The 47678-nt window shown below is 42.6% G+C and carries 48 protein-coding genes, 11 tRNA genes, 1 rRNA gene and 1 pseudogene (1 of these 61 only partly in view); 4 read left to right on the top strand and 57 right to left on the bottom strand.

Annotation, left to right across the window (positions count from 1 at the left end; translation table 11 throughout):
* The 13 genes from DFO73_RS24415 to DFO73_RS24355 form a co-directional block, all read right to left on the bottom strand.
* Positions 1-65: ribosomal RNA gene (locus DFO73_RS24415) — 16S ribosomal RNA — on the bottom strand; the annotation flags it as partial.
* A 97-nt stretch (positions 66-162) separates the two neighbouring features.
* A tRNA-Gly gene (locus tag DFO73_RS24410) sits at positions 163-236 on the bottom strand.
* 22 nt (positions 237-258) lie between these two features.
* Positions 259-335 (bottom strand) — tRNA-Pro (locus DFO73_RS24405).
* A 6-nt stretch (positions 336-341) separates the two neighbouring features.
* Positions 342-418 (bottom strand) — tRNA-Arg (locus DFO73_RS24400).
* A gap of 59 nt (positions 419-477) precedes the next feature.
* Positions 478-563: transfer RNA gene (locus DFO73_RS24395), tRNA-Leu, on the bottom strand.
* Between the two features lie 59 nt (positions 564-622).
* Positions 623-707, bottom strand: a tRNA-Leu gene (locus DFO73_RS24390).
* Positions 708-717: 10 nt separating this feature from the next.
* Positions 718-793, bottom strand: a tRNA-Lys gene (locus DFO73_RS24385).
* 11 nt (positions 794-804) lie between these two features.
* Positions 805-879 (bottom strand) — tRNA-Gln (locus DFO73_RS24380).
* Positions 880-885: 6 nt separating this feature from the next.
* Positions 886-961 (bottom strand) — tRNA-Asp (locus DFO73_RS24375).
* A 176-nt stretch (positions 962-1137) separates the two neighbouring features.
* Positions 1138-1209: transfer RNA gene (locus DFO73_RS24370), tRNA-Glu, on the bottom strand.
* Between the two features lie 15 nt (positions 1210-1224).
* Positions 1225-1315, bottom strand: a tRNA-Ser gene (locus DFO73_RS24365).
* 5 nt (positions 1316-1320) lie between these two features.
* Positions 1321-1395 (bottom strand) — tRNA-Asn (locus DFO73_RS24360).
* 155 nt (positions 1396-1550) lie between these two features.
* Positions 1551-2024, bottom strand: coding sequence for a SprT family protein (locus tag DFO73_RS24355; protein WP_110067285.1), 474 nt, complete (start codon positions 2022-2024; stop codon positions 1551-1553).
* 181 nt (positions 2025-2205) lie between these two features.
* Here DFO73_RS24355 and cmpA point away from each other — a divergent pair, with 181 nt between their 5' ends.
* Positions 2206-2319 carry a cortex morphogenetic protein CmpA gene (cmpA, locus tag DFO73_RS24350; protein ID WP_009336300.1) on the top strand — a complete coding sequence of 38 codons (114 nt, stop codon included), beginning with the start codon at positions 2206-2208 and terminating at the stop codon, positions 2317-2319.
* Positions 2320-2506: 187 nt separating this feature from the next.
* Here cmpA and DFO73_RS24345 read toward each other — a convergent pair whose 3' ends face one another.
* The 14 genes from DFO73_RS24345 to acpS form a co-directional block, all read right to left on the bottom strand.
* Positions 2507-4690 (bottom strand): Tex family protein, encoded by a 2184-nt coding sequence (locus DFO73_RS24345; RefSeq protein ID WP_181396119.1) that lies wholly within the window; start codon positions 4688-4690, stop codon positions 2507-2509.
* A 289-nt stretch (positions 4691-4979) separates the two neighbouring features.
* A complete protein-coding gene (locus tag DFO73_RS24340) occupies positions 4980-5576 on the bottom strand; it encodes a PP2C family serine/threonine-protein phosphatase (RefSeq protein ID WP_110067283.1) in 597 nt (198 codons plus the stop codon).
* The gene (sigB, locus tag DFO73_RS24335) at positions 5573-6367 is read right to left on the bottom strand and encodes an RNA polymerase sigma factor SigB (RefSeq protein WP_110067282.1); all 795 of its coding nucleotides are present in this window, start codon (positions 6365-6367) and stop codon (positions 5573-5575) included. Before sigB ends, DFO73_RS24340 begins: the two co-directional genes overlap by 4 nt.
* Positions 6345-6818: an anti-sigma B factor RsbW gene (gene rsbW / locus DFO73_RS24330; RefSeq protein WP_026580741.1), complete on the bottom strand. Its 474-nt coding sequence runs from the start codon at positions 6816-6818 to the stop codon at positions 6345-6347. Before rsbW ends, sigB begins: the two co-directional genes overlap by 23 nt.
* Positions 6815-7147, bottom strand: a complete 333-nt coding sequence (locus DFO73_RS24325) for an anti-sigma factor antagonist (RefSeq protein ID WP_110067281.1) — start codon at positions 7145-7147, stop codon at positions 6815-6817. Before DFO73_RS24325 ends, rsbW begins: the two co-directional genes overlap by 4 nt.
* Positions 7148-7207: 60 nt before the next feature.
* The gene (locus DFO73_RS24320; RefSeq protein WP_110067280.1) at positions 7208-8218 is read right to left on the bottom strand and encodes a PP2C family protein-serine/threonine phosphatase; all 1011 of its coding nucleotides are present in this window, start codon (positions 8216-8218) and stop codon (positions 7208-7210) included.
* An 11-nt stretch (positions 8219-8229) separates the two neighbouring features.
* Positions 8230-8631, bottom strand: coding sequence for an anti-sigma regulatory factor (locus tag DFO73_RS24315; RefSeq protein ID WP_026580738.1), 402 nt, complete (start codon positions 8629-8631; stop codon positions 8230-8232).
* 4 nt (positions 8632-8635) lie between these two features.
* Entirely contained in the window at positions 8636-8992 is a 357-nt protein-coding gene (locus tag DFO73_RS24310; RefSeq protein WP_026041667.1) for an STAS domain-containing protein, read from the bottom strand.
* Between the two features lie 2 nt (positions 8993-8994).
* On the bottom strand, positions 8995-9828 hold the full coding sequence (locus tag DFO73_RS24305; RefSeq protein ID WP_110067279.1) for an RsbT co-antagonist protein RsbRA: 834 nt from the start codon (positions 9826-9828) through the stop codon (positions 8995-8997).
* Between the two features lie 421 nt (positions 9829-10249).
* Positions 10250-10600, bottom strand: coding sequence for a type II toxin-antitoxin system endoribonuclease NdoA (ndoA, locus tag DFO73_RS24300; protein WP_009336311.1), 351 nt, complete (start codon positions 10598-10600; stop codon positions 10250-10252).
* Between the two features lie 4 nt (positions 10601-10604).
* The gene (locus tag DFO73_RS24295) at positions 10605-10886 is read right to left on the bottom strand and encodes a CopG family ribbon-helix-helix protein (RefSeq protein ID WP_035331931.1); all 282 of its coding nucleotides are present in this window, start codon (positions 10884-10886) and stop codon (positions 10605-10607) included.
* 297 nt (positions 10887-11183) lie between these two features.
* Positions 11184-12341, bottom strand: a complete 1158-nt coding sequence (gene alr, locus DFO73_RS24290) for an alanine racemase (RefSeq protein ID WP_110067278.1) — start codon at positions 12339-12341, stop codon at positions 11184-11186.
* 415 nt (positions 12342-12756) lie between these two features.
* A complete protein-coding gene (locus DFO73_RS24285; RefSeq protein WP_110067277.1) occupies positions 12757-13770 on the bottom strand; it encodes a LolA family protein in 1014 nt (337 codons plus the stop codon).
* Positions 13771-14076: 306 nt separating this feature from the next.
* Positions 14077-14430 (bottom strand): holo-ACP synthase, encoded by a 354-nt coding sequence (gene acpS, locus DFO73_RS24275; RefSeq protein WP_110067275.1) that lies wholly within the window; start codon positions 14428-14430, stop codon positions 14077-14079.
* 200 nt (positions 14431-14630) lie between these two features.
* On the opposite strand from acpS, the gene DFO73_RS24270 reads away from it, so the two are divergent.
* Entirely contained in the window at positions 14631-15356 is a 726-nt protein-coding gene (locus DFO73_RS24270) for a rhomboid family intramembrane serine protease (RefSeq protein WP_110067274.1), read from the top strand.
* 76 nt (positions 15357-15432) lie between these two features.
* Here DFO73_RS24270 and DFO73_RS24265 read toward each other — a convergent pair whose 3' ends face one another.
* From DFO73_RS24265 to DFO73_RS24230, 8 genes are all read right to left on the bottom strand, one after another.
* Complete coding sequence (locus DFO73_RS24265) at positions 15433-16914, bottom strand: PH domain-containing protein (protein WP_110067273.1); 1482 nt, start codon at positions 16912-16914, stop codon at positions 15433-15435.
* Entirely contained in the window at positions 16904-17383 is a 480-nt protein-coding gene (locus tag DFO73_RS24260; RefSeq protein ID WP_110067272.1) for a PH domain-containing protein, read from the bottom strand. Before DFO73_RS24260 ends, DFO73_RS24265 begins: the two co-directional genes overlap by 11 nt.
* A gap of 97 nt (positions 17384-17480) precedes the next feature.
* Positions 17481-18443 carry a UV DNA damage repair endonuclease UvsE gene (gene uvsE, locus DFO73_RS24255; RefSeq protein WP_110067271.1) on the bottom strand — a complete coding sequence of 321 codons (963 nt, stop codon included), beginning with the start codon at positions 18441-18443 and terminating at the stop codon, positions 17481-17483.
* A 161-nt stretch (positions 18444-18604) separates the two neighbouring features.
* The gene (locus tag DFO73_RS24250; RefSeq protein WP_110067270.1) at positions 18605-20080 is read right to left on the bottom strand and encodes a DEAD/DEAH box helicase; all 1476 of its coding nucleotides are present in this window, start codon (positions 20078-20080) and stop codon (positions 18605-18607) included.
* 551 nt (positions 20081-20631) lie between these two features.
* Positions 20632-21327 carry an alpha/beta hydrolase gene (locus DFO73_RS24245; RefSeq protein ID WP_110067269.1) on the bottom strand — a complete coding sequence of 232 codons (696 nt, stop codon included), beginning with the start codon at positions 21325-21327 and terminating at the stop codon, positions 20632-20634.
* Between the two features lie 184 nt (positions 21328-21511).
* Positions 21512-22171 (bottom strand): YdeI/OmpD-associated family protein, encoded by a 660-nt coding sequence (locus tag DFO73_RS24240; protein ID WP_110067268.1) that lies wholly within the window; start codon positions 22169-22171, stop codon positions 21512-21514.
* A gap of 21 nt (positions 22172-22192) precedes the next feature.
* The gene (locus DFO73_RS24235; RefSeq protein ID WP_110067267.1) at positions 22193-23566 is read right to left on the bottom strand and encodes a UDP-N-acetylmuramoyl-tripeptide--D-alanyl-D-alanine ligase; all 1374 of its coding nucleotides are present in this window, start codon (positions 23564-23566) and stop codon (positions 22193-22195) included.
* A 135-nt stretch (positions 23567-23701) separates the two neighbouring features.
* On the bottom strand, positions 23702-24778 hold the full coding sequence (locus DFO73_RS24230; RefSeq protein ID WP_110067266.1) for a D-alanine--D-alanine ligase: 1077 nt from the start codon (positions 24776-24778) through the stop codon (positions 23702-23704).
* A gap of 510 nt (positions 24779-25288) precedes the next feature.
* On the opposite strand from DFO73_RS24230, the gene DFO73_RS24225 reads away from it, so the two are divergent.
* Positions 25289-26479, top strand: coding sequence for a dicarboxylate/amino acid:cation symporter (locus tag DFO73_RS24225; protein ID WP_110067265.1), 1191 nt, complete (start codon positions 25289-25291; stop codon positions 26477-26479).
* Positions 26480-26969: 490 nt separating this feature from the next.
* Here DFO73_RS24225 and DFO73_RS24220 read toward each other — a convergent pair whose 3' ends face one another.
* The 8 genes and pseudogenes from DFO73_RS24220 to DFO73_RS24180 form a co-directional block, all read right to left on the bottom strand.
* Entirely contained in the window at positions 26970-27389 is a 420-nt protein-coding gene (locus DFO73_RS24220) for a universal stress protein (protein ID WP_110067264.1), read from the bottom strand.
* A gap of 204 nt (positions 27390-27593) precedes the next feature.
* Complete coding sequence (locus DFO73_RS24215; RefSeq protein ID WP_110067263.1) at positions 27594-28013, bottom strand: universal stress protein; 420 nt, start codon at positions 28011-28013, stop codon at positions 27594-27596.
* Between the two features lie 13 nt (positions 28014-28026).
* Entirely contained in the window at positions 28027-29475 is a 1449-nt protein-coding gene (locus tag DFO73_RS24210) for a SulP family inorganic anion transporter (RefSeq protein WP_258309737.1), read from the bottom strand.
* Positions 29476-29701: 226 nt separating this feature from the next.
* Positions 29702-31168: a SulP family inorganic anion transporter gene (locus tag DFO73_RS24205; RefSeq protein ID WP_110067262.1), complete on the bottom strand. Its 1467-nt coding sequence runs from the start codon at positions 31166-31168 to the stop codon at positions 29702-29704.
* 365 nt (positions 31169-31533) lie between these two features.
* Positions 31534-32184, bottom strand: coding sequence for a sulfite exporter TauE/SafE family protein (locus DFO73_RS24200; protein WP_110067261.1), 651 nt, complete (start codon positions 32182-32184; stop codon positions 31534-31536).
* 54 nt (positions 32185-32238) lie between these two features.
* Positions 32239-33747, bottom strand: a pseudogene (larC, locus tag DFO73_RS29525) (nickel pincer cofactor biosynthesis protein LarC).
* A 25-nt stretch (positions 33748-33772) separates the two neighbouring features.
* Entirely contained in the window at positions 33773-34549 is a 777-nt protein-coding gene (gene larB / locus DFO73_RS24185; protein ID WP_110067287.1) for a nickel pincer cofactor biosynthesis protein LarB, read from the bottom strand.
* Between the two features lie 30 nt (positions 34550-34579).
* Complete coding sequence (locus DFO73_RS24180) at positions 34580-34963, bottom strand: VOC family protein (protein ID WP_110067258.1); 384 nt, start codon at positions 34961-34963, stop codon at positions 34580-34582.
* Positions 34964-35370: 407 nt separating this feature from the next.
* Here DFO73_RS24180 and DFO73_RS24175 point away from each other — a divergent pair, with 407 nt between their 5' ends.
* Positions 35371-39882 carry a phosphodiester glycosidase family protein gene (locus DFO73_RS24175; RefSeq protein WP_110067257.1) on the top strand — a complete coding sequence of 1504 codons (4512 nt, stop codon included), beginning with the start codon at positions 35371-35373 and terminating at the stop codon, positions 39880-39882.
* Positions 39883-39958: 76 nt separating this feature from the next.
* Here DFO73_RS24175 and DFO73_RS29520 read toward each other — a convergent pair whose 3' ends face one another.
* The 14 genes from DFO73_RS29520 to DFO73_RS24115 all read right to left on the bottom strand — a co-directional run.
* Complete coding sequence (locus DFO73_RS29520) at positions 39959-40138, bottom strand: hypothetical protein (protein WP_258309736.1); 180 nt, start codon at positions 40136-40138, stop codon at positions 39959-39961.
* Positions 40139-40213: 75 nt separating this feature from the next.
* Positions 40214-40399, bottom strand: coding sequence for a histidine phosphatase family protein (locus DFO73_RS29515; RefSeq protein ID WP_258309735.1), 186 nt, complete (start codon positions 40397-40399; stop codon positions 40214-40216).
* Positions 40400-40476: 77 nt separating this feature from the next.
* A complete protein-coding gene (locus DFO73_RS29510) occupies positions 40477-40617 on the bottom strand; it encodes a histidine phosphatase family protein (protein WP_258309734.1) in 141 nt (46 codons plus the stop codon).
* Positions 40614-41333 carry an ATP-binding protein gene (locus DFO73_RS24165; protein WP_110067256.1) on the bottom strand — a complete coding sequence of 240 codons (720 nt, stop codon included), beginning with the start codon at positions 41331-41333 and terminating at the stop codon, positions 40614-40616. Before DFO73_RS24165 ends, DFO73_RS29510 begins: the two co-directional genes overlap by 4 nt.
* Positions 41330-41824, bottom strand: coding sequence for an ECF transporter S component (locus DFO73_RS24160; protein WP_110067255.1), 495 nt, complete (start codon positions 41822-41824; stop codon positions 41330-41332). Before DFO73_RS24160 ends, DFO73_RS24165 begins: the two co-directional genes overlap by 4 nt.
* Positions 41825-42409, bottom strand: coding sequence for a cob(I)yrinic acid a,c-diamide adenosyltransferase (locus DFO73_RS24155; RefSeq protein ID WP_110067254.1), 585 nt, complete (start codon positions 42407-42409; stop codon positions 41825-41827).
* A 16-nt stretch (positions 42410-42425) separates the two neighbouring features.
* Entirely contained in the window at positions 42426-42854 is a 429-nt protein-coding gene (locus tag DFO73_RS24150; RefSeq protein ID WP_110067253.1) for a bifunctional adenosylcobinamide kinase/adenosylcobinamide-phosphate guanylyltransferase, read from the bottom strand.
* Positions 42806-43423 carry a histidine phosphatase family protein gene (locus DFO73_RS24145; protein ID WP_110067252.1) on the bottom strand — a complete coding sequence of 206 codons (618 nt, stop codon included), beginning with the start codon at positions 43421-43423 and terminating at the stop codon, positions 42806-42808. The genes DFO73_RS24150 and DFO73_RS24145 overlap by 49 nt, the downstream gene beginning before the upstream one ends.
* Positions 43381-44172, bottom strand: coding sequence for an adenosylcobinamide-GDP ribazoletransferase (gene cobS / locus DFO73_RS24140; RefSeq protein WP_110067251.1), 792 nt, complete (start codon positions 44170-44172; stop codon positions 43381-43383). Before cobS ends, DFO73_RS24145 begins: the two co-directional genes overlap by 43 nt.
* Complete coding sequence (locus tag DFO73_RS24135) at positions 44159-45016, bottom strand: cobyric acid synthase (protein ID WP_110067250.1); 858 nt, start codon at positions 45014-45016, stop codon at positions 44159-44161. Before DFO73_RS24135 ends, cobS begins: the two co-directional genes overlap by 14 nt.
* The gene (locus DFO73_RS24130; protein WP_110067249.1) at positions 45013-45588 is read right to left on the bottom strand and encodes a bifunctional adenosylcobinamide kinase/adenosylcobinamide-phosphate guanylyltransferase; all 576 of its coding nucleotides are present in this window, start codon (positions 45586-45588) and stop codon (positions 45013-45015) included. The genes DFO73_RS24135 and DFO73_RS24130 overlap by 4 nt, the downstream gene beginning before the upstream one ends.
* Positions 45570-46646, bottom strand: coding sequence for a threonine-phosphate decarboxylase CobD (gene cobD, locus DFO73_RS24125; RefSeq protein WP_110067248.1), 1077 nt, complete (start codon positions 46644-46646; stop codon positions 45570-45572). The genes DFO73_RS24130 and cobD overlap by 19 nt, the downstream gene beginning before the upstream one ends.
* Entirely contained in the window at positions 46621-47586 is a 966-nt protein-coding gene (gene cbiB / locus DFO73_RS24120) for an adenosylcobinamide-phosphate synthase CbiB (protein ID WP_110067286.1), read from the bottom strand. Before cbiB ends, cobD begins: the two co-directional genes overlap by 26 nt.
* A protein-coding gene (locus DFO73_RS24115; protein WP_110067247.1) for an adenosylcobinamide amidohydrolase crosses the window boundary here: on the bottom strand, positions 47583-47678 show its end. 1377 nt of this gene lie beyond the right edge of the window; only the last 96 of its 1473 coding nucleotides appear in the window; its start codon lies beyond the right edge, outside the window; it ends in the stop codon at positions 47583-47585. Before DFO73_RS24115 ends, cbiB begins: the two co-directional genes overlap by 4 nt.

Here is a 47678-nt window from a genome sequence, read left to right as displayed (position 1 = left end):
TCGACTTGCATGTATTAGGCACGCCGCCAGCGTTCGTCCTGAGCCAGGATCAAACTCTCCATATAAGAGTTGATTAAGCTCATAAGTTGTCTTTTCAAAAAAGACTAATGAATTAACGTTGACGTTTTTGTTCGTTCAGTTTTCAAAGAGCAATTAACATTTTGGAGCGGGTGAAGGGAATCGAACCCTCATCATCAGCTTGGAAGGCTGAGGTTTTACCACTAAACTACACCCGCATATATGATTGTTTTTCCCGAATGGTCGGGAAGACAGGATTCGAACCTGCGACCCCTTGGTCCCAAACCAAGTGCTCTACCAAGCTGAGCTACTCCCCGTTTATATGGCGCGCCCGAGAGGAGTCGAACCCCTAACCTTTTGATCCGTAGTCAAACGCTCTATCCAATTGAGCTACGGGCGCATTTTTTAAAGCAACTCTTATATTATAATGATGTAAAGAACATTTGTCAACAACTTTTTTGGTGCGGCCGAGAGGACTTGAACCTCCACGGGGTTGCCCCCACTAGGCCCTCAACCTAGCGCGTCTGCCATTCCGCCACGACCGCTTAATGAAGCGACAAAAACAATTATACCAAGATTAAACATGCATTTCAATGGTAATAAATGGTGCGGGTGAAGGGAGTCGAACCCCCACGCCTTGCGGCGCCAGATCCTAAGTCTGGTGCGTCTGCCAATTCCGCCACACCCGCAATATAAAAATGGTGAGCCATGAAGGACTCGAACCTTCGACCCTCTGATTAAAAGTCAGATGCTCTACCGACTGAGCTAATGGCTCATAAATAAAAATGGCTGGGCTAGCAGGATTCGAACCTGCGAGTGACGGAGTCAAAGTCCGGTGCCTTACCGCTTGGCTATAGCCCAACAAAATGGCGGTCCCGACGGGAATCGAACCCGCGATCTCCTGCGTGACAGGCAGGCATGTTAACCGCTACACCACGGGACCTTTGTATTAAACGATGGTTATCTACGCTCGTTTATACTGCTTGTTAACTGTCCCTTCCTCTTCAATCTACCCAAGGTACCAAATACATCGGAACAACCCGAGGTTCATTGAAGCAGTGTCGCTCGTCACTACACTACGGAAGCTGTGTATTTTAATGAGATTTTTATATGAAAAAGTGACCCGTACGGGATTCGAACCCGTGTTACCGCCGTGAAAGGGCGGTGTCTTAACCGCTTGACCAACGGGCCATTGTGAGAATATTCTGGCGGAGAAGGAGGGATTTGAACCCTCGCGCCGCTTACGCGACCTACACCCTTAGCAGGGGCGCCTCTTCAGCCACTTGAGTACTTCCCCAAATATGGCTCCGCAGGCAGGATTCGAACCTGCGACCGTTCGGTTAACAGCCGAATGCTCTACCACTGAGCTACTGCGGAATAATAATTGATATTCGTCGAAATCGTAGTAATCATCTTATCGACTCTTTACATTATAAGGACGTGAACTTCAAAAGTCAAGCTTGTTTTTGAAAGAATTTATTAACCTCTCGTCCTGTTTTTGTCCTGCGACAATTACTAAATATAAAGCCTTTTTAGTCCATTGTCAATTCTTTTTCGAACACTAATTTCCCCCTGCATTTTCCGCATACATATCTCTTGGTATCAACAGCTCTTCTTCTCTGATAAGTTTGATTGCACTCTTTGCAAATATAGAGGAGTATTTTCTTGGGTGTTCTTCTTTTTTGGCCATCAGGCAAAGCGGAGCAAAATCGTGGTGCTCCTACTTTCTTCATTAACTGCCTAAAATCCTGGTCACGGTGTTTATATCCTCTGCCCTCTAAATGCAAATGATAATGGCAAAGCTCATGTTTAATTATGCCGACAAGTTCTTCCATTCCAAGCTGCTCATAATATTTTTTATTTATTTCTATATGATGAGAGTTTAACATATACCTTCCGCCCGTCGATCTAAGCCGGGCATTAAAGTAAGCCTGGTGGCAAAACGGTTTACCGAAGCTACCTAAAGATATCTTTTCAACAAGTACTTGAAGATCTTTGTCATTCATTGCAATGTTTTCCCCTTTTATTGTGAACATGACAACCTATTATAGCATACATTATATATACCTTTTACAGATAAGGAACAGTTCTTATTTTTAAGATCCATACATTTCTTTTACTCAAAGGAAGCCATCCTATATCCACATAAACCATAAGGATAAAACCTAACACACGGGAGGTAATCATATGCCTGTTTGGTTTCAGAACCAAATCCAGCGTGCATTTTACGAAAAGGACCGTTATCAGATTAAATTATTAAATCAATGCTGGTTTTTTTATAGAAAAAAACACTGCTCATAGAAAAGCTGAGCGCCTTGTTCAGCTCCGCAAGCATAAGACGAATCACGCAGGAAACCTCCCAAAGCTACGCTTTGGGAGGGCTGTGTATCGCTGCCGAAGCTTTCCTTGTCCTGATTTCTGAAGTGATTTGGCTTATGACTCGAGGAGCCAGGCGCTGAAGCTAGACAAATAAGCAGTGTTTTTCCATTTAACTTGACGGGTCCAGCATAGTTAAGGCGACTCTTCCTTTCTGTTTATCTACAGAGTCAACCCAGACTGTGACTACATCACCTACAGATATAACATCCAAAGGATGCTTTACAAATTGACGGCTAAGCTTGGAGATATGAACAAGGCCGTCCTGTTTGACTCCAATATCGACAAAAGCGCCAAAGTCGACTACGTTTCGTACTGTCCCTTGAAGTTCCATGCCCTCTTGTAAATCTTCGAGCTTTAAAACTTCTTTCTTTAATAGAGGCTTCGGCAGTTCATCGCGAGGGTCCCGTTCAGGTCTCATTAGTGCATCGATTATATCTTTTAACGTCAGCTCGCCAATTTCAAGCTCTTGTGCTGTTTGGCTAATGTCCAATCCTTGCAGGGCATCTCTTAATGACTTGGTCCCCAGATCACTGGACTTAGTACCGAGATTTGCTAACAGCTTATTAACTTCTGCATACGTTTCAGGGTGAATGCCTGTCCTGTCCAATGGCTCTTTGCCATCAACAACTCTTAAGAATCCAATTGCCTGCTCATAAGTTTTCGCTCCAAGGCGCGGAATTTTTTTCAGCTGCTTTCGGTCTGCAAATTTCCCTTCCTCTTCTCGCTTCTTGACTATATTATTGGCAACTGTTTTTGAAAGTCCTGCAACATGCTGAAGGAGTGACGAGGATGCTGTATTAACATTGACACCCACTTGGTTTACTGCAGTTTCCACTACAAAGTCTAGCGACTCGGACAATCTCTTTTGAGATACATCATGCTGATATTGCCCCACTCCAACAGATTTTGGATCAATTTTCACAAGCTCTGCAAGCGGGTCTTGAAGGCGGCGCGCAATGGATATGGCACTCCTTTCTTCTACCTGTAGATCCGGGAACTCTTCTCTTGCCAAATCGGATGCAGAGTAAACGCTAGCTCCTGCTTCATTTACGATTAGATAGAAAATCTCATCCTTCATTTCTTTTAGAATGTCCGCAATAAATTGTTCGGTTTCTCTCGATGCAGTTCCATTACCAATTGCGACCATTTCTACTTTATAGGCACCGAGTATATGAATAACTTTTTCTCTTGCCTGTTTTGTTTTGGAAACAGGAGGATGAGGATAAATGACATCGATATTAAGCACTTTCCCTGTATCATCGACTACGGCCAGCTTGCAGCCTGTTCTATATGCAGGGTCTACCCCTAGTACAACCTTGCCTTTTAACGGAGGCTGCAGCAATAGTTTCCTAAGATTTTCGGAGAAGATCATGATTGCCTGCTCTTCCGCCTTTTCAGTTAATTCATTTCGTATTTCACGTTCAATAGAAGGCTGTATTAACCGCTTATATCCGTCCTCAATCGCTTCTTTTACAATTGGCGCTGCAAGAGCACGGCCGTCCTGCACCCACTTTTTAAATAAGTAGTTCAGGATAAAGTCCGTATTCGGCTTGATGTTTATTTTTAATACATCTTCCTTTTCGCCTCTGTTTAATGCCAGTGTTCGATGAGGAACAATTTTATAAATCGGCTCCTCATATTCATAATACATTTCATAAACGCCCTTTTCGTCATTCTCATTATTTTTAACAGACGACTCGATTGTTCCTTTTTTGGCAGTTTCCGTACGGATCCATTTCCTGCTGTCAGCTTCATCCGATACCCATTCTGCGATGATGTCTTTTGCACCGGAGATTGCTTCCCCAACTGTATTTACTTCCTTTTCCTCGGACAAAAATTCTTTCGCTTTTATTTCTGGCTTTTCATTAAGTGAAAAAGTTAGCAGCCATTCAGCTAAAGGCTCCAGCCCCTTTTCTTTTGCCACAGTCGCTTTCGTACGGCGTTTTTGCTTGTAAGGGCGGTATAAATCCTCAACTTCCTGCAATTTAACTGCTTTTTCAATTTTGGCTTTTAATTCATCTGTCAATTTGCCCTGTTCTTCAATTAAACGGACAACTTCTTCTTTCCGCTGGTTAAGGTTTTGTATGTATTGCCAGCGCTCCATGATATCGCGGATTTGAACCTCATCTAATGCACCCGTTTGTTCTTTTCTGTACCGGGCAATAAAAGGGACAGTATTTCCTTCTTCCAGTAAGTTTATCGTATTTTTCACTTGTTTAACTGCAATTGAAAGTTCCCCTGCAATCATGTTTAACACTTGATCTTGTTTATCCAGTAATTTCTCCAAGTTCATTCCTCCATCATAGAGTTTCATCTTCCATTTTAACAAAACCTCTATAAAGTTTCACACTTCCCATGGCGGCCCAGTCTTTTTTTAAACAAGGCTCCACTAAAGCTCATTGTTGATATTGGCACCCTATTAATTGGAACGGAAGGCGCAAGACTCCAGCAGGAAAAGCCAGTCAAGGGAGATGACAGAGTGCAAGTATCCGAGGTGGCCCCCGCCCGCGTTCGCTGAGCTTCTTGAGTGGAAATCGACAGGCAAGTTTACCGGAGTCTAAAACAAAAAAGCTTACCCTGTTTTAGAGTAAGCTTCCAAGTATAAAAGTAGCATCATCGGCTGTTGAGGGATACTGCTTTTTAATATCCTCCGAGATAAGATCAATTGGGAGAAATGCTTTTAGAAAAGATTTAACCCCTTGAATATTTAAGCCATCTGAGTATAGCAAGAATTTTGAATCAGCTTCATACGTAAACCGTTGGGTGTGGAAAACCTGCGGCCTCCCTGACAGATACCCTGTAACAGGCAAAGGGTAGGTTAGTTTGCCAGTTGATGAGTAAAGGAAAAATCGGATATTTCCTACACAGCTGTAGACAAAGTCCCTGGTAGCAAAATGCACCTTAAACAATGCAACTGCTGCCCCTCTTTTTTGTACAAGAACCTCATTGCAAAGCTTCATGAGTGTATCAACATCTTTCTCATGGTGCTCTTCTACAACCGCTATAACGGCCGAAGAAGCTTCATACGCAAATTCTCCGCTTCCAAGGCCGTCTGCTAGTACACATACAAAGTATTCATCTGTTGCGGTGAAATAATATCCATCCCCGCAGAATGACTTTCCTTCTTTAGCCGTCTGGTGAGCGATCACTTCGATGTTGTCTCTAACCAATTTGGTCATGAAAGGCACTCCGAGTTATTTGTTTCAGCATGGATAGCTTCTTGGAGTTTTTTGATCGCACGCCTTTGAAGTCTTGAGACATGCATTTGGGAAATCCCCAGTTTATCTCCTGCTTCTTTCTGGCTCATATTCTCAAGATATGTGTATTGAATAATCAATTTTTCTCTCTCAGATAAGACATGCAGGACTTTCTCAAGTACAAGCATTTGGTTTACTTTCTCGAAGCCCTCGTCCTCATTTCCGACGATATCCAGCAATGTTACTGTGCCTCCATCGGAGTCAGCTTCGATCGAGTGGTCAACAGAAAGCGCCTGATAGCTTTTGCCCATTTCCATCGCTTCCAGCACTTCTTCTTCTGATACTCCGAGCACATCGGAAATTTCGTCCACTCGAGGAGAACGATGAAGCTCAGTTGTAAGATCTTCAACGGTCGCCTTTATTTTCGGGCCTAGCTCTTTTATTCGGCGGGGTACATGGACACTCCATGTTTTATCCCTTAAAAAGCGCTTAATTTCACCAATAATCGTAGGAACCGCAAAGGCTTCGAATGTTTTTCCGTAAGATTCATCATAACGGCGGATTGCCCCTAGTAATCCGATTATGCCGACTTGGACAATATCTTCATGATACGATCTGCCTTTTGAATATTTACGGGCAATGGCTTCGACCAGGTTCTGATATTGAAGGACAAGCGCATTTTGGGCTTCTTCATCTTGGTGAAGTTGATAAGCCTTGATTAAAGCATTTGTTTCTTCTTTTGATTTTTGATTAGGTTGAGATTGTTTTTGCATCCCTCTCCACCTGCTCTCCCTCTAGGTATTTGGTCATGAAGACCGTAACACCCTCTTTGTGATGAATTCTCACTTCATCCATCAATGTTTCAATCAGGTATAGGCCCAAGCCTCCTTCACGCAAAAATTCCACAGAATCAGTCTGGTCATATGGTCCAATGCCTTGTCTCGCAGATTGGAAATCAAAACTCTTGCCGCTGTCTGCAACCATAACTTCAAGACGGTCATTATATAACCCGAATCCAATGACTACTTCACCCTGTTCATTCTGCTTGTATGCGTGTTGGACTGCATTGGTGCATGCTTCACTGGTAGCAATTTTCAAATCTTCAATTTCTTCGTAGGCAAATCCCATTCTGCTGGCAATCCCCGATAAAGTCAGGCGGATTACCCCAACAAATTCCGGCTTGGCTGGAATCTTTACCTCTATATAATCAAATGGTTCGTTCATTGTACTCCACCTTCAATCCCGCTGTTTATATCGATAATATCGGCTAGACCTGTGATTTCAAAAAGTCTCTTTAAGCGATCAGACAAACCAACAATTTTGAACTTGCCGTTATTGGCACGTACATTTTTAAATACACCAACAAATACGCCTAAGCCGGTACTATCCATATAAGAGACTTCAGATAGGTTTACCACCATTTCCACTCCTTCTTTTTCCGTTAAAGGAAAAAGCTCTTCCCGGAGTTTTGGAGCTGTATATGCATCAATTTCTCCGCTAACCATTGCTTCAATTAGCATATCATTTTCTTTTACATCTATTGTAATATTCATAACTGACCCACCTCTTTACATGTCAACTGCATTTTACTACTTACCCGTAATTTAAACTGGTTAAACATTTCTTTTTAAAATAATTAAGGTAAAATCGTCTCGCAATTGAAAATGCTGGAGCTTTTCGAGTTCTTTATATACGCTATTAACAATTTCCTGTGCACTCAAATGAATATATTTCTTGATTAATCCAAGCAATGTTTCTTTTTCAATAAAACCTTCTTCAGTACGGCATTCAGTTACCCCATCTGACATTAATATAATCATATCTCCGGGATTTACTCCTTTTTCGTACTGGCGGTATTTCGTTTTTTTATCGATGCCCAGAAGCAGGCCTTTTGCCACTAGTTCGGTAAATTCACCTTTGTTGGCATTATAGAAAAGCCCTGGCTCATGTCCGGCAGAACCGTAAGAGAACAAATGGGTATTTGTATCGTATATCCCATAGAACATCGTAATGAACATAGTCAAATCTACGTTTTGCTCTACAACCCGGTTCAGGCTCTCAAGAACACTTTTAGGATCATTGCGGTTTTCAGGCAAACTATCCATGGCGTACTTGATCATGGACATACATAAAGCTGCCGGAAGGCCTTTTCCGATAACATCAGCAATCGCGATGCTAATGCTGCCATTTTCATCCTGAACAAAATGGAAATAATCACCGTTCATATGTTTGGCAGGAACACTAATTGCGCCAATGTCCAGTCCCTCTACAGAAGGAACCTGCGTTCCCAGCAGGGTTTGCTGTACGTTAGCAGCAATCTCCATTTCCGTTCTAAGCTCCTGCTGAATATGCTTCAAGTTCTGGTGTTCCCGATAGGCAAATCCATAGCCTATCATGACTTCCAGAAGGATATCAAAAGAATGGTGAACATACTCAGGCAAGTCCGGGTACAGTTCACCCATAAGGCTTTTATGAACGCTGATAATCTCTTCAGGAGAGACTTTGTGTTCAATCGACTTCCTGCTGAACTTCTGGCCTTGATACAGAGCCTGTTCAGATTGTTCCTTTATATAATTCTCCAGAATATCCCGATACTTTGACTCCATCATTTCTCGGAAATCCATACCGCATCCCCCTAACGGAGCCATTTAGTTGCTTTTATATCTGTTCCGGTTCCAGGATTGGAGTCAATTAAGAACTCATCCATTAACCGCTTGACACCTGGCAGGCCGGCTCCTAATCCCCCCGATGTTGAGAATCCATCTTCCATTACTTGGCGTAAATCATTTATTCCAGGGCCGCTGTCTACTGCAACTATACGCAATCCCGCTTTTCCGCCGTCATATATTTTTTCTATACAGATCTGTCCTTGTCCGGCGTATAAATAGATGTTCCGGGCAAGTTCACTAATGGCTGTAGTGATTCTGGCCTGGTCAACTGTACCAAAACCAAGCTCTTTAGCAACATTCCGCCCAAGCTGGCGGGCTGCAACGATGTCCCATTCGTTTATGATTTTAACGCAGGATTGGTTTTCCATACAGTTACTCCCCCAATTCCTGTTGTAATTTCTCCAAACCTTTTTCTAAATCTAATGCAGTAAGGACATCATCTAACCCAATACCTAACTCAATCAGCGTAATAGCTACGGCAGGCTGTATCCCGGTAATGACTACTTTTGCACCCATCAGTTTGGACATATTTATTACGTCGCCTAAAACTTTAGCGATGAATGAATCAATAAAGTCAATGGATGTTAAATCGATCACGACTCCATTCGCACTTGTTTCATGAATTTTATGGAGCAAATCCTCCTGAAACTGAAGCGCAGTCTGGTCATCTAATTCCCATTGGATGGAGACTAACAAACAATCGTTCAACTTTAAAATCGGAATTCTCACTCTCACTCCGCTCCCTCCACATTCACAATTTTGCGGCTTGTTAACTCAAGTGCCGCTTCTACTCCTTTTTTAAGCGTGTTCTTTGTGGTGAACTGATTTAAATCGATGCCCAAGTTTACAATCGTTTGGGCAATTTCAGGCCGAATACCTACAAGCATGCATTTAGCCCCGACAAGCCTTACTGCATCAGCAGCCTGAATGATATGATGGGCTACCATCGTATCGACAACCGGCACACCGGTAATATCAATGAGAACCACTTCAGAACGGTGTTTAACAACTCCATTTAAAAGATTCTCCATGATCTGCTTTGCCCTCTCCGTATCAATCGTACCGACAAGCGGCATCACCGTAATTCCCTCGAAAACAGGTATCAGGGGAGCTGAAAGTTCCTGCAGGGCGATCTTTTGCAGAGAAACCGTTCTTTCCCATGTGGTTGAATACATATTAACGATTTCATTCACCATTGGGGTCATCCAGCTGTCAAATTCGTATACAATTTTCAACTGATTTTCTTTCGTAACAATCCCCGCATCTTGCATACCTTCAAATACAATTTTGCCAAAGGTTTGCAATCCCTTTGTCACAAAACTGAGTGGCCAGCCTAAGCGGACAATTTTCTCAGAGAAATCACTTAGTTTTGATGTGAATTCTTCATTCGAGCTTTTTATATTTGAAATAATCAGGTCAATAAATTCCCTGCTCGTCCCAATAAACACCTGGTCAGATACTACCTTGGTGACTCTTTCATCCGCATTTTCCTTGGTTGCCTGAAGCCAGTCATTGAAAATAGCATCTTTATTATTTTGAATATAATTTAAAATTGTGGAATCCATTAGTTCCTCCCTATTTTATCATATATCTATTATTAGCCTTCCAAATCCCCTTTATTGTAAAGCAAACAAAAAATTTGTAAAAAAATAAATAATACCCGTTGGATATACATCTATTTAATGATAACAAGGGGTGCCAGTCAAATGATACCTATTATAATTCCCAAATAATACATCGCCGCATTTGTTATTTCGACAGTTTTTTATAAAAACCTCTTTTCATCCTGTAAATAGGATTAATTAAGGAACTGGCTCTTGAAAAGCTAAACTGAATCACATGTGTATTCTTCCATTTAATTGGGTATATTTTCACAACCCGAACGGTTTTTAAAATATAAAGGACTTTCTTTTTTACCCTAATCCAAAAAGAGTAAACCTTTTTTGCCTAAAAACAAAAAAAACGCCCTTTAGAAGAGCGTTTTTGCTAAAATTCGATGAGGCCTAAGCTGATCTGCACGGCTTCATCCACTTTTTCCATCATTTCGTCATCGAGATGGGTTATTTTATCGGTTAAGCGTTGTTTATCAATTGTACGAATCTGTTCTAATAAGATGACCGAATCCCTTTCAAAACCATAACGCTTCGCATCAATTTCAACGTGAGTAGGCAGCTTAGCTTTTTGAATTTGAGCTGTGATTGCTGCAACAATTACTGTGGGACTAAACCGATTCCCGATGTCGTTTTGGATGACAAGCACTGGACGGACGCCGCCTTGTTCTGAACCAACAACTGGGGATAGGTCTGCAAAATAAACGTCACCACGTTTGACAATCAAAGGATTATCCTCCGCTTACTAGACGTTCAACTGTGTGTTCTGCCTCGTATTCCGCTTGAAATGCTTCAGATGCAATCGTCAAATTTATTTTCGCCATCTCCATATAGCCTCGTCTCATGGATTCGCGAATTTGTCTTTTTTTGCGTTCACGCAAATACATTTTGGTTGCCTGATAAATGAATTCACTCCGGTTAACGTTTTCCTGCTTTGCAAAACCGTCTAACTCGGTTAAAAGATGTTGCGGTAATTTTACCATTATCTCTGTTGTTGTGCTGGACTCAGACACAAACATACACCTCCACCATCACTACACACCATTTTTATATCTACCATTTTCAATATTACCATTAATAACGCCTAATGCAAAGGGGGTTCTTTAATTCTTCTGTATTATCGGCCAAAAAAATAGCCTTTTATGCATTAAATTAAGAATAGCACAAGGTGCCTATCGCGGTCGCCCCCTCGAGCCGATGAAGTCTTCTCATAAGAGCTACCGTTTTTTAGTCGTACAATGAACGCTACCCTGCTTGTGAAGAAAGACAGTTATTGAAGTTTGAAACCCCAACCCTTTTTAATGCTTTCATTATAGCAGATAATTGACTCCCCCGATAATATGGCCATCTCTTTTATATATGCGCGGAACCCGCGAAGATACCATACAGGTAACTTCATAGTTGATTGTTTCAAGTTTTTGGGCGATTTCATCTACGTGGATTTTTTCGCCGCCCTGCTCGCCAATCAGGGTAACCTGAGTTCCAACAGGCATTTCATGAGGAAGCTTAATCATGCATTGATCCATACATATTCTGCCAACAATCGGAACCCTTATACCTTCTGTAAGTACTTCCTGCCCCTGAAGTTTTCGGATCCAGCCATCCGCATAACCAATAGGCAAAGTCGCGATCCATTCATCCTCACCGGCCTCATAAGTAGCACCATAGCTAACCTTTTCACCTTTATGAAGCTTCTTGACATGGGCAATTCTTGTATGAAGGGAAAAGGCTTCTTTCAGCGGAAAAGGAAGTTCAGGCTTCATTTCCATTGAAGGAGCCAGCCCATACATGCTGATCCCCATTCTGACAGCATTTAAATGGGCCTGGGGAAACCTCAGACCTGCAGCACTATTGCTGGAATGAACATACTTTGGAGCCTCCTCCATCCAGCCCGCCATCTCTTCAAACCGGCTTAATTGCTGTTCAAAATAAGCATTATCCAATGAGTCTGCAGTGGCAAAGTGGGTAAATGCTCCTTCTATCAGAAAACGCTTGTCCCCTTTGATAACGCTCTCAATTTCCTGCAGCTCATCCCGGCTGCGAATGCCCAGGCGTCCCATTCCTGTGTCAAACTTCAAGTGGATATGAAGTGTATCTGCACTCTTGATATAACCTTTTGCAGCAGAAAGCCAATCCTTTTGGAAAACCGTAAGAGTAATATTCTCTTTGGCTGCATCACCCGCATTTTCCGGACGGCTTGCACCCATTACTAAAATTGGGGCTGCAATCTTTTTCTTTCTCAAAGCCATTGCCTCATCCAATGTTGCAACCGCAAGACAGGAAGCACCTGCATTCAATGCAGCTTCAGCCACAGCGGCATCGCCATGCCCATAACCGTTTGCCTTCACAACAGCAATGACAATTGTGCCTTCATCTACATGCTTTTTCATTGACTCTACATTATATGAAATATGGTCAAGATTTATCTCTGCCCATGTATCTCTATACATTTTTGTTTGTTCACCCATTGATGTATTCACGTCCTTTAGCCAATGCCATAATTCTGTACATGTCGATTATTAAACTCCTCGGGAGTATTTGTCAAATGAATTATTTGCCCATAAATTTGAAATTTATTTTTTAACGCAAATCGGTTTGTACCCATGATTTTAACAAACCCTGCTATATGGCCTTGTAACCTATATAAAGAAAAGTGACCGATAAAAATAAATTTTGACCGATATATTTAAAAATTGACCGATAAAAACAAAATCTGACCGATAAATCTTTAAAAGTGGCCGATAATATGTAAAGCGAAAGGGAGACAGAATGAAAATCAGTTTAATTCACGGAAACTCATCCTGATTTTTGAGCAAAAACAACTAAATGATCTATAAACAACAATAAAACAGGCCCCTCTTGAGGACCTGTCTATTGAAAACTTTATTTCACCATGTCACCCTGTACGGAACGGGCAAGCATGGACATTTCTTCCGGAGATAAATCGTTGGAAGCAATCATATAATCAACACCCTGGTATGTCCATGAGATGGTGTTGTCAGATAAAGCTCCAATTGTGAATCCAAGATCAACCGGTTCCCCTTTGACTGAAGTTACAGTGGATGAAGTTGGCATTACAGTTGCTTTTTCCTGTACAAGCGTGAAGGATTTCTCGCCATCATAGGTTAAAACAACCCGCTTTCCGTCTTCTGTTTTCATTTCCTTCTCATCGACTAAATTCACTCCGGCGATTTCCATTTGAGGATATTTAACTGAGAATTCCTGTTCTTCCACCTCTGCCATAACCGGTACTTCGAGCTGGGCGCCTGTCATATTCTTCTGCATATCAAAGTCCTTTTTATCAAAGCTGGCATTAAACTTCACATTTGAAAATTCTACAGTTACAAGTGCATTTTTATCCGGATCCATAACCTTAACGCTAACCGGTGACAAGTCCGACTTTTTCAAAGTAATTTCCTGGATTGGAAGCATTTGATTATTTTGGTATCTTGTCTTCGTTTCAAAAACATAATGATCTTTAGTAGCAGAGAATTTAGCTTCCTTATCCTCAATAATATCCTTGACCAGTGATTCATATAAATAAGCCTGGCTGCTGTTCTGCGGCCAATCGCTCTGGAAACGGAAACTTTTATTCAGCGCAGGAGTGAGGACAAATACGCCGTCATCGTTTCGCAGAATCATTTGGCTCTGGTCCTTTTGGGCATTTTTCAGGTTCACCCGGTAATAGGTTGGTTCCTTATGCCACACTTCAATATCGTAGGTTTGCGGGTCAGTGCCCATCTGCAGGGTCATTTTGGCATCTGCCTTATACCCTTTAATGTCTTCCAGCTTATTGCCAAGCTCCTTTACAACATCACCTTGTGATTTAGATCCACAGGCAGACAATGCAAAAACAGCCATGAGCCCGGCAAGCAGCATTAACAACTTTTTCTTCATTCCTTCAGCCCCTTTGTCTCATTTCAGTGAGAACGGCCAATCCATTTGGCCTGTCTCTCCTATCGCACTATGAATATATGAGACAACCTTAGGGAATATGCTAGGGGGAATGACAAGCTTTTTGAATTTCTTGCCTCTGTTAATTGCTGTTAATTTCCGCTCCAGGCACTCAGCGAACTGCGGGCGGTCCGACGCTCCTTGGCGCATAACGCGCCTGCGGGTCTCCTTTTGACACACTTCTCCCGCTTGAGTCTCGTGCCTTCCGCTCCAAACACCAGGGGCCAGAATCAAATCATAGCCAAATTCTTAAGCTCTTTCTATCACCACCTGAGCAACAGCATACTCTCTGCTGTGAGAGATTGACAGATGGACACCTTTTTTAAAAGGCTTCGAAATAAATGGCTTGCCCAGTTCATCCTTTTCAATTTCAATATCCTGAAAAGAAAGCTTCTCGCCAATCCCGGTTCCGGCCGCTTTGGAGAAAGCCTCTTTCGCAGCAAACCTCCCGGCAAGATATTCGGCACGCCTTTTTTCTGGCAAGCTATTATACACAGCCATCTCCTTCGAAGTCAGAATCCGCTCAGGAAACCGACCCTGCCTGGCTATTATTTTTCGGATACGGTCAAGTTCAGTCATATCTACCCCAATACCGGAAATCATCACTCATCTTCCTTCTAATTAGATTATTTGTTGCATAAAGAATACAGTAGAAGCTTGGATATGTACACACAAGGACCTTGTTACTGGCCTATGCAGACGCTTTACTCACATGAACAAGGGTTATCGCATGCTGAAAACTGCCTTTTCAGGCTATGATGAAAATATAAGAACCTATCAACCCAAAATAATGGAGGATACCTATGTTTACGAGAACGGAAAGCTTAAAAGAATTTATTCGCTTATACCCTGTTGTTTCCGCCATCATTTTTATCCATATCTTACTCTATTTATTAACGGTCATTCCCATTTTTCCCAATGCGCTGATATTTGAAAAACTCGCGGGAGTCAATCTATATATCATCCAGGGTGAATATTGGCGCCTTTTCACCCCAATGATTTTGCATAGCGGATTTCCCCATGTTCTATTTAACAGCTTTTCACTTGTTCTATTTGGTCCCGCTCTGGAACGGATACTCGGGAAAACAAAATTCATCTTTCTATATGTTACAGCCGGGGTGGCAGCTAACATCGCCACACTCCTTTTGGAACCTATGACATATATACATGTTGGGGCAAGCGGAGCTATATTTGGTTTATTCGGCTACTTTGCGGCGGTCATAATCTTCCGGAAAGACCTTTTATCAAGGGAAAACTCGCAAATCATACTCACCATTACCGTAATTGGTGTGATCATGACCTTTTTGCAGCCAAACATCAATGTAACAGCCCATATTTTCGGGCTTATTGCCGGGTTCCTGATCGGTGCTGCTTTCCTTTCGAAAGGACGTCCATCTATGGCATCAGGAATACCGCATCCTAGAAGAATATCCCGATTGCGTCCTTCTCTAAAAGGGTTACCAGCTTCCAGGCTAATTCTTTGGGGGGTGATTTTGCTGCTGGCTATCCTGGGGTTTCTTGCAAGGTAATAAGAAAAGCGGAGGCGCCGGAGCTGGGCAGTTATCTAAATTCAAAGATTAAATTCTGATACTATAAAAAAAGCGCTCATGGGCGCTTTTCTTTTTGTAAAGGAGTATTTCCGTTCAAGCTTGTATAGGAGTACCATTTATATATGGCACATACATCATTTCGATCAAGATCAAGCACCGTTCCGCCTGTTCCCCCCGTCCCAGACATGACCGCCGCTTCAATGGTAGCCAGATTCCGCCTTTTCTGAAAGAAGCTTTCGCTCATCGTAAGAGACTGGATCCGATTCTTCCTCATAAATACTGTCGTCCTGACTATACCGCGATACCTGAGAGCAAGCTGATGTGAACTTATATCCCAGCCCGCATCTTTGTACTTAAGATACGACCAGATAATTGAGATGATCAGCAGCAGCAGAGAGAGGTATCCCCACGGCCTGAAAAAAATAATTGGAGCAATGATAAACGGCATTACCACCAGAAGCCCCCTCCATATATACCTATTGAGTGCTCTTTTGGGGGCTTTGAAAAATCCTGGCTGAAGTTCGTAATCAGGCAAATGTGATTTTAGCAATCCAGCGATTCTGCTTCTTTTAACAATTGGCAAAGCCATGACGCGGGCGCTATCACTATCTTCAATGGAACCGCCGGCACTTTCGATATAAACAGTGGCTAAACCAATCGGCTGCCTTATAAGATTCTCACTGATTTGAATAGCCTGGATGCGGTGCAGCGGAATGGTAATTTGCCTTTTCTCCAGTAAACCTCTGGTTATGATTAATTCCTTTTCTGTTTTTTTCAGTGTGAAGCCGGCATACTTTATCATCGATCCTACAAGGGCGATAATCCATGCAAGTAAAAAGCCGATAAAGACAAGAATGCTCACAAAAATGATGCCGTTTGCCATGAACCCTTCCAGTCCTGCAAAAACTTTTTCATAAGGAATAATTTCTTCAAATTGAAAAATGAAAGCAAACACTGCCGAAAGGACGACTCCCACTCCACCTGAGGTTGAAGCAAGAAGAAGAAGCTCACCCGCTGAGATTTTATAAATGACTTTCGGCCTTGCTGCTGCCGATTCTAATTTATTACGGTTTTCTGAGGGTCTTTTTTTGGCCGTCGAAAATGCCTGTTGAATATAATCAGCATCTTTCCTGGAAATAGCGGTCAGCACCGCTTCTGCATCTCCGGCACCGCTCGAACCAGCGGTTTCCACTTTCATCTTCACAAGCCCGAAAGGCCTCTGCAGCAGTCCTTCAGATAAGTCCAGACTTTGAATTCGTTCAAACGGGATATACCTTTTCTTTCTGACTAAAATACCATACTCAATCCGGAGCTCCCCTTCCTCCAGCCTATAGGTATACCTTAGCCAGGATAGGACTCCGATGATAAACACGGCTATAACAACCCCAGCTGTAATAACCAGCTGAAACACTTCGCCGTTTCCTCCCCTGCTTCCGAAAACCACAAAGATTAAAAACGGGACAATTAATTCCTTTAGCTGCTTAAGGAAATTGGCTACCGCAGATATGGGATGAAGCCTTTTTGGATTAGACATCATCATCTGCAACCCTTGCCAATTGAGAAATGAAAAAACGAAGCTCCTCTGCTTCCTCCACATCCAACGCAGGAATCTCATGGACTGTAGCAGCAGTGGATATTGTCACAGTTGCCAGCCGATACTTTCTCAAAATGGGCCCTTGCCTTGTGTCTACATGCTGTACCCGAATCATCGGGACAAGCGTCCTTTTAATAACAAAAATTCCACGCTTAAGTTCAATTTCATTTTCCCGAACCTCATATCTCCATCTCTTCCACCTTAAAGCAGGAATGACCGTGATTACAAAATAGGCATAGGCAGAAAAAAACATCAGGGCAGCCCCAATCACCCAGATAGGCCAATCGAATAGGATGGCTAAAGCAATGATTCCCCCTGATAAAAGCAAAGGAAATACAGAGTGGATCGTGCCGGAGATTCTCCACGCAAGCAGCCCCCGCGCCGGGATCCTTTTATGCGGCTCTGTAATCATGTAGTACCCCCTGAAATTCCAAAATATCACTGTTATTAGTATACATGACACCCAAAAGAAGTGTCTCCCTTTTATGAAAAAAGTGCAGGGCATTTGCTTAAATTTCAAAGCTCGATTGGTCGATAAATTTAAGGCTATGTTTCGTCCTTAAGTCTTCAGCCAGCTGAAATAATGCACTGTCCTTCATCTTCGCTTCAATCATACAATGGATTTCCGGCACTGAGCCTTTTATATTCTGAAGGAACTCCATGAACATTTCAGAGTCAACATAATCGGCATGGGCCCTGAAATCCTTATCCGATTTCGGGCTGGAGATATGCATTTTCACAGGAAGTTCGGAATGATCCCATGTAGCAGCAGCCCTCTCCCACTGATCAATCCAGTTGCCGTTCTGAAAGTTTGCCTGATGGTGATGGTAATCAAAAACAAGCGGAATTCCAAGTTTTTCACAAAGATACAAGGTGTCATCAAGCGTAAAGGTCGTATCATCGTTCTCGAGGATAATCATTTGCTGAATGCTGGCTGGCGTGAACCCCCAATTATGTATAAACTGCTCCAGAGCCTTTTCTTTATCCTCATAACCGCCGCCTATGTGGAGAACACAACGATGAGCCGGATCAACCCGCATTCCTTTTAACAGCGCCTCATGCATGGCTAACGTTTTAATGGACATATTCAGCGTATCCACTTTTGGTGTATTAAGCAGGACAAAATGGTCCGGGTGAAAATCGACCCTCATCTGATGCTCCTCTAAAAAGTCCCCGATTTGGGATAAAGCCCCTTTAAGAGGGCGCATAAACTTCCAATCAGACAATTCCTCATGATTGGCAAGCGGAATTAAACGGGAGCTGAGCCGAAAAAAATGAATATCATGAGCGTTATTATGCTTCAGCAAGCGGAGACAATTCTCCAGGTTAGAAACTGCAATCCGCTCAAGCCTGCCAATGGCCGCTTCCCGATCCTTGATTGCAGAAAATTGTTTGAACGTCATCGTTTGCGAGGGCGAAGCGTTTTTTAAATTCATGCTCATTGCAACATATCCAAGGCGTACAATCGTCATGTTTGGCTCCTCCTGTACCGGCGTTTTTCTTAGTATGTACGGCCGGGGGGAGAAATTACTCTAAAAGGCTTGTCAGGTAATAACGGAAAACTGATTTGCCACTCCTCACCGGAGACCTTTTCCCCAGCAAAAAAGAGAGCAGAAACTCTGCTCCCTCAAATTTACCGATAGCTATTGCTGTTTGATCGGTTGTTGTTATTATGGCGTTTTCCAGTGTGGCCTTGGCGGGATTTGTAGGATCCTTTTTGGCCTCCTTGTCTGCCTCTTCCGCCGTAGCCGCCGCGGCTGCGGTCGTTAGGCTTTCGGTCACGCTTGGCTGGAAGCGGCTTTTCTTCTGTTAGCCTAACAGGAGTTGTATCCGGTTCTTTTGTCAGCATTTTCAGTACAGCCTGAACAACTGTTGAAGCGTCCTTCTGGGCAAGCAATTCATCCGCAGCTTCTTTATAGCTGCCAAGGTTATTTTCTTCAATCGTTTGCAGAATTTTATCCATAACCGCTTTTTGTTGGCCTTCAAGTGCTTCATCCAGCGTTGGAGCATCCATGCGTTCCATTTTTCTTTTCGTAGTTTTTTCAACAACATGCAGATAAGATTTTTCGCGCGGGTTGATAAATGTCATCGCAACACCAGTTTTGCCGGCGCGTCCTGTACGACCAATCCGGTGAACATAGCTTTCAGGATCCTGCGGGATATCAAAATTGTATACATGTGTCACGCCGGAAATATCCAATCCGCGAGCGGCAACATCGGTCGCTACAAGGACATCAATGCTGCCTTCCTTAAATTTACGCAAAACAGAAATACGCTTCGCCTGGCTTAAGTCTCCGTGAATTCCTTCTGCCATGTACCCGCGCAGGTTCAATGCCTCTGCAAGCTCGTCAACGCGGCGCTTGGTGCGTCCAAAAACAATCGCCAATTCAGGTGATTGGATATCCAATAGCCTTGTCAGCACGTCAAACTTATTCTTTTCATGAACTTCAATATAATATTGTTCAATAGATGATACAGTCATTTCCTTTGCTTTTACCCGGACAACTTGAGGGTCCTTCATGAAACGCTCTGCCATTCTGCGGATTGGGGCTGGCATAGTTGCCGAGAAAAGTAGCGTCTGGCGCTCTTCAGGAATCTGTGCAAGGATTGCTTCAATGTCATCAATGAAACCCATATTCAGCATTTCATCCGCTTCATCGAGAATTGCCGTGTGGACATGATCAAGGCGTAGCGTTTTGCGGTTGATATGGTCCAGAATCCGTCCTGGCGTTCCAACAATAATATGCGGCTTATTCTTTAATGCGCGAATTTGGCGGTTAATATCCTGTCCTCCATAAATGGAAAGGACTTTTGTTCTTTTGCCATAGCCGATTTTATATAGCTCTTCAGATACTTGAATGGCAAGCTCGCGAGTTGGAGCGATCACGATTCCCTGGATAAATTCCTTCGTGTTGTCAATTTTATCGATCATCGGAATACCAAAAGCAGCCGTTTTTCCTGTCCCAGTTTGCGCCTGGCCAATTAAATCTTTATTTTCTAAGCTCAATGGAATCGTTTGGGCCTGGATTGGAGTCGCTTCTTCAAACCCCATTCGTTTTAGTGATTTCATCGTCGCTGGGCTGATGCCCAAGTCTTGAAACTTTGTCAATGTATTCATTCTCCTTCTAATCATAGAAAAATTTTGTTCCCGCATATTTGCAGGCAGGAATTCTCCTGAAAATTGGCCTATGAGGCACTCTTCCGGACGATTATAAGAAAAGTTTAGGCAATCCCTGAAAGGAGCCTTGAGCCGGAAGTATCCGGCTTCAGAAAGCTATACCTTCTTATTTTTTTAAAAGTGCGGTGTATTTTCGCTAAGAAGAGTCTCACTCAATATGAAACCCGCTTGAGGAAAGGATGTGGGTAAATTCAATCCCTAATTGATTTATGGACAAGTAGGTCTCTTGAAATGAATGGCTAACCTAATCAGATGGATAGCACTCAATAAAATACGGCCTAACCGAAAATACGTCATGGCCAGGAAATTTAATAGCTTAGGCACAATCTCCTGCGCATGCATACTTCCGTATTTAATGAAAAAAGACATTCTCCTGCTGGAGTATGTCCGGGTTTCCAAAAGAAGTTCCTGTTGGCACTTTGGTGTTAATATTACCATTTTTAAGTAAGCAATGCAAACTTGACGACTGGCTGAAAACCTTATCATGCCGGCTTTTTCTTAAGAAATTCGAGGATTGCGTGAAAGAGTTGATCTCTTTCTTCACTATGGCAGATTAAATGCTTCGAGTCTTTTAAAAAAATCAGTTTTTTAGCAGAAGAACCTATATTATTGTATAAGTATCGTGCACTTCTGGGAGGAACAACGCCATCGCTTTCCCCTTGCGCGATTAGAGTCGGTACGGTGACCTGATTTAGAATAGGCCTAATGGAAGCCACCAGACGGCGAAACTGGAGTGTGGCTGTTATAGGTGTCGCACTGATTTTTCTTTTGTACCTGACAAACATTTCATTGTCTGCCAAGTTTCCTCGAAAAGCATCCTTTACCATATCATTAATATCTAAAAAAAGCTGTTTAGGATTTACGTAATAGGCAGCCGCACTGAGCAGAACCAATTTATCTACAGGATAATGCACGGTTAAATAACTGGCAATCAGGCCGCCCATTGAAAAACCGACCACATATACCTTTTCGCACCGGTCAATAAGCCCTTTTAGTTCTTCTTCCGCATGCTCGATCCATTTGTGATATGCGATGCCCTTAAGCTTTAATTCATCCCCGTGACCCGGCAAGGTTGGAACTGCAATCTCCCAGTCTGTATGTTCCTTTAAATATTCAACAAGGGGCTCCACTTCATAGGGGGCTCCTGTAAATCCATGTATACACATGCAGCCAATCATCCGTGGCACCGCCTTCTTTTTTTAAAATGAAGTCCATTCTATTTTACACTTTTTCCTTTTTCCCATACTAATCAAACCTATTACAAGAGCTTGATTTAGATCAAAGGAACGATAGAAAAATAATTCAAACCCCTGTTCCACGTGAAACAGGGGCTTATTAACTGTAATAACATTTTTGTCCAATTTACCTAGCGTAAGGATTTTTATACCCTTCTGAAAGCTTCACAATCATTTCTTTCATTCGCTTCTGTTTGGTTTCCTCACGCTTGGCACTGGCGATCCAGTCGATATAGGAACGTTTGTAAGAAGGTGCCAGCGAATTGAAAAAGGAAAGGCATTCAGTATGCTGTTCCAGCTCCTGCATGATTTCTGTTAAAGCTGTATCATTATGCGTTTCACCTTTATTGAACTGAGTTTCACTTTTTGCCGGAGAACTTCTTCTCTTGCTGCCCCCTACCTCCTTAGCAGGACGGAAGCGCATAGCCGACCAGGTTTCATCAATAGCGACTGACGCAATTCCTGCATAGCCAGCCTCCTTTACAGGCTCCCAGCCTTCATCTCTTGTTAAATCCTCAAACATCGAAGAGGATTTTTTCGGATAACAGAACCATAACAGTCCGTCATACTCAATTACATGCAAAGCCTGACCTGCATATTGCTGAACCTCGGCTTTATTTTTGACAAACACTTGCACAAAAGGGTATTGATCCATTTCCGGAGTCTCATCTACCGTAACATCCTCAGGAAGTTGCTCTTTGCTATTTAAATACGGTTCAGGCGCATTCAAAACAAGCAGTTTTATATTGCCAGCGATTTTCAGTTTTTTGACTAAATCTGCAATCATTGCTCAATCTCCTCGTAAAAGTTATTGAAGGGCTGAGACAACTTCTTCTAACTTCATGCCTCTTGATGCTTTTACCAGTACGATTGTTTCGTTATCGACATGCTTTTTCAATTCTTCAATCAATGGCTGTTTTTCTGTAAAAGCAAACACCCTTTCAACTGAAAGTGATTGCTCCGCCCCTTTGGCAATAAACTTGCCAAGCTTGCCAAATGTAAAGACATAATGAACTTTTTCCGCATCTACTGATTTCCCAATGGTAAAATGGAAATCTTCCTCCTGAGGCCCAAGCTCCAGCATATCACCGAGAACCAGGATTTTCTTTTTATAGCCCGGCAGATTGGCAATAAGCTCAATCGCAGCATTCATAGAAGTCGGGCTTGCATTATAGGCATCGTTAATAATCTTCTCGCCATTCTTCCCTTCTAAAAGCTCCATTCGCATATTGGTCAGCTTCAAGCCGGAGAAGCCTTCATTCATTTTTTCATACGGCACGCCAAAATGGGAAGCTGCAATCATAGCCGCCAGCGCATTAAGAACATTATGCGTACCTAATACCGGCAGATAAAACTCTTCATTTGTGCCATTAATCTTAAAGGTACTGCCACTGTCATTTTGTTCAATCCTAATCGGGTAGACATCATTTTTTTTGGTTCTGCCAAAGGTTCTTAAAGCCGCAGAACCCATGTAAGACTCTAATTTTTTATTAAGAAGCGGCTCGTCACCATAATAAATGACCAATCCATTATCCTGGAGACCATTAACGATCTCAAGTTTCGCTTCAGCAATCCCTTCCCTGGATCCCAAATCCTGAAGATGGGACTCGCCTATATTTGTAATAATTACTGTTTCCGGACGGGCCAGCTTTGTAAGAAAATCAATTTCCCCCCGGCCGCTCATGCCCATTTCCAATACAGCAATTTCCGTATCCTCTTTTAGTGCGAGAATCGTTAATGGCAGGCCGATATGGTTATTGTAGTTTCCTTCTGTCTTTTGAACCTTGTATTTTAAGGAAAGCAAATTTGCGGTCATATCCTTGGTTGTTGTTTTTCCGTTGCTCCCTGTAATGCCTACTGTTTTAACCTTTAGTTCGTCGCGGTAGCTTCTCGCCAATTCCTGGAGAGCTGTCAAAGTATCTTCAACCAGCAGGATTGGCAAATGAAGTGGAGGATTTGGGACATCCTTTTGCCAGAACGCTGCGGCTGCCCCTTTTCGAAGGGCGTCTTCCACAAAACGATGGCCGTCGGAATTTTCCCCTTTAAAAGGGACAAACAGATTGCCTTGCTCGATTTTTCTTGAATCAATGCTTACCCCTTTAACGGCGGTATCATAAAAAGATGAAAAATCATTCTCAATCTTAATCATCTGTCCAATCTCTTGAAGTGTTTTCTTAATCATACGGGGCCTCCTAATTTGACAGTATTTCAAAATGCACATATGGCAGCTGAAGCACTATCCGTTATGTATGAACAAAAGGAACACGACAAATATGCCGTGTTTCCTTGATGATGACGTTATTGCAGCCAAATGGCTTTACATTGTGTGTTTAATATTTTGTTTTTCAGCGTGGCGTTCGATTGCCAGGCTTACAAGCTTTTCGATTAGTTGTGGATATTCAACACCAGTATGTTTCCAAAGAAGCGGGAACATACTGAAAGGTGTAAAGCCAGGCATTGTATTCACTTCGTTAATGAATAGTTTACCCTCTCGCGTCAAAAAGAAATCTGCTCTGACAAGTCCGGAGCAATCGAGGGCTTTAAATGCTTTGATCGCCATATCCTTCAGCTCGCTGTACTCCTTTTCAGAGATTTCAGCTGGTATGATCAAGGCTGTATCTCCATCTTCATATTTCGCTTTATAATCATAAAACTCTACTTTTGGAACAATCTCTCCGGCAACAGAGCATTCGGGATAGTCATTGCCAAGTACGCCAGCTTCAATTTCCCTTGCTGTCACGCCTTCTTCAATTATTATTTTCCGGTCGAATTGAAAAGCTTCTCTAAACGCTTCCTCAAGCTCTGAACGATTCATACACTTGCTGATGCCCACACTCGAACCCAGGTTAGCCGGTTTAACAAAACACGGGTAGCCTAGTTCCTTTTCAACTTTATCATAGGCAGCGGCCGTTTGATTTTCCCATTCACTTCGGATAAACCAGACATATTTCACCTGCGGAAGGCCTGCCTGTGCAAAGATATTTTTCATGATTACCTTATCCATGCCAGCAGATGAAGCCAATACTCCATTGCCTACATACGGAAGGTTGAGCAGCTCCAATAAGCCTTGAACCGTGCCATCTTCACCATTTGGACCGTGAAGCAGCGGAAATATAACATCAAAAGGACCTTTTTGCTGAGAATCCTGAAAAAGAGTCGGTGCCAATGCTGTTGGCGGAAGCGCTTCTCCTTGGGAAAATTCCAGTTCCTTCACACGGGAAACAGGGCCCTGCAATTGAGGGCCCTTAACCCATTGTCCTTCTTCGGATATATAAATTGGATGAATTTCAAATTTGTCTAAGTCCAACGCTTTGATTACAGCCATTGCTGTCTGCATCGATACTTTATGTTCTGCGGATTTTCCGCCGTACAATAGGCCAACCTTCGTTTTCATAAAAGAACCTCCATTATTCAATCATGGATTACCCGGCTTAGTTCGCCAAGTGGTATTTCCAGTATAAGTATCATCTCTTGTTTGCCCAACAGCGCAAATACGTGCTGGTGGAGCTTCACTTTATTGTAACACTTTCTAATTTAAGAAAGGGAGTGATTACATGTTCAATTATTAAGGAATTTTTTTCTGCACATCCGCCCATATTCCTATATGTATGAAAAAGCATGGGAAAAGGAAACTTTTCTTATCCTTAAACGTGAAAAAATACTCTTATTATTACTTCCTTTTCTGCCATAATTTAAAACCCAACTATCGAATTATTATTTTTAGATAACGCTTTATTTCTTATGATATAGCGATTCTTTAGATAAGCCCTAAATAAATAGATTAATAATCAGAATTCATATAATTATTTTATTTTTATAACAAAATTTTTAACTCTTAACTTTTTATCTGAAACAGGATATAATCCTCCTATGGAAAACAGGTGTATTTTTAAGGAGGACAAAAATGAAAAGGTTTGGATTGCTCCCCAGAATTATTTTAGCTATCGCTTTAGGTATTATACTAGGTTCTTTTTCTCTTGAATGGTTAATTAAACTATTTGCTACTTTTAATGGGCTGTTCGGAAACTTTCTTGGCTTTGCCATTCCATTAATCATCATCGGGTTTATCGCACCAGGGATCGGCAGCATGGGCAAAGGAGCCGGCAAACTGTTGGGCATTACAACTGGTTTTGCTTATGCCTCCACAGTTGCTGCAGGTTTATTGGCATTCTTCACAGCCACTTTCTTATATCCGATTCTACTAAAAAATCAAAGCTTCAAAGAATTTGAGAATCCGGAAGAAGCATTGCTTTCTCCATTTTTCCAGGTGGACATGCCTCCTGTTATGGGTGTTATGACAGCACTTCTTATTTCATTCACTTTAGGGCTTGGCTTAGCGGCGATTAAAGGAAACACGCTTCAAAATGCCATGAATGATTTCCGTGATGTTATCGAAAAATTGATTGAAAAAGTTATAATTCCATTGCTTCCTGTTCATATTTTCGGGATTTTTGCCAATATGACACAAGGCGGACAAGTTGGCGCCATCATGTCTGTTTTTGCAAAAGTGTTTGTTATGATTATTGCCCTTCATATTATCTTTTTACTGGTTCAATATACGGCTGCAGGAAGTGTTACTAAAACAAATCCGATTAAGCTGATTAAAAGCATGATGCCTGCTTACTTTACGGCACTTGGAACACAATCATCCGCATCAACGATTCCTGTTACCCTAAAGCAGGTTAAAATGCTGGGCGCACGTGAAAAAATTGCGGATTTCTCTGTTCCTTTACTGGCAACGATCCATCTGTCAGGAAGCACGATTACTCTTGTAAGCTGTGCAATTGCGGTTATGATGCTCCAAGGACAAACTGCTTCTTTCGCAGAAATCCTGCCTTTTGTCTTAATGCTTGGTGTAACCATGATTGCAGCACCTGGTGTTCCAGGCGGAGCCGTTATGGCGGCACTTGGATTGCTTGAAAGCATGCTCGGCTTCAACGAGACAATGATTGCCCTTATGATTGCTTTATACCTTGCTCAAGACAGCTTTGGAACAGCCTGCAACGTTACAGGTGACGGAGCGCTGACATTACTGTCTGACAAAGCAAGCGGAAAAGATAAAAAAGCGCAGCCACAGGCTGTAAAAGCAAGCTAGTTAGAAAGGTGTCCCGAATGGGGCATCTTTTTTAGGTTTGATCAGGAGATCAGGCTTCAATATCCTTATAATTGGCATTTTCATAACGCTCTTTACTGCGTTTGCCCCTTTATTAGCCCTTTGATTGGACAATTTTCCTTTTGTTTTGCTGATTTTTGTCCTTCAGTACTCCAATTTTGTTTTTATAGAATTCGAAATCCCGGACAAATGTCTGTATTTGGCTCCCCAGTAGCTAATTTTAGGGTTCAGTCTTTGGCTTTTGCGGATATATCGGTCACTTCCCCATATTTATCGGTCAGATTTCATTTTTATCGGTCACTTTTTGAATATATCGGTCACTTTTTGATTTTATCGGTCACTTTTTTGATATATCGGTCACTTTGCGCTGCACCAACTTTACATCACTTGGAAAGTGAAAACAAAGCCCTTTAGCCAAAAAGAAAACTGCCAGATAAAAAGCCATTTCAGGCTTTTTTCCGGCAGCTTTCTTTTATTTTACAATCAAAACCGGGGCTTTAACCCGTTTGGCAATTTTATGGCTTACACTTCCAAGCACCATTTCCTGCAGTGCATTTAATCCACGGCTGCCCACTACCACAATATCAAAGTCTCTTTGATTGGCATATTCCACAATGGCCGGTCCGGGCTCGCCCTGTAAAATTTTCAATTCATATGATACGCCTTTTTCTTTTAATATTTCTTCTATTGGCTGCAAGCGGCGTTTTCTTGCCTCATCTACAACCGTCTTATCAAAATGGTGAAGGATATCTTCCTTTGATGTCTGCCCATCAATCGCATATACCACCGTAACTTCAGCATTCGGATTGTGCTCAGCCAGATTCACAGCTTTTTTTGCCGACCGAATGGAATGATCGGATCCATCTGCAGCTATAAGAATTTTCTTAAACATACATACCCTCACCCCTGAAAGTTAATTTCTCTATTAATCTTATTTTTAACAGCTTGCTGATTCAACACAACCAGGAAGAAAGTTGTGTCAAAATATTGATGTTTAACAAACATTATTCTGAATTATCAAATTAATTGTATAGGCTGCCGCTCAATATGTAAACGCATACAAACGAAAAGAACCAGCCTTCTTGAAGCCAGCTCTTTATTTAACAATAAGCACCGGGCACTCTGCCCTTTTTGCAACCTTATGGCTCACTCCTCCTAAAACAAGTTCCTGGAGACCATTCAATCCCCGGCTGCCGATTACCACTAAATCAAATTTATTTTTATTGGCGTATTGAACAATGCTTGGACCTGGCTCACCATGCAACACTACGATTTCGTAGTTAACTCCTGCCTCCTGGGCTTTTTTCTCTACCTCTTTCATCCGATCTTTGCGCTTATCCCCAAAATCCGCAGAGTTCCAATTCATTAGGACATCCGATTTTGATCGGTCACCGTCAACAACATAAACCACCATTATTTGTGTTTCACTGTCACACTTCGCAATCTTGATGGCATGTTCAGCAGCACGCTTCGAATGTTCCGAACCATCAGCCGCGAGCAAAATTTTTTTATACATGGTTAAACCTCCTTTAATGAGACCCGAGTTTGTTTGCCAGCTTTCCGACTAACTCCGAACTGTCTTCGTTTAATCCATTTACCGTAACATGTTTTCCATTTTCCTCAAATCGATATACAATTTTATCTATAGCCACAACGGCTGAATCATCCCATAAATGCGCCCTGCTAAGATCAATTTCAATAGCAGCTCTATCTTCCTTATAGTCAAACTGCTTTATAAATTCAGTTACAGAAGCAAAGAACAGTTCACCCCTTACTTGATAAACACGGGTATTCTCCTCTATATTGCTAGTGACATGAACTTTCGAAATTTTTGAGACAAAGAAAATAGCACTCAGCAAAATGCCGGTGAATACTCCGATTGCCAGGTTATGCGTTAACACTACGGTCAAGACGGTGGCAATCATTACAAACGCATCCGTTCTCGGCAGCAGATGAATCGTTTTTAGGGAATTCCAGTCAAACGTGCTGATCGAAACCATGATCATTACTCCTGCCAGCGCTGCCATCGGAATGCGAACGACAATATCCCCCAGGACAACAATCAAAAACATCAAAAATCCACCTGCGACAAATGCTGAAAGTCGCCCTCGGCCGCCCGATTTTACGTTAATAACTGATTGGCCGATCATCGCACACCCTGCCATTCCGCCAAAAAAGCCAGTTATTATGTTAGCAATCCCCTGGCCACGGCTTTCCATATTTTTATTGCTTTCAGAGCCTGTCATATCATCCACTATTGCCGCAGTAAGCAAAGATTCCAACAGCCCAACTACCGCGAGTGCAAGCGAATAAGGAAGAATGATAATCAATGTATCAAAAGTCAGGGGGATATCCGGCAATAAAAAGACGGGCAAACTTTTCGAAATAGCTCCAAGATCTCCGACCGTACGAACATTGATGTTCATATAAACTGTAATAATCGTTACAGCAATGATGGCAACAAGCGTTGAAGGAACAGCTTTTGTCAAATAAGGAAGTAGGTAGATAATCCCCAATGTAACTGCAACCAGCAGGTATATAATCCACCCTTCATCTTCAAAATGCTGAAGCTGGGAGATGAAGATTAGAATTGCCAGTGCATTCACAAAGCCGACCATTACCGATCTTGGTATGAATCGCATATAGTTAGCGAGCTTAAATACTCCAAAAAGTATTTGAAGAACACCTGTCAGTATTGTTGCTGCCAATAAATATTCCAAACCGTAATCTGCTACTAAGTCGATAAACAACAGGGCCATCGCTCCGGTAGCAGCAGATATCATTCCAGGCCGTCCTCCCACAAAAGCAATTGTCACCGCAATCGTGAAAGCAGCATATAGCCCGACCATCGGATCAACACCGGCAATAATAGAAAAGGCGATGGCTTCCGGTATGAGGGCAAGTGCGACAACAACACCGGAAAGCATATCTCCTTTTATATTGCCAAACCAAGACTGTTTATAAGATTTATACTCCAAAATAACCCTCCTCTCTTTCTAAGTAGTTTGCGTTATTCCGGCAAAGATAGTAGTGTTACATTTTTCATTAACAAAAAACCTCCCGGATATTTATCCAGGAGGTTTCATTCTTTATTTTATTATGACACAGAACCCTTCAGCCTTTTGTCAATTTTATGGGTTAGACTTCCTAAAACCTGACACACTCCTATGTAAAAAAGCACGTGAATCAATCACGTGCTTTTCATTAATGTCCGGATAATTTTGCACCAGGTTTACGGTGAACCGCCAAACGCTCAATTAAGTTGGAGCTCGGTGCATTTAATCCTGATAAACGGACCAATACTCCATTGTCCCGAAGCTTTAACACAATTTTATCTATAGCAGCGACACCTGAGTCATCCCAGACATGCGCCTGTGAAAAGTCAATTTCAACCTCTTTAACATCTCCGTTAAAGTCAAATGCTGCTATAAGTTCGTCTACAGAAGCAAAGAAAACCTGGCCAGTGACAGCGTAAATTTTCTTATCTCCCTCAATTCGTGAAGTAACATGAACCTTAGAAATTTTAGCAACAAAGAAGATCGCACTCAAAATAATACCAGCGAATACTCCTTTGGATAGATCGTGAGTAAAAACAGTTGTCACAGTAGTTGTTACCATAACAATGGAATCTGTGACAGGTGTCTTGGCAAGCCCCTTTATCGAAGACCAGTCAAAAGTTCCGATTGAAACCATGATCATGACACCTACTAATGCAGCCATCGGTATTTGAACGACAATATTGCCTAATACTAAAATCAAGAACATAAGGAAGGTACCGGCAACAAGTGCAGAAAGTCTGCCTCTACCTCCTGATTTAACGTTAATAACAGATTGCCCAATCATTGCACAGCCTGCCATGCCGCCGAATAAACCAGCCACGATATTCGCAATACCCTGTCCGCGGCTTTCCATATTTTTATCACTCGCTGTATCAGTCATATCGTCAACGATCGATGCAGTCAGCAAGGACTCAAGCAAGCCTACAATTGCAAGGGCCAATGAATAAGGGAAGATAATTTTTAGAGTCTCAAGATTTAATGGGACATCCGGGATAAAAAAGGTTGGCAATGCAGAAGTTAAGGCTCCCATATCTCCAACTGTTCGAACATCACTTTTCGTCATAATGGCAATGACCGTAATCACAATAATAGCCACTAGAGGTGATGGCACTGCTTTTGTTACCCTTGGGAAAATATAAATAATCGCTAATGCTCCGGCAACCATCGCATACATAACCCATGTAGCACTCACAAATTGCTCGAGCTGGGCCATAAAAATCAAAATCGCCAGCGCGTTAACAAACCCGATCATAACGGCACGGGGAATAAATTTCATAAAACGGGCCAATTTAAGCACGCCAAATAAAATTTGCAGAGCCCCTGTCAAAATGGTCGCCGCAAATAAATACTGCAATCCATGATCAGCAACCAATGTAACCATCAGTAAAGCCATCGCACCGGTTGCAGCAGAAATCATTCCAGGCCTTCCGCCAACTATTGCAATGGTCACAGCAATACAGAAAGAAGCATACAATCCCACCATTGGATCGACACCCGCAATAATGGAGAAAGCAATCGCCTCCGGAATTAGAGCCAATGCCACCACGATTCCGGCAAGTACGTCCCCTTTTACATTGCCAAACCATTGTTCTTTTAATGAATTAGCTTTCAAACAAACACCCCTTCTTCGAAAAGCGCAGAGCGCCTGATTTTCGGCGCTCCTGCTAGACGATATTATTTTTTATTGTAATGACTTTGAACTCTCATCAAAGTCGGGCCGACAAAAACAATAGAATCATATCACATTTGTCAGGAAATACAAGTTAGAATGAAAGCGTTTATAAACCATAAATTCTCTCGATACCTATTAAAATCTCTCTTTTTCTATTAGTAACAATATTTTTTACACACACATAAAAAAGGATCCGAATGATCAGGATCCTTTTAATCAAATAGATAGGTTACACTAGTTAATTTGGCAGCCAATTTCAAACACCGCTCTATGTGATCTCCTTTTAATTTCCGGGATAAAGCCTATTAAACCCATAATCCAAATAACCCCTCAGTTATGCCGAGGTTATACATATAATAAATTCCAAATAGAAAACTTACTGACCCGGCAGCTTGGGACAAAAACCGATTTAGTTTAGCATTCCCTTTGCTATAAACAAATGGAATACCAAGAATCGTGGTAAAGGTTAACATGCCAAAGATAGTTCCCAGTCCAAATATCCCTATATATAATGCACCTTCCCAAACAGTCGACACCGCTGACATGGTCAATAACACCATTGCTGCACTTCCAGCAAGGCCATGAATGAACCCGATAATGGTCACTTTAATTAGCGATGATTTTTCCCGGGATTCTGTATCCCTGTCAGAATCTTGCTTTTTCATAAAAAGCAAACTCTTAATGCCTAAGTAAACCAGCATAATGCCGACCAGAAACTCAAGGGACATTGCCCATTTATCTGTCAGCTCTCCTTTCATGAGAATGAAAGCCATACCCACAATAAAGAGAGTAATCGTGTGTCCGATTCCCCAAAACACACCTGTTAAAGTGGAACGCAATAATTTCTTGCTCTTTCCTACCATAGTTGAAACAGCAATAATATGATCGGGTTCAATTGAATGCTTAACCCCTAAAATAAATCCAAGAAACAATACTGAAATCAAACTCATAACCATGTTAACTTTTCTCCCAGCTTCCTAATTTCATGCTGACATTCATTTGGACTGAATCTAACTATTTTCATCATAGGCTCTCCATATCTGTTCATAGACCTTTTTCAAAGGGATGTTATGAAGGACGGCAATCTTTTTGCATTCCTCATATTCCGGGGCTCTTTGGACCACTTCCCCCTTATATATTCCCTCTTTTACCGTCACTGTTCCCCATTCAACGCTCACCTTCTTAAAGGTTCGTTCCAATCGGTGAACCGTTAAGGGGTAATATCGTATACCGAGAGTGGTCGTCTCAGCAAATAAGATGTCTTTCATTTTATTCACCTTTGCCTGCGAACAAAGCAGCTGCAATAATACTCCAGGCCTATTTTTCTTCATATAGATTGGAGTGTAGAACACATCGTTTGCTCCTGCTTCAAACAGCAGATCCATGACATGGCCCAGCCACTCCCCGGGTATATCATCAAGATTGACTTCCATTTTATACATTTGATCATCCATATGCTCATGGTCAGGCGGAAGTTGAGTAACCATTTCACTCACTCCTCTCATTCTTAGATGGAACGTCTACTCGCCGATAATGACACGCAGGACATTGGGATGGTTTTTAAAGGTTTTAGTTCCGGCTCCATAGCCAATGGATTGAACTTTCATTGAAGGTATCGAACAAAACTCCTCTGCCAGTACAGAAACAATTGCGGCGCCTGTTGGCGTGGTAAGCTCCGCTCTTACATCCGATTGTTCGATTGGAACGCCTTTTAATATTTCAAGCGTAGCAGGTGCAGGCACAGGATATATCCCATGATCAATATGGATTCTTCCCTTTCCAACCGGAACCGGCGAAGACGTAATTTTGGAAATATCTAACTGGTCTATTAAAATGGCAGCACCGATAATATCAATAATTGAATCCACCGCTCCCACTTCATGGAAATGGACTTTGTCCAATGGAAGTCCATGGATCAGACCCTCCGCTTCTCCAATTTTCCGGAAGATTTTTAGCGCCATATCCTCAACTTTGGGGTTGAACCCTGCTGCTTTTATCATCTTTGCAATATCCGAATAGGATCGGTGATGATGATGGTCGTGGTTATGATCATGATGGTCGTGACTGTGGCCGTGTTCATGTTCATGATGGTGGTCGTGGCTATGGCTGTGTTCAAGCCCGTGATGATGATCATGGCTATGGCTGTGTTCGTGCTTGTGTTGATGATCATGGCTATAGCTGTGTTCATGCTCGTGTTGATGATCATGGCTATGGCTATGTTCAAGCCCGTGATGATGATCATGGCTATGGCTGTGTTCTTCGTGCCCGTGTTGATGATCATGACTATGGCTGTGTTCTTCGTGCCCGCGTTGATGATCATGGCTATGGCTGCGTTCATGCGTATGTCCATGGCCTTGACCTTCATTCAATAACACCACATCAAACTTGGTGCTTGTAATGCCATTTTTCACAACCCTTTTCCACTTCAGCTCATATTCATCTTCAATATCCAGCTTCTTTAATTCTTCAACTAGAACGCTAGGATCTGCCCCCGCATTAATTAAAGCCCCTATAACCATATCTCCGCTCATTCCTGAGAAACAATCAAAGTAAAGTATCCTCTTCATTAATCCCGGCCCCTTTTTGTGCTATTCGATGGATGAGAACCGCGTTGTATCCGCCGCCAAATCCATTGTCAATATTTACTACGCTAATTCCTGACGCACATGAGTTCAGCATCGTGAGCAATGCTGATAGCCCATTGAAATTCGCACCGTAGCCAATGCTCGTTGGAACGGCTATAACAGGATGGGAAACCAGTCCTCCAACCACACTCGGGAGAGCTCCTTCCATTCCTGCCACAACTACGGAAACAGTGGCATTCTGGATTTCTTCCGCATGATTTAAAAGCCGGTGGATTCCCGCAACCCCTACATCATAGAAACGGCGGACCTCACTTCCGAGCACTTCTGCAGTAAGAGCCGCCTCTTCAGCCACCCTTAAATCTGAAGTCCCTGCTGCAACGACTGCAATATAACCTTCTGAGCTTTCGCCAATATTCTTTTCATCTTTCCAATAGAGAATTTGTGCCACTTCATGATAAATAAATTCAGGACACTCGAGTAAAACCGCTTTCGCCTTTTCATTAGAGATCCTGGTAACAAGAACCTGATTATTTCTTGCTCTTAGAGATTGAATAATTGAAATGATTTGATCAGCTGTCTTGCCTTCCCCAAAGACCACTTCCGGGAAACCCTGCCGCTTCTTCCGATGATGATCCACTTTGGCAAAACCCAGATTCTCAAAGGTTGCCAGCTGATCCTTTGCGTCTGAAACGCTAAGGGTTCCCCTTTGAACTTGCTTCAAAATGTTTTCTAGAATGAGAAACAACTCCCTTTTTTTAGATCTTATTTATCCAATAGGCGAACAAATTTCGATATAATGTCCATCCGGATCTTCCACATAAGCCACCTTCTGCCCCCAGGGCTTTTCAATCGGCTCCAGCAGGATAGGAACGCCTGCTCCCTTTAACTTTTCTACAACAGCTTCCACCTCTTCCGTTACGAAACCAAGCTCGAAGGTCTGCTCCTTTCTCACCCCATCCGGAATCGGAAGCCCCGTGACCTCACGCCCGCCTTCTCTCGTATTAAATGAAAGAATCGTACTGCCAGTATCATATTCTATGTATGTTCCAAACTCATTCCGCAGTTCCAGGCCAAGCAGTTCTCCATAGAACTGTTTCGTTTTGTCCAGGTTTTCCGCGTATAAAATTACATAGCCCATTTTTAGATTCATACCGTTCACCTTCCTGTTAATTACTGTGCTTTATATACATTCAATACATGAAGCGGATTACCCTTCAAACATTTTACATTACGGGTATATTGGCCCTTCGTTTCAATTTAACCTTTCCTTTTTCCTACTAAATAGCAGCCATTTGGTACGAACTTCACCAATTGGTATAGACAACTAGCTTTTTTAATGTTATTTTCTGACATATAAGAATTCATTGGAAAAAGGAGGGATATTTTTACTAATTCATAACCCCGCTCTTCTTCTGACATACTGTTCTGTACCTTTCTAACATTTCACAACTTTTTACTGGGTTTATTTACCTGAACTTTACACCCTCTACACCTCTAGTTAAACTTCCGCTGATACGCTAAAGATACATAAACCATTTCTAAGGGAGGTAATTTATTTTGTATCTTATTAAAAAGGGCTTCTTTTATTTTTTAGCTATATTGCTAGCTTCGCAGTCCTTTCTTTTTCATAAACCGTTAGACCAGAAAACAGCATCAGCAGCTTCCTTTTCGCTTGGATCGGTAATTGAGGAATGGACAAGGCCTGTAGCTACAGGTGTACACGAGACTGAGATGACTATTAATAGCGAAGCTGGCAGACAGGAAATATTTATCATGAATATCAATACTGACAACCCGGACATACATATTGAGGCCGGACTTCCAAACGGGAAGGACTTTGGCATGCAGACTGTCAGTGAACAGGCTTCCTCTGTTTCCAAACCGGGGCACGTTGTGGTAGGAGGCGTTAATGGAGATTTTTTTAATACAGCCAATGGAATCCCCTTAGGCCCCGTTATTCATGAAGGGAAAATTCTAAAGGCCTCCAATACCGAAACCTTTGGAATAAAGGAAAATGGAAAAGCTATCATCGGCTATCCAAATCCTTCATTTTCAGCCGTAATTAGGGAAATAGAAACAAAGATTCATAGTCTGAACGGCACACGGGGAGCCAATCAGCTGGCTGTGTACACTTCTAATATGAAAATGACAGGCACAAATCATGAAGGCACCGAGGTACTACTCAGTGAAGTATCCGGCGATATCCGCGAGCCCGGCACCCTTACTGCTAAAGTTGAAAAAGTGATGGTAAACCAGGGGAACTCTGAAATTCCCGATGGAAAACTTATACTTTCAGGAAGCGGCACTGCCTCAGAAAAGTTGAAAACATTGGCCTCCGGAGAGGAAATAGAGCTTAAAACAGAGGTCGCTGCCGGCTGGGAAGATGTTAAACAAGCATTGGGCGGACGCATTACTCTTATTAAAAACGGGCAAAAGGTCCAGTTTGCTGAAAGCTCCTTCACAACAACAAGAGCACCAAGAACTGCTGCAGCCATAAAGGCAGACGGCAGCATTTTCTTTCTTGTACTGGATGGAAGACAGCCCGGTTACTCGGAAGGGGTTACTGTTTTTGAGTTAAGAGACTTACTTTATGAACTTGGTGCCGTTGAAGCATTAAATCTAGATGGCGGCGGATCCTCCACCTACTTATCGCGGACAAACGGAGAGGATGGACTATCGCTTGGCAACCAGCCTTCTGACGGGAATGAGCGGGGCGTTGCAAACTCTTTTCTTGTCGTATCCACAGCTCCGCAAGGTGAACTTCAGCAGCTTGCTGTCCAGCCAGACCATTTATTAATGCTCGCCGGAAGCACTTACGATTTTAATGCAAAAGGCATGGACACGGCCTTTAACCCAGTACAAATAACCAAAGAGCCAAACTGGAGTATGTCTGATCAAGCTCTTGGCACCATTTCAGCGGATGGAATCTTCACAGCGGGAGAAGGCCCAATGTCCGGACAATTGCTTGCAGGTTTATCAGGCGCCAAAGGTGCATCTGAAATAACTATAGTAAACCAATTGTCCGATCTCCAGCTTCCGCAGGATACCCTTACAGTTAAACGCGGAGATGAAATTAAATTAGACGTAAAAGCTATCTTAAATGGAAGAGCGGTTCATGCAAATCCCTCAAACTTTAAATGGGAAATTATTGGTGATATAGGTTCTGTAGATAAAAATGGCGTGTTTAAAGCTTCTCGTGAAACAGCAGAAGGCTCCATTACAGTACGCTATGGCGATAAATCCGATACAATTAATATTCAGGTCGGCAAAATGCCGGTGATATTGGAAACCTTTGAAAATGGACTGGACCAATGGACTTTCAGCGGTGCCCGTTATCAATCGGTTGCTATTCGGCAAACTACCTACCCAGAACCTGCACGTTTTGGAAACCATGCACTTGAACTAAAGTATGATTTTACTGGAACAATCGGAACATCCGGAGCTTATGCCTATCCGAAGGAAGATATCATTATTGAGGACTATCCGGAAACCATCGGAATGTGGGTATATGGAGACGGCAACGGCCATTGGCTGCGTTCTCAGTTAAGGGATGGGAATAATAATGCTTTTCCAATTGACTTTGAAACAAATATGGATTGGAAGGGCTGGAAATATGTCGAGGCAAGCGTTCCTCCCGGAAAGGAAACTCCTTTAAAGCTTGATCTTGCTGTCCGTCTGATGGAAACAAGCAATGATAATAAAAATGCCGGAGCCATCTATGTTGACAATATCCGGGCCGTTTATGGAGAAACAAATGATGACTTAATGAATCCGGAAATTTCACAAATATATCCTGCTGAAAATGAAGTGATCCCTGCTAACGAGCTTAAGATTAGTGCAGTTGCAAAGGATAATGAAAACGGAACAGGCATCAACCCATCACGAATAAAAATGTACCTTGATGGCAATGGTGTAATGCCAGAATTTAATGAAGAGACTGGTGAAATTGCCCATACTCCTTCACAGCCACTTTTGGATGGCTATCATGAGGTTAGAGTTATTGTCCAAGATCATTTCGGAAACGAAAGCGAACGGGTCTGGCAATTTGAAATTGACAGCGGCAGCACTGGATTAAAGCCTGTCTTTGAAACAGAAGCGTATTTGGGCAGCCCTTATGAAGTTCTGCTTCAAACAAACCAGCTGCATAATATGAAAACACTAAAACTGCATTTTAGTTTTGATAACAAGAAGGTTCAGCCTCAACAAGATAAGGTTTTGCTCGATAATAGAATATCGGAAGAGCATATTGCAAAAAACGAAATAACAAAAGACGGCCAAATTTATCTGGAGCTTAAGGACATCCAGAATATTGAAGGGGCTCAAGAAATTAAAGAACTCGGAAGGCTTCCTTTCCTCATCCCGGCTAATAGTATCGAGCCTATTGAAATAAAATTTGTTGAAGGCACTTCGGTACTGCAAGAACGTAAAGAACCTGTGTCTATTTATATGCCTGATATCAAGGCTGTTTTAAAGGCTCACTATAAAATAGATGTAGACCGTGCGTCTGTAGGGTTTGACGCCAACATCACCGTGAAAAGTGAAGATGGAAAAGCGGTAAATGGTGCTGCAGTTAAGGTTTTATCACCTAACCATAAACTGGCTAATGTGAAGGAAAAAGAATCTGCTCTTTATGAAAGCCCTGATATGGGCAGCAAAACCATTGCACTGCTGAGCAAACACGCCAGTGCAGTGGTCGAGCAACAGCAAGGCGATTGGACAAAGGTGAAATACGGACATTTTGAAGGATGGCTGAAGACAAAAGATGTCGAGGTTTCTCCTTGGATTCTTGGAACAACAGATCAGGAAGGGAAAATAAAAACGGACCGCCTTTCTATCATTCCTTCTGATCTTATTATTCAAGTCCAAAAGGAACAGAAATACAGTTTTATTACCAATGTAAAAGTGCTTGAACATCTCGGCTCACAAAAACCAGAGCGTTTAAACCTAACATTTAGCGAGCAAGGCAACAGCATGAATATCACCTGGACGACTTCTCCCCTGACGGCAAATTCGGTTGTTGAGCTTGTTGAAACCGAACACTATGAGAAGTCAGGCTTTGAAGGCAAGGAAGTAAAAACAGTAAAAGGCAAAAGCAGTGAGTATGCTTTTGATGCTGGTGAAGTTCAGGTCCATTCAGCCTCTATTAATGGACTGAAACGGAACACCTCGTATACCTATCGTGCTGGTGATGGTTCAGAAGAAGGCTGGAGTGAAACGGCAGCTTTTACTGCAAGAAGCAGAGATAATAATCCATTTAGCTTTATCTTAATGGGAGACACACAGGCTCCACCTAATCAGACAGAAAATGGCTTTGGAATTTTCACAGAGCTCTTCCAAAAAGCCAAACAGGAAGATCCGGATGCTTCTTTCATGCTTCACGTTGGGGATATGATTGATGATGGTAACCTTTACACCCATTGGAATGCTTTCTTTGAATCCATGAAAAACCCTAAGTTGGCACCTTCCACACCGTTTGTTCCAGCTGTTGGCAACCATGAAAACATTGGGACGGGCGTGGAAACCTTCAAGCATCTATTTAAATTACCTCAGAATGGACCAGAGAAATTTAAAGGTACTGTGTATTCCTTTGATTATGGAAATGCACATTTCGCTGTCATGAATACTGAAACTTCAAAAGAAGGCCTTCTCGAGCAAGCCGAATGGCTGAAAGAGGATATGGCTGGAACAGATAAAAAGTGGAAGATTGTTGTTTACCATCGCTCCCCATATTATTCGAATCCAGCAGGCGGAAGTGAGATGGTAAAAGAAGTATGGCCATCTATATTTGATGAATTGGATATTGACCTTGCAATATCCGGCCATGATCATTCCTATGTACGCACCTTCCCGCTCAAAAATGGAGAAAAAGCAGAAAACGGCACCACCTATGTGATAGCCGGATCAACCGGGAAAAAGTTCTACGCAGCAACACCACAGCCATATATGGATGTATACTTTGATGAAGACACTCAGGTCTATACTAATGTTTCCATAGATGACCAAGGTATAAATCTGATAGTCAAAACAAGAGATGGCAGAATAGTTGATCAGCATTCAATTAAGAAATAAAGTTTGGGCATCCGGGTTCCCGGGTGCCTTTTTATTAATAGCATCCGAATGGTTTCCTCTGAGAAGAATGAAAGGGTTAAAATCCCGCTAAAATAAAAAGCAGGCTCGCTTTCCGGCGGGCCTGCTTGCAATCTGCCATGCATCCTTCTACGAGGAATTCTTTTTTATCACTATGTATTCTTAAAATGGTAAGGCTTGTTCCATGGATGAATGGCGGATCCCAAATACGCTCAACGGAAGCATTACGGCAAAGCATAAAGAGAGCTTTCACTCCCGCTGTATGCTTGACAACCAGAACAATGCCTGAAGGTATCGTTTTTTCTAAATCGATTTAAAACGCTCCGACACGGTTTGCTACATCAAGAAAGCATTCTCCCCCAACACTTTCGTAAGATGCAGGCCTATTCCAGCAGGCATCATACTTTCCCGGATCTCTCTCTTTTATCTCAAATTCGTTTTGTCCCTGCCAGGCTCCTAGATCAATCTCCATTAATCTTTCATCAGTTTCAATCGGCACCGGCTTTTTTCTTTTACCAGCTCTGCCTTATGCAATGTCCGATTGCCAGGAATTGATACGCTTAAAGTTTATGTCTTTCAGTTTTCCCCTAACAACAATGCCTCCGGCTTTCCTTTTCCGGTTAAATCCGAATCGAGGTGCCCCTGCATTCTTTTTTCTTTATTCCATTCTGTTTCACCATGTCCCGTCACATATACAGTAGGCATTATATTTTTCAAAACCCTTCTGCCAATAGATAAAAATAACTTCCTGCCAGCAGCCTAATCTCCTCCGCGTTCTCTTGAGGAAAGACGGCTATAAAGCAAGTAGATGGGCCTGCCGATTTATGAATATCCAAATCTGTTTTTAAATCCATGTCACTGAACACCTTACTGAAAAACAGCCCATTAAGCTCTGCAAGGATACCCTTTGACCCAACCGGAAGAGTCACAACATCACCAAGGGAATTCACCTCCTGGAAAAGATTCAGGGGAGCAGCCTCAGACTCTCTCCTGATTACCTCTTCTCCAACTAAAGGAGAACCAATGACAGCAATGACTGTTTGATCATTATAAGCGATTTTCTCTGTACCGCCATTCCCCTTCTTTTTTCCAAGAACAGATAATCCAACAGCAGACTGCTGCAGGGCAAAGTTGCTTTCAGTGCTGCCGCTAATCTCAAGGTCGCCGATACCCAATTCGCCAACACCACGTTTAATTCCTTTAACTAGACCTTCCCAGGCACCATCTCCGCAAAAATTCTGCAGAATAACCGCAAAGGGCTCTGCTCCTGCTGACAAACACTCCATGACTGCAACACGAAAGGAATAGTAAGCAACAGTTTCATAAGACACTTTAACTGCGTCCTGGTCTTTTTCGCCAATTGCGCCGCTGTTATCACTGGCAATGACTATGGACTCCTCTGAACTGACAGGAAAGATTAGTACATCCCTCATTGCCCTTCACCCGTTTTAGAAAAATAAGGTTCGACAAACCTTGCCAGCCTTGGTATCGCTATATAAGCAATAGCCGTATTTAAAACGGAACCTATAAATAAGGAAGGCACAATTGCCAGGTAAAAAGCTTTGCCCATCAAAAATATAAAAGGGAGCGGCGCAGCAAAAGCATTGCCTAGCACAAATAGCATCCCAGCCTGCCAGCGCTTGCCTCTCCGGAATAGAAAGCCAAACACAAAGGCTAACAAAGCCATTTCTCCAGCAATGAGGAAATGAAGCGGACCAAGCGGCATACCGCCAATCATTGCGGAAATCAGATGGCCAATCGAGGCAACAATAGCTCCGCCAGATCCGCCAAGCAAAACAGCTGCAAGCAGAGCAGGAAAGGCGTCCAGAGCCACGGTCCCAATAATTGCAGGGACTTTAATAGCTGCTCCAACAGCTGTCAAAGCAACCAGCATTCCAGCCATGGCCATTCTCATGCTTTTCATTTATTTATCCTCCTTGCGCTTTCCTTCCCGGAATACTTTCGCGCTTCGTACATACTCAACATCTTTTTCGTTCATGCGGAAATTAATGACTCTTGCCAGGGCGAAGAAATAATCGGATAATCGGTTCAAGTATTTTAAGGCAACTGCAGAAGTCTCCGGATCTGCCTTCCTTAATGACACAACCAATCTTTCCGCTCTTCTCGTTACCGTTCTTGCTATATGGATAGATGCAGAAGCAGGAGTTCCTCCAGGCAAAATAAACCTTTCCAGCTTAGGTGCTTCCTCAATGAATGCATCGATTTTAGCTTCCAAATAATCAATCGATTCCTTGGTCAGCTTCAACTCCCGATTCTTCGAGACATTTGCCAAGTCTCCGCCGCAGTCAAAAAGCTCGTGCTGAATCTTTTCCAGATCTGCCAAAACATCCAGAAAAACAGCTGAATCAAGCTGTGTCATGGCCTGACCGACAAAGCAATTTACTTCATCCACTGTTCCATATGCCTCAACCCTTACATCATCCTTCTCCACTCTGCCTCCGATAATGCTCGTTTTCCCCTCATCACCTGTTCGTGTATAAAGCTTCATAAACAAATTCCCCATTTCATTTTATTTTTCGGCTTATGCCATACCAGATTAAATCTACCCTGTCAGAAAGGACTGCGGTATCCTGATAGGCCCAGCCAGTTATATCCCGCCACTTTCTGTCTTCTGCTTCCATGGGAACAATGCCTTTAGTAATATCCGTTCCTATTAGAATAATTTCTCTATGGATATCTTCTTTTTCCCAATCAAGCCACTCCCTTAGATGATTCTGCCATCTGGTTCGAACCTCATTGTCACCTGATTCCTTTAACCAATCCCGGATCCAAACCTCAATGCCCTCCATTACAACAAGACCATTTTTATGAGAATCAGTGACTGTTTCACCCTTGTAGGCAGAGACCCACTGGCACGGAACATTCTCCAGCTGATAAAAATTCCTCACCCATCTGGATTTTCCGTTAAAGGCGCCACCCGTAACAAAGTGCATCTCTCACCCCTCCTTAACTCTTCCTGATTCCATACAAGCTCGTATCCTTTTCCAAAGAGGATATGCCATTCCCAGAATTTTTTGCCATCAGGTCCATATTTGCTTAACAGGTACCGGATCACACCGCCATGCGTTACAAGTGCTGCTTTCCGAATCCCATCTTCCAGCATTCTATTAATCAGCTTTTCCCAGCCCCTATCAACCCGTTCCGAAAATTCCTCGAATGATTCCCCTCCGGGCACCTTTTCTAAAAAAGGGGCTTCTAGCCATCTTTGATAATCGGCATCATCTTTTAATTCTTCATAGGTTCTGCCTTCCCAATTGCCAAAATAACATTCCCGCCATTCTTTGCTTATTTCCAGTTTGTTTCTTGGAAAGAGCATTTTAGCTGTTTGCTGACACCTTCCTAAATCACTGGATTGAACCAATTCATAACCGGCAGGAACTTCAGCTATTTTTTCCTTATCGATGGGGCATAGTGGGGAATCCGTCCAGCCAAGGTAGGCATGCCGCTTATTGGCCTCTGTCAACCCATGGCGAAATAGTGCAATAGCCACACAGCCATCCATAGTAAAACCTCCGTTCCTTCTACACTTGCACCCAGGACATCTCCTGTCATGCCACCAAACCATGTATTAACTTTTTTTGATAGGAAAAAGAAAAGCAGCACGGAAATCACTATCATTATAAGAACTCCAAACAGAGCTGGTTCCATAAGCAGTCCCGCTGCTCCGGCAATTATCAGCAGATAGATGGGATAGATATACAAAGTTTTACCGGAAGCCGCCTGCTGAAATAAGAATCCGAGGCCATCCTCCTTGGCGGCCTTAACCTTCAGCAGCAGTATTCCCATCATCATTTTTCCGAAAAAAGGGATCAAGGCTATTAAAAAGTAAGATACAGAACTTGCCAGCAGGATAATTTCATAGATGAACAGAAAGCGAGCGCTTAATAAAACAAGTACGGATAACACACCAAATGCTCCTGTTCTCGGATCACTCATGATTTCGAGCCTTTTTTTCCGATCGCGATAAGAAAAAAAGGCATCGCTCGTATCCATCCACCCGTCCAAATGAATGCCGCCAGTCAGTACTATTCCTGCGAGCCAAACTGTAAATGCAGCTGCTAAAATTGAAAAAGGAGACCATTCAAGAAAAGTATAAAGAATAAAGGCATAAAGGCTGCCCTGAAACAGTCCAACTAGCGGAAATGTTCTAATCGCCTTCTCAAGATGATCCCTGTCCATCGGAAGGGCTATCGATATAGGGATGCTTGTGAAAAATTGAAGATTGATCAATAATCCCTTAAGCGATTTCATCGCTGGTTCTCCAATTAAATACGATTTCCTTCAGCTTTTCCCAATCAAGATGCTTCAGCATACCCTTGGCCAGTTCATCATACCTTTTATCGGCCACTTCCCCCTCAGCCTCATTACTATCAAAGCTGGAGAGTGAATCCTCAACTGGAATGTGATGATTATTTATGTATGGAAGTACACCAATTACAGGAAGCTTTGTTTTATCTTCAATCCACTTGATTCCATCCTCGAACAGCTCGGGTTTACCGTGAAATTTATTAATAATAATGCCCTGTACCCGTTGTCTTTCTTCTGGAGAAAGCAGCTCCAAAGTTCCGACAATGCTTGCAAACACTCCGCCCCTTTCAATATCGGCGACTAAAACCACCGGCACATCTGCCATCTCAGCTGCCTTCATATTGACGAGCTCTTTTTCTTTTAAATTGATTTCGACCGGGCTTCCCGCTCCTTCCAAAACGAGAAGATCGTAATCCCCGCCTAATTTCTCAAGGGCCATCTGAATTGTTTCCAGTCCTGCTTTATAGAAGGAATCCTTGTAGCCTCTCCCAGTAACCGTACCGATTTGGTCTCCAAGGAGAACAACCTCTGATTTTTGGTTTGGCTTAGGTTTTAAAAGGATCGGGTTCATCCACTCGCTTGCCGCAGTTTTTGCTGCTTCTGCCTGGAGCCCCTGGGCTCTCCCAATTTCCTTTCCTTCCTTTGTTGTATATGTGAAATTGCACATATTTTGCGATTTAAAGGGAGCCACCCGATATCCTTCGTTCGCAAATGCCCGGCATAAGGCAGTAGCGATCAGGCTTTTCCCGACATCAGATGATGTTCCCTGAATCATAATTCCTTTCATGCCGGTTCTCCTTTCATTTGAATCGGAATGCCTGCTTCAACGAGATATGCTTGGTTAGCTATTTCCACGATACTTTGATGAAGTCTGCCCAGCATTTCCCCATATGTAAACACCAGTTCATTCCCGCCAATCAGTTCGTTTAACACTTCATTGCTGACAACAATGATGGCTTTGCACCTCTGATGGATTTCAGCAATAGCCTGCAGAATACCAGAGGACACCTTCTCCTGAAAATCCTGTTTCCTCCATAGGTCTTCGGCCAAAAAAAGCTCATTATTTAAAAGAGTTGTCAAACAATCGAACAGAATAATATCATTTTCGCCAAAGAATTCAGAAATCTCTGCAAGCCCGGCAGGCTGCTCCCAGGTTATCCAGCTCATGCCGCTTTTTCTCCGGTCTTCCTTATGCCTCTGGATTCTTGCTTCCATCTCAGAGTCATACGCTTTACCTGCAGCAATGTAATGAAGGTTTCCGCCAGTCTGTTTTGCCAGGTCAGCAGCAACCTTTTCTGCAAAGGAGCTTTTTCCGCTGCGAACTCCCCCAGAAATAAAAATTAGCGAACCTTCCGCCATTCCTGTATCGCCTCCATCAGCCGGTCATTATCTTTCGGCCCTTTAATGGCAAAACGCAGCCATTTTCCTTCAAGTCCAGGGAAATTCATCGTGTGCCTAGGGATTATTCCTTTTTCAAGCAAAAATTGAAAGAGAGGGAGCTGAGCCTCCAATTTGGAATCCTTCAATAAATAAAAATTCACAGAAGAAGGGGAGACAGAAAAATCCAGCTGCCGATAAAAAAGAGCCAGCCTATCCCTTTCCTGTTTGATCAATTTCTTTGTTAATTGGACATGCTCTTCACTTTCAAGGCACCACTCTCCTGCTTTTAAAGCGAGAGCATTTACACTCCAGTGAGGTTTTAGGGCAGCCACCTTTTCAATTAAAATCTCGTTTGCCAGCAAGTAGCCGAGACGCAATCCGGGAATCGAAAACATTTTTGTCATGGAGCGTAAGACTATAACATGCATGTTGCTTTTTATTACAGGGATAAGAGATTGATAGTCGCAGACGAAGTCAAAAAAAGCTTCATCCATAACAAACAGACAATTATAAACCCTGCATCTTTCTATCAGTTCCTCCACAATCCCCGAGGAATAAAAAACACCGGTGGGGTTGTTTGGATTGCAGAAAAACAGAGCGTCCGCATCCTTTAGTTTTAAAGATAACGCTTCCATATCGAGGTTCCAGCCTTCAGGCTCCAGCTGATGATAGGCAACCGTGCAGCCGTTTACCCTGCAAGCCTCTTCATATTCCGAAAAGGCCGGCTGAATAATCAGCACTCTTTTTCCGGCTATCATCCTTGCAATTAGAGTAATCAGCTCGGCACCGCCATTTCCGACCAGGATCTGCGTTTCCTTTACTCCCTCTGCAGCGGCCAAGCTGCTTTTTAAAAGAGAGGCATTAGGATCCGGGTAATCTGTAATATAATCAAAAAGGTTATTCCACCTGGCTTTTAACTGCTGAGGAGGGCCAAGAGGATTTATATTCGCACTAAAATCTATCCGTTCTGCTGGCATTTTCTTATTCATAGCTTCATATAAATACCGGGGATTAGAGCCGTGTGAGGGCCATTTCAAGGAGCATCCCTCCTATCCAAAGTAAGAGTAAAAATATGAAAACTGTCCTTTTCATAATCGATATGCTTTTTAAAATATGTTCTTTTTCAAGAAGGACCATAGGGTTTCCCATTGTTGCCCTGTTGGAGATTACGCCTTTATAAAAATTTATTCCCCCCAACTGGACGCCAAGAAGAGCTGCCACAGCTGCTTCCCCCCAGCCGCTGTTGGGACTTGGATGCTCCCTTGCATCTCTAAGCAATATGCTCCAAGCATCTCCAGCTGAAGTATGTTCCGGCTTTTGGGTCAGCATGATGCAAACCGATGTTAACCTGCTGGGAATCCAGTTAGCGATATCATCAATCCTTGCAGATGCCCAGCCAAATTCTCCGTATCTTTCATTTCGATGACCTACCATGGAATCACATGTATTTATAGCCCTGTAGATAAGGGCAAGCGGAGCACCGCCAATGAATGCCCAAAATAACGGAGCAGTAATTCCATCGCTTGTATTTTCAGCCACCGTTTCCACTGCAGCCCTGACAATCCCGGGTTCATCCAGACTATCTGTATCCCTGCCAACAATATACGAAAGCTTTTCCCTCGCTTCTTTCATATCTCCTTTTGCCAGAGGTTCGTAAACATCCAGAGCCGCTTCTTTTAAGCTTTTTTGAGCGATGGCAGTGAAAATAAGGATTCCTTCTGCCAGGATGCCAGCGGCCGGGTGGATTCCATAGAAAAATCTGATGATTAAAAAAGAAATCCCTCCTGCCGCCAACAAGACGATTGCCAGCATGCAGGCTCCTTTTAATTTTCTCCATCGTCCTTTATTAAGCGATTTTTCAAGTTTATATATCAAAGCACCTATCCACCTTACAGGATGCGGCCAGTTTGGAGGGTCCCCTATCACCATATCAATGATATAGGCTAATGTAATAGCAATCAGGTGATGTAGGATCATTTTTTTATCCTTCTTTGTGAATTCTGTATCGCCATAACTGTACACTCATAGACACCTTTTCCAATCACTTTGCCAAGCGGTGTAATGGTTCC

Origin of the sequence: Cytobacillus oceanisediminis (genome assembly GCF_003182355.1) — a bacterium.
GTDB lineage: Bacteria > Bacillota > Bacilli > Bacillales > Cytobacillaceae > Cytobacillus > Cytobacillus oceanisediminis_A.
This window is presented reverse-complemented; position numbering and strand designations above follow the sequence as displayed.

Coding starts and splice junctions, on each gene's coding strand:
- cobS (WP_110067251.1), bottom strand. CDS start 44,172: ATGAAATCGCTTAAGGGATTATTGATCAATCTTCAATTTTTCACAAGC.
- DFO73_RS24180 (WP_110067258.1), bottom strand. CDS start 34,963: ATGAATCTAAAAATGGGCTATGTAATTTTATACGCGGAAAACCTGGAC.
- DFO73_RS24285 (WP_110067277.1), bottom strand. CDS start 13,770: ATGAAGAAAAAGTTGTTAATGCTGCTTGCCGGGCTCATGGCTGTTTTT.
- DFO73_RS24320 (WP_110067280.1), bottom strand. CDS start 8,218: ATGGATTTCCGAGAAATGATGGAGTCAAAGTATCGGGATATTCTGGAG.
- DFO73_RS24315 (WP_026580738.1), bottom strand. CDS start 8,631: ATGGAAAACCAATCCTGCGTTAAAATCATAAACGAATGGGACATCGTT.
- DFO73_RS24305 (WP_110067279.1), bottom strand. CDS start 9,828: ATGGATTCCACAATTTTAAATTATATTCAAAATAATAAAGATGCTATT.
- DFO73_RS24325 (WP_110067281.1), bottom strand. CDS start 7,147: ATGAATATTACAATAGATGTAAAAGAAAATGATATGCTAATTGAAGCA.
- rsbW (WP_026580741.1), bottom strand. CDS start 6,818: ATGAACGAACCATTTGATTATATAGAGGTAAAGATTCCAGCCAAGCCG.
- uvsE (WP_110067271.1), bottom strand. CDS start 18,443: ATGACGATTGTACGCCTTGGATATGTTGCAATGAGCATGAATTTAAAA.
- DFO73_RS24345 (WP_181396119.1), bottom strand. CDS start 4,690: ATGAACTTGGAGAAATTACTGGATAAACAAGATCAAGTGTTAAACATG.
- DFO73_RS24355 (WP_110067285.1), bottom strand. CDS start 2,024: ATGAATGACAAAGATCTTCAAGTACTTGTTGAAAAGATATCTTTAGGT.
- alr (WP_110067278.1), bottom strand. CDS start 12,341: ATGGGTGAACAAACAAAAATGTATAGAGATACATGGGCAGAGATAAAT.
- DFO73_RS24270 (WP_110067274.1), top strand. CDS start 14,631: ATGTTTACGAGAACGGAAAGCTTAAAAGAATTTATTCGCTTATACCCT.
- DFO73_RS24240 (WP_110067268.1), bottom strand. CDS start 22,171: ATGATTGCAGATTTAGTCAAAAAACTGAAAATCGCTGGCAATATAAAA.
- DFO73_RS24215 (WP_110067263.1), bottom strand. CDS start 28,013: ATGTATAAAAAAATTTTGCTCGCGGCTGATGGTTCGGAACATTCGAAG.
- sigB (WP_110067282.1), bottom strand. CDS start 6,367: ATGCAAAAACAATCTCAACCTAATCAAAAATCAAAAGAAGAAACAAAT.
- DFO73_RS24150 (WP_110067253.1), bottom strand. CDS start 42,854: ATGCACTTTGTTACGGGTGGCGCCTTTAACGGAAAATCCAGATGGGTG.
- DFO73_RS24160 (WP_110067255.1), bottom strand. CDS start 41,824: ATGAAAAGCATGAGAATGGCCATGGCTGGAATGCTGGTTGCTTTGACA.
- DFO73_RS24245 (WP_110067269.1), bottom strand. CDS start 21,327: ATGATTGGCTGCATGTGTATACATGGATTTACAGGAGCCCCCTATGAA.
- DFO73_RS24225 (WP_110067265.1), top strand. CDS start 25,289: ATGAAAAGGTTTGGATTGCTCCCCAGAATTATTTTAGCTATCGCTTTA.
- DFO73_RS24235 (WP_110067267.1), bottom strand. CDS start 23,566: ATGATTAAGAAAACACTTCAAGAGATTGGACAGATGATTAAGATTGAG.
- DFO73_RS24155 (WP_110067254.1), bottom strand. CDS start 42,409: ATGAAGCTTTATACACGAACAGGTGATGAGGGGAAAACGAGCATTATC.
- DFO73_RS24230 (WP_110067266.1), bottom strand. CDS start 24,778: ATGAAAACGAAGGTTGGCCTATTGTACGGCGGAAAATCCGCAGAACAT.
- acpS (WP_110067275.1), bottom strand. CDS start 14,430: ATGATTTCCGGTATTGGGGTAGATATGACTGAACTTGACCGTATCCGA.
- DFO73_RS24260 (WP_110067272.1), bottom strand. CDS start 17,383: ATGATTACAGAGCCGCATAAAAGGATCCCGGCGCGGGGGCTGCTTGCG.
- DFO73_RS24130 (WP_110067249.1), bottom strand. CDS start 45,588: ATGGCGGAAGGTTCGCTAATTTTTATTTCTGGGGGAGTTCGCAGCGGA.
- DFO73_RS24265 (WP_110067273.1), bottom strand. CDS start 16,914: ATGATGTCTAATCCAAAAAGGCTTCATCCCATATCTGCGGTAGCCAAT.
- DFO73_RS24145 (WP_110067252.1), bottom strand. CDS start 43,423: ATGGATGGCTGTGTGGCTATTGCACTATTTCGCCATGGGTTGACAGAG.
- DFO73_RS24340 (WP_110067283.1), bottom strand. CDS start 5,576: ATGACCAAATTGGTTAGAGACAACATCGAAGTGATCGCTCACCAGACG.
- DFO73_RS29520 (WP_258309736.1), bottom strand. CDS start 40,138: ATGCTTTGCCGTAATGCTTCCGTTGAGCGTATTTGGGATCCGCCATTC.
- cmpA (WP_009336300.1), top strand. CDS start 2,206: ATGCCTGTTTGGTTTCAGAACCAAATCCAGCGTGCATTTTACGAAAAG.
- DFO73_RS24165 (WP_110067256.1), bottom strand. CDS start 41,333: ATGAGGGATGTACTAATCTTTCCTGTCAGTTCAGAGGAGTCCATAGTC.
- DFO73_RS24200 (WP_110067261.1), bottom strand. CDS start 32,184: ATGGTTATGAGTTTGATTTCAGTATTGTTTCTTGGATTTATTTTAGGG.
- DFO73_RS24135 (WP_110067250.1), bottom strand. CDS start 45,016: ATGAAAGGAATTATGATTCAGGGAACATCATCTGATGTCGGGAAAAGC.
- DFO73_RS24220 (WP_110067264.1), bottom strand. CDS start 27,389: ATGTTTAAGAAAATTCTTATAGCTGCAGATGGATCCGATCATTCCATT.
- cbiB (WP_110067286.1), bottom strand. CDS start 47,586: ATGATCCTACATCACCTGATTGCTATTACATTAGCCTATATCATTGAT.